Annotated in this window: 53 protein-coding genes and 6 pseudogenes (1 of these 59 running past the window's edge); 7 read left to right on the top strand and 52 right to left on the bottom strand. The window is 41.4% G+C overall.

Annotation, left to right across the window (positions count from 1 at the left end; all coding sequences use genetic code 11):
• The 35 genes from BUB87_RS06710 to BUB87_RS06540 form a co-directional block, all read right to left on the bottom strand.
• A protein-coding gene (locus BUB87_RS06710) for a spore germination protein (protein ID WP_073343165.1) crosses the window boundary here: on the bottom strand, positions 1–1,565 show its 5' portion. It extends 40 nt beyond the left edge of the window; the window shows 1,565 of its 1,605 coding nt (coding positions 1–1,565); it begins with the start codon at positions 1,563–1,565; its stop codon lies beyond the left edge, outside the window.
• Between the two features lie 6 nt (positions 1,566–1,571).
• Entirely contained in the window at positions 1,572–1,784 is a 213-nt protein-coding gene (locus BUB87_RS06705) for a CLC_0170 family protein (protein ID WP_073343162.1), read from the bottom strand.
• A 76-nt stretch (positions 1,785–1,860) separates the two neighbouring features.
• A complete protein-coding gene (locus tag BUB87_RS06700; protein WP_073343159.1) occupies positions 1,861–2,601 on the bottom strand; it encodes a nucleotidyltransferase family protein in 741 nt (246 codons plus the stop codon).
• A gap of 13 nt (positions 2,602–2,614) precedes the next feature.
• On the bottom strand, positions 2,615–3,286 hold the full coding sequence (locus BUB87_RS06695; RefSeq protein ID WP_073343157.1) for a GntR family transcriptional regulator: 672 nt from the start codon (positions 3,284–3,286) through the stop codon (positions 2,615–2,617).
• The gene (ispE, locus tag BUB87_RS06690; protein WP_073343154.1) at positions 3,279–4,136 is read right to left on the bottom strand and encodes a 4-(cytidine 5'-diphospho)-2-C-methyl-D-erythritol kinase; all 858 of its coding nucleotides are present in this window, start codon (positions 4,134–4,136) and stop codon (positions 3,279–3,281) included. Before ispE ends, BUB87_RS06695 begins: the two co-directional genes overlap by 8 nt.
• 106 nt (positions 4,137–4,242) lie before the next feature.
• Complete coding sequence (locus BUB87_RS06685) at positions 4,243–5,790, bottom strand: DUF3794 and LysM peptidoglycan-binding domain-containing protein (protein ID WP_073343152.1); 1,548 nt, start codon at positions 5,788–5,790, stop codon at positions 4,243–4,245.
• Positions 5,791–5,878: 88 nt separating this feature from the next.
• Positions 5,879–6,148 carry a Veg family protein gene (locus BUB87_RS06680; protein ID WP_073343149.1) on the bottom strand — a complete coding sequence of 90 codons (270 nt, stop codon included), beginning with the start codon at positions 6,146–6,148 and terminating at the stop codon, positions 5,879–5,881.
• 64 nt (positions 6,149–6,212) lie between these two features.
• Positions 6,213–7,112 carry a sporulation peptidase YabG gene (yabG, locus tag BUB87_RS06675; RefSeq protein ID WP_073343147.1) on the bottom strand — a complete coding sequence of 300 codons (900 nt, stop codon included), beginning with the start codon at positions 7,110–7,112 and terminating at the stop codon, positions 6,213–6,215.
• A 107-nt stretch (positions 7,113–7,219) separates the two neighbouring features.
• Positions 7,220–7,768 (bottom strand): stage V sporulation protein T, encoded by a 549-nt coding sequence (spoVT, locus tag BUB87_RS06670; RefSeq protein WP_073343145.1) that lies wholly within the window; start codon positions 7,766–7,768, stop codon positions 7,220–7,222.
• A gap of 95 nt (positions 7,769–7,863) precedes the next feature.
• Positions 7,864–8,859 (bottom strand): peptidylprolyl isomerase, encoded by a 996-nt coding sequence (locus BUB87_RS06665; protein ID WP_073343141.1) that lies wholly within the window; start codon positions 8,857–8,859, stop codon positions 7,864–7,866.
• Between the two features lie 96 nt (positions 8,860–8,955).
• Positions 8,956–12,459 carry a transcription-repair coupling factor gene (gene mfd, locus BUB87_RS06660; protein ID WP_073343138.1) on the bottom strand — a complete coding sequence of 1,168 codons (3,504 nt, stop codon included), beginning with the start codon at positions 12,457–12,459 and terminating at the stop codon, positions 8,956–8,958.
• Positions 12,449–12,838 (bottom strand): hypothetical protein, encoded by a 390-nt coding sequence (locus tag BUB87_RS06655; RefSeq protein WP_073343135.1) that lies wholly within the window; start codon positions 12,836–12,838, stop codon positions 12,449–12,451. The genes mfd and BUB87_RS06655 overlap by 11 nt, the downstream gene beginning before the upstream one ends.
• Positions 12,829–13,404: an aminoacyl-tRNA hydrolase gene (gene pth, locus BUB87_RS06650; protein WP_073343132.1), complete on the bottom strand. Its 576-nt coding sequence runs from the start codon at positions 13,402–13,404 to the stop codon at positions 12,829–12,831. Before pth ends, BUB87_RS06655 begins: the two co-directional genes overlap by 10 nt.
• Before the next feature lie 93 nt (positions 13,405–13,497).
• The gene (locus BUB87_RS06645) at positions 13,498–14,721 is read right to left on the bottom strand and encodes a S1C family serine protease (protein WP_073343129.1); all 1,224 of its coding nucleotides are present in this window, start codon (positions 14,719–14,721) and stop codon (positions 13,498–13,500) included.
• A 64-nt stretch (positions 14,722–14,785) separates the two neighbouring features.
• Entirely contained in the window at positions 14,786–15,712 is a 927-nt protein-coding gene (locus tag BUB87_RS06640) for an SDR family oxidoreductase (RefSeq protein ID WP_073343127.1), read from the bottom strand.
• Positions 15,709–16,251 carry an antiterminator LoaP gene (gene loaP, locus BUB87_RS06635; RefSeq protein ID WP_073343124.1) on the bottom strand — a complete coding sequence of 181 codons (543 nt, stop codon included), beginning with the start codon at positions 16,249–16,251 and terminating at the stop codon, positions 15,709–15,711. Before loaP ends, BUB87_RS06640 begins: the two co-directional genes overlap by 4 nt.
• Before the next feature lie 74 nt (positions 16,252–16,325).
• Positions 16,326–17,510 (bottom strand): beta-aspartyl-peptidase, encoded by a 1,185-nt coding sequence (iadA, locus tag BUB87_RS06630; RefSeq protein ID WP_073343121.1) that lies wholly within the window; start codon positions 17,508–17,510, stop codon positions 16,326–16,328.
• A 40-nt stretch (positions 17,511–17,550) separates the two neighbouring features.
• Entirely contained in the window at positions 17,551–18,321 is a 771-nt protein-coding gene (locus BUB87_RS06625; protein WP_073343118.1) for a type III pantothenate kinase, read from the bottom strand.
• Positions 18,322–18,361: 40 nt separating this feature from the next.
• Positions 18,362–19,303, bottom strand: coding sequence for a P1 family peptidase (locus BUB87_RS06620; RefSeq protein WP_073343115.1), 942 nt, complete (start codon positions 19,301–19,303; stop codon positions 18,362–18,364).
• Complete coding sequence (locus BUB87_RS06615; protein WP_073343111.1) at positions 19,296–20,318, bottom strand: biotin--[acetyl-CoA-carboxylase] ligase; 1,023 nt, start codon at positions 20,316–20,318, stop codon at positions 19,296–19,298. Before BUB87_RS06615 ends, BUB87_RS06620 begins: the two co-directional genes overlap by 8 nt.
• A 72-nt stretch (positions 20,319–20,390) precedes the next feature.
• Complete coding sequence (locus BUB87_RS06610; protein WP_073343108.1) at positions 20,391–20,909, bottom strand: ECF transporter S component; 519 nt, start codon at positions 20,907–20,909, stop codon at positions 20,391–20,393.
• A gap of 331 nt (positions 20,910–21,240) precedes the next feature.
• Positions 21,241–22,407, bottom strand: coding sequence for a sodium ion-translocating decarboxylase subunit beta (locus BUB87_RS06605; RefSeq protein ID WP_073343105.1), 1,167 nt, complete (start codon positions 22,405–22,407; stop codon positions 21,241–21,243).
• A 22-nt stretch (positions 22,408–22,429) separates the two neighbouring features.
• Positions 22,430–22,843: a biotin/lipoyl-containing protein gene (locus BUB87_RS06600; RefSeq protein WP_073343102.1), complete on the bottom strand. Its 414-nt coding sequence runs from the start codon at positions 22,841–22,843 to the stop codon at positions 22,430–22,432.
• A gap of 16 nt (positions 22,844–22,859) precedes the next feature.
• The gene (locus tag BUB87_RS06595; protein WP_073343099.1) at positions 22,860–23,237 is read right to left on the bottom strand and encodes an OadG family protein; all 378 of its coding nucleotides are present in this window, start codon (positions 23,235–23,237) and stop codon (positions 22,860–22,862) included.
• A gap of 12 nt (positions 23,238–23,249) precedes the next feature.
• Entirely contained in the window at positions 23,250–24,800 is a 1,551-nt protein-coding gene (locus BUB87_RS06590) for an acyl-CoA carboxylase subunit beta (protein WP_073343094.1), read from the bottom strand.
• 111 nt (positions 24,801–24,911) lie between these two features.
• Positions 24,912–25,400, bottom strand: a complete 489-nt coding sequence (folK, locus tag BUB87_RS06585) for a 2-amino-4-hydroxy-6-hydroxymethyldihydropteridine diphosphokinase (protein ID WP_073343091.1) — start codon at positions 25,398–25,400, stop codon at positions 24,912–24,914.
• Positions 25,401–25,408: 8 nt separating this feature from the next.
• Positions 25,409–26,584, bottom strand: a complete 1,176-nt coding sequence (gene folP / locus BUB87_RS14965) for a dihydropteroate synthase (RefSeq protein ID WP_234945982.1) — start codon at positions 26,582–26,584, stop codon at positions 25,409–25,411.
• Positions 26,585–26,652: 68 nt separating this feature from the next.
• Positions 26,653–28,323, bottom strand: coding sequence for a formate--tetrahydrofolate ligase (locus BUB87_RS06575; protein WP_073343088.1), 1,671 nt, complete (start codon positions 28,321–28,323; stop codon positions 26,653–26,655).
• Positions 28,324–28,340: 17 nt separating this feature from the next.
• A complete protein-coding gene (locus BUB87_RS06570) occupies positions 28,341–28,841 on the bottom strand; it encodes a thioesterase family protein (RefSeq protein ID WP_234945981.1) in 501 nt (166 codons plus the stop codon).
• Positions 28,834–30,651 carry an ATP-dependent zinc metalloprotease FtsH gene (gene ftsH, locus BUB87_RS06565; RefSeq protein WP_073343185.1) on the bottom strand — a complete coding sequence of 606 codons (1,818 nt, stop codon included), beginning with the start codon at positions 30,649–30,651 and terminating at the stop codon, positions 28,834–28,836. Before ftsH ends, BUB87_RS06570 begins: the two co-directional genes overlap by 8 nt.
• Positions 30,652–30,710: 59 nt before the next feature.
• The gene (gene hpt / locus BUB87_RS06560) at positions 30,711–31,253 is read right to left on the bottom strand and encodes a hypoxanthine phosphoribosyltransferase (RefSeq protein WP_234945980.1); all 543 of its coding nucleotides are present in this window, start codon (positions 31,251–31,253) and stop codon (positions 30,711–30,713) included.
• On the bottom strand, positions 31,246–32,631 hold the full coding sequence (gene tilS, locus BUB87_RS06555) for a tRNA lysidine(34) synthetase TilS (RefSeq protein ID WP_073343083.1): 1,386 nt from the start codon (positions 32,629–32,631) through the stop codon (positions 31,246–31,248). The genes hpt and tilS overlap by 8 nt, the downstream gene beginning before the upstream one ends.
• Positions 32,632–32,651: 20 nt before the next feature.
• Positions 32,652–33,518, bottom strand: a complete 867-nt coding sequence (locus BUB87_RS06550) for a protein kinase domain-containing protein (protein WP_073343080.1) — start codon at positions 33,516–33,518, stop codon at positions 32,652–32,654.
• Positions 33,515–34,195, bottom strand: a complete 681-nt coding sequence (locus tag BUB87_RS06545) for a VWA domain-containing protein (protein ID WP_073343078.1) — start codon at positions 34,193–34,195, stop codon at positions 33,515–33,517. Before BUB87_RS06545 ends, BUB87_RS06550 begins: the two co-directional genes overlap by 4 nt.
• Before the next feature lie 55 nt (positions 34,196–34,250).
• Positions 34,251–36,341, bottom strand: a complete 2,091-nt coding sequence (locus BUB87_RS06540) for a SpoIIE family protein phosphatase (protein ID WP_073343075.1) — start codon at positions 36,339–36,341, stop codon at positions 34,251–34,253.
• Between the two features lie 166 nt (positions 36,342–36,507).
• Here BUB87_RS06540 and BUB87_RS06535 point away from each other — a divergent pair, with 166 nt between their 5' ends.
• The gene (locus BUB87_RS06535; RefSeq protein WP_159432372.1) at positions 36,508–36,993 is read left to right on the top strand and encodes an HD domain-containing protein; all 486 of its coding nucleotides are present in this window, start codon (positions 36,508–36,510) and stop codon (positions 36,991–36,993) included.
• Here BUB87_RS06535 and BUB87_RS06530 read toward each other — a convergent pair.
• From BUB87_RS06530 to BUB87_RS06495, 8 genes are all read right to left on the bottom strand, one after another.
• Positions 36,990–38,945, bottom strand: a complete 1,956-nt coding sequence (locus BUB87_RS06530; protein WP_073343070.1) for a GTP-binding protein — start codon at positions 38,943–38,945, stop codon at positions 36,990–36,992. The two genes, BUB87_RS06535 and BUB87_RS06530, sit on opposite strands and share 4 nt — an antisense overlap.
• A gap of 106 nt (positions 38,946–39,051) precedes the next feature.
• Positions 39,052–39,663, bottom strand: coding sequence for a class I SAM-dependent methyltransferase (locus tag BUB87_RS06525; protein ID WP_234945979.1), 612 nt, complete (start codon positions 39,661–39,663; stop codon positions 39,052–39,054).
• Between the two features lie 6 nt (positions 39,664–39,669).
• Entirely contained in the window at positions 39,670–40,200 is a 531-nt protein-coding gene (locus BUB87_RS06520) for an ECF transporter S component (RefSeq protein ID WP_073343067.1), read from the bottom strand.
• Positions 40,201–40,290: 90 nt separating this feature from the next.
• The gene (locus tag BUB87_RS06515) at positions 40,291–42,207 is read right to left on the bottom strand and encodes an ABC transporter ATP-binding protein (protein ID WP_084110983.1); all 1,917 of its coding nucleotides are present in this window, start codon (positions 42,205–42,207) and stop codon (positions 40,291–40,293) included.
• The gene (locus tag BUB87_RS06510; RefSeq protein WP_073343065.1) at positions 42,200–43,936 is read right to left on the bottom strand and encodes an ABC transporter ATP-binding protein; all 1,737 of its coding nucleotides are present in this window, start codon (positions 43,934–43,936) and stop codon (positions 42,200–42,202) included. Before BUB87_RS06510 ends, BUB87_RS06515 begins: the two co-directional genes overlap by 8 nt.
• 191 nt (positions 43,937–44,127) lie before the next feature.
• Positions 44,128–45,156, bottom strand: a complete 1,029-nt coding sequence (locus tag BUB87_RS06505) for an aldo/keto reductase (protein ID WP_073343062.1) — start codon at positions 45,154–45,156, stop codon at positions 44,128–44,130.
• Between the two features lie 536 nt (positions 45,157–45,692).
• Positions 45,693–46,013 (bottom strand): carboxymuconolactone decarboxylase family protein, encoded by a 321-nt coding sequence (locus BUB87_RS06500; protein WP_073343059.1) that lies wholly within the window; start codon positions 46,011–46,013, stop codon positions 45,693–45,695.
• A 121-nt stretch (positions 46,014–46,134) separates the two neighbouring features.
• Positions 46,135–47,364: a Bcr/CflA family efflux MFS transporter gene (locus BUB87_RS06495; protein WP_073343056.1), complete on the bottom strand. Its 1,230-nt coding sequence runs from the start codon at positions 47,362–47,364 to the stop codon at positions 46,135–46,137.
• A 224-nt stretch (positions 47,365–47,588) separates the two neighbouring features.
• On the opposite strand from BUB87_RS06495, the gene BUB87_RS06490 reads away from it, so the two are divergent.
• On the top strand, positions 47,589–47,924 hold the full coding sequence (locus tag BUB87_RS06490; RefSeq protein ID WP_073343054.1) for a winged helix-turn-helix transcriptional regulator: 336 nt from the start codon (positions 47,589–47,591) through the stop codon (positions 47,922–47,924).
• A 180-nt stretch (positions 47,925–48,104) separates the two neighbouring features.
• Here the strand turns inward: BUB87_RS06490 and BUB87_RS14880 are convergent, their stop codons facing one another.
• The 5 genes and pseudogenes from BUB87_RS14880 to BUB87_RS06465 form a co-directional block, all read right to left on the bottom strand.
• Positions 48,105–48,233, bottom strand: a complete 129-nt coding sequence (locus BUB87_RS14880; protein ID WP_268761605.1) for a hypothetical protein — start codon at positions 48,231–48,233, stop codon at positions 48,105–48,107.
• Positions 48,220–48,586: pseudogene (locus BUB87_RS06485) on the bottom strand (UPF0236 family transposase-like protein); the annotation flags it as partial. The gene BUB87_RS14880 and the pseudogene BUB87_RS06485, both read right to left, overlap by 14 nt.
• A 44-nt stretch (positions 48,587–48,630) precedes the next feature.
• Positions 48,631–48,795 (bottom strand): annotated as a pseudogene (locus tag BUB87_RS14690) (DUF4314 domain-containing protein); the annotation flags it as partial.
• Between the two features lie 827 nt (positions 48,796–49,622).
• Positions 49,623–50,258: a P-loop nucleotide/nucleoside kinase family protein gene (locus BUB87_RS06470; RefSeq protein WP_073343046.1), complete on the bottom strand. Its 636-nt coding sequence runs from the start codon at positions 50,256–50,258 to the stop codon at positions 49,623–49,625.
• Between the two features lie 27 nt (positions 50,259–50,285).
• Positions 50,286–50,690: a helix-turn-helix domain-containing protein gene (locus BUB87_RS06465; RefSeq protein ID WP_073343043.1), complete on the bottom strand. Its 405-nt coding sequence runs from the start codon at positions 50,688–50,690 to the stop codon at positions 50,286–50,288.
• Between the two features lie 282 nt (positions 50,691–50,972).
• Between BUB87_RS06465 and BUB87_RS06460 the strand changes: the two are divergent.
• The 3 genes and pseudogenes from BUB87_RS06460 to BUB87_RS15050 all read left to right on the top strand — a co-directional run.
• A pseudogene (locus tag BUB87_RS06460) lies at positions 50,973–51,451 on the top strand (transposase); the annotation flags it as partial.
• A gap of 140 nt (positions 51,452–51,591) precedes the next feature.
• Positions 51,592–51,810 (top strand): Rieske 2Fe-2S domain-containing protein, encoded by a 219-nt coding sequence (locus BUB87_RS15055; protein WP_407641828.1) that lies wholly within the window; start codon positions 51,592–51,594, stop codon positions 51,808–51,810.
• Positions 51,777–51,890, top strand: a pseudogene (locus tag BUB87_RS15050) (hypothetical protein); the annotation flags it as partial. The gene BUB87_RS15055 and the pseudogene BUB87_RS15050, both read left to right, overlap by 34 nt.
• Before the next feature lie 50 nt (positions 51,891–51,940).
• Here the strand turns inward: BUB87_RS15050 and BUB87_RS06455 are convergent.
• The 4 genes from BUB87_RS06455 to BUB87_RS06440 form a co-directional block, all read right to left on the bottom strand.
• Positions 51,941–53,047, bottom strand: a complete 1,107-nt coding sequence (locus BUB87_RS06455; RefSeq protein ID WP_073343041.1) for a helix-turn-helix transcriptional regulator — start codon at positions 53,045–53,047, stop codon at positions 51,941–51,943.
• Positions 53,048–53,226: 179 nt separating this feature from the next.
• Positions 53,227–53,595, bottom strand: a complete 369-nt coding sequence (locus BUB87_RS14530) for a hypothetical protein (RefSeq protein WP_234945977.1) — start codon at positions 53,593–53,595, stop codon at positions 53,227–53,229.
• Between the two features lie 243 nt (positions 53,596–53,838).
• Positions 53,839–56,013, bottom strand: a complete 2,175-nt coding sequence (gene uvrA / locus BUB87_RS06445; protein ID WP_073343036.1) for an excinuclease ABC subunit UvrA — start codon at positions 56,011–56,013, stop codon at positions 53,839–53,841.
• Positions 56,014–56,153: 140 nt separating this feature from the next.
• Positions 56,154–57,083 (bottom strand): hypothetical protein, encoded by a 930-nt coding sequence (locus BUB87_RS06440; protein WP_073343033.1) that lies wholly within the window; start codon positions 57,081–57,083, stop codon positions 56,154–56,156.
• A 128-nt stretch (positions 57,084–57,211) separates the two neighbouring features.
• On the opposite strand from BUB87_RS06440, the pseudogene BUB87_RS06435 reads away from it, so the two are divergent.
• A pseudogene (locus BUB87_RS06435) lies at positions 57,212–57,415 on the top strand (transposase); the annotation flags it as partial.
• A gap of 63 nt (positions 57,416–57,478) precedes the next feature.
• Positions 57,479–57,671, top strand: a pseudogene (locus BUB87_RS06430) (IS256 family transposase); the annotation flags it as partial.

Raw genomic sequence — 57,671 nt, 5'->3', positions numbered from 1 at the left:
TTCTCTTCCCTTTTGTCATCGAATCTTACCTTGTCTTTCTGTTGCAGAAACATGGGCCTGTATCTCATAAAATGCAATGGAAATCTGACGACTATATCCGCGAGATCCCTTGAGGTATAGCTCATAAAGGACGCAATATATGGAACCCCAAAGCTTTTCAGTATCACCATGTGGGACAACATCAGAATGGTCCCGATATAGATGCCGTATAACCCAAAAACCGTCGCCATTATCATAAAACCAAAAGTAAGCAGCCTCATACTAAGGCTTAAACTATAATTAGGCACAACAAACGATGCCATCGCTGTAATAGCCACTACAATGACCATAAATGGACTTACAATACCAGCCTGTACTGCAGCCGATCCTATGACTATAGCTCCTACAATGCCCAGCGTCTGAGATACAGGGGTGGGAAGCCTTATGCCGCCTTCCCTCAGTATCTCCAATACACCCATCATCATAAAAGCCTCTATAAACGAAGGAAATGGTACTGTAGCTCTCGTTGCCGCTATATATAAAGATAAGGTCGTCGGTATCATACCGGGATTGTACGAGGTTATAGCTATATACAGTGCAGGTAAATACAACTCAATAAATATACTCAAAAACCTCAGAAGCCTTATGACACTGGCAATAGGCCATCTCATATAATAGTCTTCAGGTGATTGTATCATTACACTGACCGTCGCTGGCATCAAAAGCGCAAATGGACTGTTATCCACCAGAACCGACACCCTGCCTTCATACAGGGCTGCTGCTACTTTATCTGGCCTTTGAGTTATTTCTATCTGAGGAAAAGGCGAATACCAGCAATCTTCTATGAGCTGCTCTATATATCCGCTCTCCAATACCGCATCGATATTTATAGTCTTTAATCGATTTTTTACTTCTTCCAGTACATTCTCATCCGCGATGTCCTCAATATATGCGATTATCACATCGGTCTTAGACCTCGTTCCAATCTGCACAGATTTTAATTTGAGCCTGGTATCTCTTATCCTACGCCTCACAAGAGCTGTATTTATCCTCAACGTCTCCACAAAAGAATCTTGAGGGCCTCGTATAGTCATCTCTGCCTCGGGCGGCGCTATTGACCGTGTTTGCCATCCCCTGGTCTCAAATATAATCCCTCTGTCATAACCATCTATCAACAAAAGAGTAAGTCCCGAGAGCACGTACACGATGATTTTGTCCACATCGTCTATCTCTTTGAGGTCAGAGGTGGACAGCGACGAATTCTTGATGAGTTCAAATATATCCTGAATATCAGACGTCTTAGGATGTGTCTGCCTGGCATCCAGCATAATAGATCTCAGTATGTTTTCATTGATAAGGTTTTTATTGGCCATGCCATCAATATATATAAGCGTCATCTTAAAGCGCTGATCATCACCTACTGTAAAATCCCTGTATACTACATCGTCACAGTCTTTAAAGGTCTCTTTGAAAAGAGCGACGTTATCAGCTAACTTTTTTGAAAGATGCCTGTTCCCTTCTCCTCTGTCGTCCTGTTTGTTATCTTTTTCTTTCTCATGCCTAAATAACCTTTTTATAAAATCCATTCACAATCACCTTAACCATATGCTCTTAATTATGTACATTGCACACGCAAAGACGATGTAAAAAAAACCTATTTTTCGAGCAATGCCTTCGTCTTTTTTTAATTCCTTCTTTTTGAGATTTTCCGTATCTATAAGTGCCAGAAAAATCCCCATACTCAACATCAGCAGCAACATATAGATGTCGAATCTCATCCTGATGTAATTTAAAATATTGTTCAACAATACCACCCTACATTAGATTGAACATTGTGCAAAAACTTTATGCATAAAAAAAACACCTTTCGGTGTTTTAAGTTCAAGCAGATTTTATATAATTTTCAGCCATTTCTACATCCGATAATTTGTCCACATCATTTCCTATTTCAGGATAATCTGAAATAATTGCCCTTGCATCTATGCCGAGCATATTTGAAACCCGCTCTTCAACTTTAGGTATGGTAAGCCTTCCTAACAAAAATTTCATCGTAAAAGACCACCCAAGCATCTTCACCAGTTTTATCGGTCTTTTACGGTTTTCTATAACCTGTTGAGCCTTATCCATAAGGTTATCTATAATCCTGGGATTCATATAAATTATATTGCCTCCGGTGAAAGTACCCTCTCGCAACCGAGCATACGTGCGCTTAGCTCCCGGGAATTTCTGTTTGTTTACTTCCTTCTTCACTATAGGGTAACAAAAGTCACCACCTATAGCTCTGGCCTTTTCCACAAAGTCCACAATGGCCTCAGGTGTTATCATCGGGATATCCGATGTCAAAACCAATACCCTTTCACTGTCGCCAAGATATTTTACGCCTAAAACCAGGTTGTCCATCATATTTTTGCCGCCGTTTATCACATGACAGATGTCATCTCCATTAAATAGAGGAGCCAAATTTTTCGCATTTCCCACAATGACTATCTTATCTACAATTCCTGTGGCCTTTAGCGCATCTGTCACATATAATATCATGGGCTTATTCCTAATCTTGAGTAGAGGCTTATTAGGGAGCTTGTCATCATCTCCACTGCCTGCCAATACAACGGCATTTAACATATATAAGACCTCCTTATTTATCCTGGCTCAATTCTTTTATTACCTCTCTCTGGATGCTCTCTACATGTTTTATAGCTAATTTTCTTGCCTGTTGAGCATTTCCCGTTTTAATGGCGTTTAAAAGTTCCCCGTGTTCTTCTACCAGTTTATTGGCTCTTTCACTCATATTTATATAGATTATCCTAAAACGGTGTATGTGTTCCTGTAAATTGGCCATAATTTGAATGAGCTTTTCGTTTCTCGATGCATTGAACACCGCATCGTGAAACTTCACATCACACTCTATTATACCCCGACTATCTCCTTTTTCTACATTCTCTTTAGTCTTTTTAAGTATTTCAGCCAGGTTATCTATCTCTTCCTTAGTTATCCTCTCTGCGGCCAGATAAGATGCGAGACCCTCTAACGTCTCTCTTACCTCAAAAACGTCAATGATATCTTTTAATGACACATCAGATACAAACGCACCTTTGCGAGGTACCATCACCACAAGGCCTTCCAGCTCCAATTTTCGTATTGCCTCTCTTACAGGTGTGCGGCTGACGCCCAATTTCTCTGCTAATTGCACCTCCATAAGCCGTTCACCCGGTTTCAGCTCGCCTGTTATAATCGCGCGTTTTATATGTTCAAAAACCAATTCCCTTAATGGTTTATAATTTTCCAGTTGAAACATTCCGTTATCCATTTGCACTCTCCTCATCAATAGTTTTTACTAAAAAGGTTAAATAATTGCGCTTTAATAGCCTGTACGCTTCCTGTGCAGCAAACTTATCCCTGTATATCCCGTAAACAGCAGTTCCGCTCCCACTCATAAGGGCAACCTCACATCCTGAATCTATAAGGGCTTTTTTGGCTTGTACAACCTCAGGACATATCTTCATCGTCACAGCTTCTAGCCCATTTGCCGCCAGCTTGCACACCTTTTTTAAATCGCCTTTTATGATGGCCTCAGCTTGGCCGCGAACATCAGGATGCACATGTTCTTTCAATTCATCATATAACTGATAAATGACCTTCGTAGACGCCGAAGCTCCTGGCTTTATCAACACTATATCCAGTTTAGGCGTGGGTAAAGGTACAATCTCCTCTCCAATACCCATGGCCAAACCCGTTCCGCCCTTTATGCAAAATGGCACATCAGCTCCAATCTCAAGCCCGATATTGCTTAAATCCTTATCGTTTAAATTCAAGCCATAGAGCTTGTTGATACCCTTTATCACAGCGGCTGCATCCGTACTCCCTCCTGCAAGGCCCGCTGCAACAGGTATGTGCTTTTGAATGTGAATTTTGATACCGCCTTGCAGCCTAAATCTTTTTATCATAAGCTCCGCGGCCTTATAGGCGATATTTCTGCTATCACATGGCAGCTTGATGCCCTCACATGTGAGCTGGATGCCGTTACTACTCTTTTCCAGCTGTACTACATCGTATAAGTTGATACTTTGCATTATAGTTTCTATGTGATGATAACCATCACTTCTTCTGTCCAGAACATTAAGCGAAAGATTAACTTTTGCATACGCTTTTATTTTCAATACAAACACCCTGTTATATTATTTTTCTTGTATATATTATACAACACATTTTTGAAAAAGTGTATATAAAAAAGTATCCCCTGAGGGAATACTTTTTAACTTTACGTTATTGGACGAATTTTTTTGGTATTAACAATTTTAACCCTGGCTTTACATCCTCTTCCTGTATACCGTTGGCATTCAAAATATCTTCCCTTGAAGTCCGATATCTCTTGGCTATACCCCACAGGTCATCGCCTTTCTGCACCATATAGACCGTTATACTGGCTCTTTCGGGTTGTGGGACATCCAGTTCTTCAATTGACGTAACCAGCTCTATATCCCTATCGGCAAAAACCGCCACACTTACATTCACCACGGATTTCAATTCCAATTGCCTTGAGGTCTTAAGCTCGTAAGTAAATTTATTCCCCAATATCTCAATGTCCGCAAACATATCTGATGTGGCGTCAGGAGCTTCTACAGCCATATTAAACGGAATCTCTTGCATGTCACCCGTTACCACCGTATCTCCTCCTGACGTCATGTATATTGCAGAAACTTGCAAAACACCATTAGAGATCACCTTGCCGTCTGACACGGTATAATCAATTATAACAGGCCTTGTATTGACATCGTATATGTTAGTAGCAGGCTCTGACAGATTTATAACCTCTCTTATCTCCACCTGTGACTCTTCTTTAGCTATAAGCTCTCTATACCTGTAAGTGCTTTTAGATAGCTGGGTGGCTCTCATCATACTGTATGCATCTGCTATAACATCCCTTATGTCTTCCATGCGAGCTTTAGCCACGCATTTTAAAAGTACCTCGGCACTTATTATCCTGTTCTTACCATCTGCATCCTGGGTAACTTTAAAGCTGGTATCATCAATGTAAAACTTAACATCGGCAAGCATCCCTTCATCTGCACCCTGTATTTCTGTCACTTGAACAAAGGGCAATTCGTACGCAACTTTTTCCAGTGGATGAACAGATTCGCCGGTATAATACATCACATTTAATGAAACATATCCTTCCGCTGTGACTCTGCCTGATGTCACCGCCACATTTTCTACAGCCACATTTACATCTGCCTTAAGGATTTCGTCTATGTCCAATTTGTTTTGAGGAAGTTCCAGCTCTTCCCGGACTATTTCCTGAGATACTCCTTGACCTACTGTGTTATTAATCTTTATGTCTTTTCTCAAGACCTGTATATCAGGCAATCCGGATATATCAGCTATCAAATCGATACTTTTCCTTTCTATCACCTTGATATTTAGATCCACCAATACGTTTAGTGAAATCTTACGGCTGTTTGATATACTGGCATCTGCGCTCTCAATATAATCTGACACCTCACATGTCATCCTGGCTTCAGCCCCTTTGATATCCACATACTGGGTATAAGGTATCTGAGCATCTATGCGTTCAATTAGCTTGTCTGTATCGCCTGTGTACAATACACTGCAATTTAACATCCCTTCAATAACAGCTTTACCCTGTATTATCTCGTGCCTTATTATATTGTTATAAGCTGAAACCGACAGTATCTTCTCCACATCCAGTTTTAAATCCCCTACAACTATGTCGTGGGAAATCAGCGCTTGAAATCTATTCTCACCAACGACCTGTTCTACTACTACATTTTCTTTTATCAGCTCTAATCCCATTCCATTCCCCTCCCCATGTATACTGTTATATAGTATGGTTCAGGGATAGAAAATATGACAAAAATTAAAGACCACTTAAATGGTCTTTTTATACACAGGCTATTTTTTTATTATCATTTATCAATGTAATCTCAATCGTCTCTGTCAATATATCTGAATAGCTAAAAGTAACTCTTCTGGTCAGACCTGGAGAATCCAGCTTGATAACAAAAATACAAGGGTATGTCTTCTCTAAAATTCCTTCTCTTATCACTGTTTTTTTCCGACCGCCATTGGTCTTCAGCTTAACCCTTTCGCCAATATGGCTGTCTATGTCTTTTTTTATGGCGATGAGAGCACTTTTATCCGCCACTAACATCACCTCTCTCTTTTAACTCTTTATATTTTAGCACACATTTTTTAAAAAGTCAAACTTTTTTAAATTAACTCTTCAATTTGTAATTTACATTAGGGATCCCATTCCTGTACTTTCCCCTTGTCTGCAAACCGCCAATCCCGCTTATCCCTGTTATTGTATTGGAAATAATATCTTTCGGCGATACTACATCATTTATGCTGGTATAAGCAATCTTCTCACATATAAAAACAGGATCAAGGGCGTGTATTAAAACCCTTTTTGGTGAACTGGCATAATTGGCACCTGCCTGTATCAAAGCCTCGTAATGGGATTGACATGCTCCTGCAAATATAACCAGATCATCCAGCGATGGTTCAAATTCTCTGGCCTTTTTTACAGCCTCTACAAAGTACCTGGAATTGCGGTAGCTGTTTAAATCATTATAATCATTCCTGTGCTTTATGATACCATCATGGCCTGTCAAAACCAAAATATCCGGTGTATAGGTCTTGAGCAAATCAAATACTACAACTGGCTGCTCTTTTTCTTCCACATTAACTCCTGCAACATTTACATTGAGCTGCCTATAAGTGTCAAGGCATATATTCAGATACTCCCTGTCACCATCTATGTGTAATACTTTGCCCGGTTTTGAAAATATCTCTTCCCCTCTAAATTCATCACTGCATTTTTTTTTTCGACTTCTTCTTCGCCTGCGAGCACTTTGCTGTGATTCCCGCTCTCTTAATATCTTGTTTATCATCTCTTCGGCCTGTCTCGAAAGTTCCTCGTCGAGTTCGCCCATTCTCGTCATGGGCTGCGGTTCCAGGTCGTCTCCCGGGGCATCTGCCATTATCCTTACATTGACACCTCGCAATATATAATTTTTTAATCCGCTTACGTTTAAAATATCGCATATCCTGAACAATATATCGCCATTATAGGATTTTCTTGTAACCAGATCACCGATATGAAATTCCTTCATCCAGGCCATCCCCCTTATCACCGCTTTTAAATTGTACCTTCTTAATAACAGTATATGTTTTCAGCTGCGCTTTGATATAAAAAAAAGAAGCAGTTTGCTGCTTCTTTTTAGTCTTCCATCTGTTTACCAAGAAAAGATGCCGCTGTTTCTGCTAATTTCATCTCCACTTCCCCCAGAGGTTCTCCGGCCTCCCTGGATTCAATGATAACCGCTCCTATGCACTCACCTCTTGACATGATCGGAACGATCACCTGAGAAAAAGGCTCCGTCTCCTCATCGCATATTTTAATAGCGTCGCCCTCTCCTCCATTACCCAGTATCACACCTTTTTTAACCATCATAAGCTTTTCCAGCTCAGGGCTTATGGACTTATCCATATACTCCTTCTTTGGCGCCCCAGCAACAGCTATGATGGAATCATTATCAGCAATATACACAGGGTGTTTTGTAGACTGATACAATGACTCTGCATATTGCTGGGCAAAATCACTTAACTCTCCAATCGGCGAATACTTCTTGAGTATAATTTCGCCTTCCCTATCTGTAAATATTTCTAACGGATCACCCTCTCGTATTCTAAGTGTACGCCTTATTTCTTTTGGAATAACTACTCTACCGAGGTCATCTATGCGCCTTACTATACCTGTTGCTTTCAAAACTGCAACCTCCTTTGAGTTAATAATTATTCAATTTACCATTAGTATTTATCTTTTACTAAAATTTATTCCAAAAGAAAACGTAATAAGGCGTATCACTTGCTTTCGACTTTTACACTGTCAATCACGCTTTGATTTTTCACTATCTTGGCATTTTTCCTCCATTGATTCAGTATCTTTTGATATTCGCTTTGTTTCTTTTGAGTTAAAAGCTTATTTCTTATTTCCTCTTTTACCTGGTTAAAAGATTGCTGGGGCATAATCTTTTTATCTGTAACCTTTATTATATGGTATCCAAACTTCGTCTTTACAGGCTGACTTATCTCCCCAGGTTTTAGTGCAAATGCAGCCTTTTCAAAATCCGGGTCCATCTGCCCGTAAGTAAATGTACCAAGATCCCCTCCATTGTCCTTGGTGGCAGTGTCAATAGAATATTCCTTTGCCAGCTGTGCAAAATCTGCTCCTTTTTTCAACTTCTGCTCTACCTCTTCAGCGGTCTTCTCATCATTGACCAGTATGTGGCTTGCAGTTACTGTGTCAGGTTTAAACTCCAGCTTGTGAGTATCATAATAATTTTTTTCTTCGGCTTCTGTAACCGTGACATTTGCTGTGAGCTTCTGCTGAAGCTTTTGGATCAATAACAATTTTTTATAGGTATCTCTGAGCTGCGCAGCCAGTTTATTTCTGCTCATTTTCTGGTCTTTAAGCATCTTATCAAAAGTATCTTTTCCCCCAGCATATGTCTCATACAAAGCTATCTGTTCATCAACCTTTTCGTTGACCTCTTGATTTGTAACCGTTATCCCTTCTTTTTTAGCTTGCTGTAATTGCAACTTTTGAAGTATTAAAGACTCCAAGACCACGGTCTTTAAGGAATCCCCCAGCTTCTGACCCTGATATTGGGCGCTCCAGTCCTGTTTGCCCTGGCTACTCTCAATGCTGGAAATCTGAGCATTCAGCTCCTTCTGAAACTCTGATTTTGTAATCGGCTCCCCATTTACTGTGGCTACGACGTTATTAGAACCACATCCAGTCAATAGCGACAAGATAATAGCAGCCGTAGCAAGGATAAAAGCTGCTTTTTTTATCAAACAAACCCACTCCTTCTAACTATTTATTATCGTGCAATAAACATAATTAATTATATATCACTATAGGTGTAAATACAATTTCATATTTGTTACAAATTATTGAGCCACCGCCACAGGCTGATCCTGTAGTTGTTTTAGCTTTACTAAAAAATCCTGTAATTCCTTTAACATCATAGAGGGCTTTTGCGATACCTTCAGCGAAATATAGGGTTTTTCTTCTGCATTATAATAAAGCCTGCTCTTATATTCTTTTAAAATATAATCAGGTAGATATATAGGATCTTTTAAATACAATACGACCATATCCCCTCTCTGGGTAATAGATACGATACCGGTACTCCTGGCAAGGCACTTTATATACGCAATAGTTATAAGGTTTCTGGTAACCTGCGGAACATCGCCAAACCTATCCAATAGCTCATCCTCTACATCCATGACATCATCTTTACTGCTTATAGCCGCTATCTTTTTATACATCTCCAGCCTCTGCTCTTCACCAGGGATATAATTTTCGTCGATATATGCGTTTACGCTCAAGTCTACACTTACCTCCACATCTTTCTCCACAGGTTCGCCCTTGAGTTCTTTTATGGCCTCCTCCATCAGCCGCATATACATATCATACCCCACAGACATCATATGCCCATGCTGTTCAGCCCCCAGTATATTCCCCGCTCCGCGTATCTCCAGATCCCTGAGTGCCAGTTTAAATCCCGACCCAAACTCAGTAAATTCCTTTATGGCTTCAAGCCTCTTTTCCGCTTCCTGAGATAGAACCTTGTCCTTTCTATACGTAAAATAAGCATACGCTAGCCTGTTGGATCTGCCCACGCGACCTCTTAACTGATATAGCTGAGAAAGGCCGAAATTATCAGCATCATATACGATTATGGTGTTTACATTAGGAATATCCAGCCCTGTTTCTATAATCGTGGTACACAGGAGAATGTCGTACTTGCCTTCGTAGAATTGCATCATGACATTTTCCAGCTGTTTCTCGCTCATCTGGCCATGGGCAACAGCTATGCTGGCTTCTGGTACCAGCTGTGCCAGATAGGTTGCCATGTTATTTATGCTTGCAACTCTATTGTAGACAAAATACACCTGTCCACCCCTGTTCAATTCCTTTAATATGGCGTCTCGAATGAGCGCATCATTGTATTCTACCACATAGGTCTGAACAGGGAATCTCTCTCCAGGAGGATTTTCCAGCACGCTCATATCTCTTATATTTAGCAATGACATATACAGCGTTCTAGGTATGGGTGTTGCCGTCAATGTCAGAACATCTACATTCTTTTTCAACTGCTTTATGCGCTCTTTATGCCTCACTCCGAACCTTTGTTCTTCATCTATTATGAGAAGACCCAGATCGTGAAATACAACGTCTTTCTGCAGCAGCCTGTGAGTACCTATGACCACATCTACGGTACCGTCTTTTATGCCTTTTATCGTTTCCTTCTGACGCTCTTTAGAGCGAAAACGGCTTAGCATATCTACCTTTATGGGGAAATCCTTAAACCTATTTGAAAATGTATTGTAATGCTGCTCAGCCAGTATAGTTGTAGGACATAAAACCGCAACCTGTTTGCCACTGATTGCCGCCTTAAACGCAGCTCTAATGGCCACTTCGGTTTTACCATACCCAACATCGCCACACAAAAGCCTGTCCATCACCTTGTCAGATTCCATGTCAGCTTTGACTTCTTCTATGGCCCTGAGCTGATCAGGTGTCTCCTCGTACGGAAATTGATCTTCAAATTGTCTCTGCCAGGGCGTATCCTGAGGATAGGCGTACCCTTTCATAGCACTTCTTTCTGCATAGAGCTTTATCAATTCTGAGGCTATATTTTTTATAGACTGTTTGACCTTACTCTTGGTCCTGGCCCATTCGCTTCCGCCCAGCTTGCTGAGCTTAGGCGGTGCATCTTCTGAGCCGATGTATTTCTGTATCATGTCCAGCTGATCTACTGGCACATATAGCTTGTCAGCGCCAGCGTACTGTATATAAAGGTAATCCCTTGTGACACCATCGACCTGAATTTTATTTATTCCAACATATCTTCCGATACCATGATTTACGTGAACCACATAATCACCAGGTTTTAATTCAGCAAAGCTTTTTATACGTCCCTCTTTCTTTACAATAAAGCTTCTCTTTTTTCTCGCTGTCCCGAAAATCTCTTCATCGCTTACTACCACAAATCGAATATCGGGGTACTCGAAACCATTGCTGAGAGTCCCGGGCACCACTATCACTTGGCCCTTTTGAATATTCCCCTCTGCCTTTTCTCTGTACTGGCACCTTATGCCTTCACGTATAAGGTTATCGCAGAGAGATACTCCTCTGTTCTGGTCTCCTGACAGTAAAACTACTCTGTAATTCATATTCTGCCATACATTTAATTCATCCACCAGCATATCCATTTTATAATGAAACGGATGCATACTTCTGGCAGTAAAACTCACAAAGCTCTTAGGTGAAAAGCCGCTTAAAGACCTCATAAATGGATTATAAATCACTACGGGGCCGGATTGTATCCTCGAAGCCACCTCATCATATGGAGCCATAAGAGATGCCTGTCCAGGAAGCACCTCACCTTTTTGGAGAAATGTTTTAAAATCTTCCTGGAACTCAAACATATGAGCTTCTGCTGTCTGTTTTATCTTGTCAGGCTCGTCTACAAATATAATGGCATCCCCTATATAGTCCAGCAGCGTAGCAGTATCAGCAAAGAAATAATTTATAAAAAGATCTATATCAGCAAAATCAGCTCCATTTTCCAATCGCTCTATATACTCGCTGATTTTATCCGACAACCTTTGGGCCGCATCAGGTACATGTACTTTGAGTTTTTCTACCTGCTTGCTCAACTCTTTTGATATGACATCTGTGGCCCTTTTTATATCGTCCTGTGTTACCATCAACTCTCTGGAGGGGAAAAGCCTGACGCTATCCACTACATCTTCCGTGCGCTGTGATACAACATCAAAGATCCTTATAGAGTCGATTTCATCATCAAACAGCTCCACCCGGTAAGGTTTCTCCTCTGTTATCGGGAAGAAATCCACAATTCCACCTCTAATGCTAAACTGCCCTTTACCTTCGATCATATCCACTCTTTCATACCCCATAGACACAAGATCAGCCGCAAATTTGCTCAGGTCTAAGGTATCCCCTATTTTTAAGGTTTTAAGCGCTTGTTTAAATCTATCCGGTGGTGTAAGCCTGTTAAGCAATGACTTTATAGAAGCCACAATTATCATATCGTCGCCGTACAACAGTTTCTCAATAACTGATAACCTTTTCTCCGTTAACTCATTGCTCTTCGCATCAGTCTTATAGAACATGATCTCTTTTGATGGGAAGTATCCTACATTATCCGTAAAAAACGCAAAATCCCCTGCAATCTTTCTGGCGTGTAATTCATCCTGTGCAATATACAATATCCTTTTGCCCGTAATGCGGCTTATGGCATAAGCCACGTGCACCCTCTGAGTATCCGTAAGCCCGGTAGCAAGCACAGGGGTATTGCCGCTGGTCAGGTCATTTAGAAGTGCATTAAATTCCTTTAATTCTTTAAGTGGTTCAATCAGCAATATTTTTACCTCCCATCATAATAATGTTCCAAAGGGAATGAATAAATGCAACCATGATTACCGCATATATTATCCCTGCAGATGTGCTGAGCTTTAATGTAATATAACCAAAAATGCCATGGGTTACAACGCTCAGGGCTGCAGATCTGGCATTGACCTTTTTCCCGGCATTAAAATAATCATAAATGCCTTCAGCCACACCAAATACAGTGTGGCTCAAAACAACATCAGTGCCTATGGATATGGCAATATATGTCTTCAAAAATTCTTCTATAAAGGGCGCAGCCAACGTAACCGAATACCTGGGTGTGAACCTGGATATAACAATGTTGATGACATACGCTGCCCCTGCAGCCATAGTACCCGCTATCACCCACATATCTGCAACCCATTAAACCTATTCATAGCTTCATAAACAGAATCTTTTATGATGGTTTCAATGGCATCACAGGCGAGATCAATGGCACAATCTACCTTTCTGCGCTCATCGCTGGAGAAATGACCCAATACATGGGCAATCATATCACATCCATCCGCAGGCGTTCCTATTCCCACCCTCACCCTTGGAAACTCTTCGCTTTCAAGGTGATATATGATGGACTTCATGCCGTTATGGCCTCCAGCGCTGCCTTTTCGCCTCACCCTGATCCTCCCTATATCCAGATCCACATCGTCATAGACTATAATTACCCTTGATAATGGCAAAGCCAAATCTCTTACCGCATCAATAACAGACCTTCCGCTTTCATTCATATAAGTGGACGGTTTGAGGAGTATAACGTCTTCGCCTTTATAACTACCTTTGCCTGTAAGCCCTTTATACTTTATATCCTTTACAGGTATAGACCATCTTTCGGACAATCTATCTACTACATCAAAACCAACATTATGCCGGGTTCCCTGGTATTGAGAACCCGGATTGCCTAAGCCAACGATCAAATACATTCAAAGTCCTCCGTCAATCAAATAGTTTATGTCAATCAAGCAATTATATTATATAGTGTTGTGTGAAATAATGCAAATTATCATACTGGAATCTTACTGCGCCTGGATCAATTTGATCCTGAGATTCAAACTCTTGCCTCCCCTCCAAACCGTCACAGTTACTACATCTCCTACTTTATGTTTTTCTATTATGCTCTGGAGTTGCTGTATTGTTTTAGTTACATTGCCATCCACAGCTGTTATCACATCGCCAGGCCTTAGACCCACCATCTCTGCCGGAGACCCTGGCTGTACCTGCTGTACATATATACCTACAGGCATATTATAGGCCTTGGAAAGCTCAGGAGTTACAGTAGCTCCCATTATACCAATCATAGGCCTTTGTATTTTGCCATATTTAATGAGGTTCTCTATAATCGGCTTCGCAGCGTCAATAGATATAGCAAACCCCATGCCTTCTACATTTGTGCCCTGATTGCCAAATATGCCAAAAGGATCCGATTGTGAACCTGTACTTGTAAGCTTAATGCTGTTTATACCTATAACTTCACCCTTATAGTTCACCAGTGGACCGCCGCTGTTTCCCGGATTTATGGCTGCATCTGTCTGTATAAGGGGTAAACTCTCAGCATCAGTATCCAATTTGCGGTTTAATCCCGATATTACACCTACCGTAACGGTATCCGCAAAAGCATCTCCCAATGGATTACCAATAGCTACTGCCAATTCTCCTACCTGTAACTCCGAAGAATTGCCCAGCTTTGCTGCAGGCAACCCTGTAGCATTTATCTTTAAAACCGCCAGATCCGTCCTGGCATCCGCTCCTATCACCTGTGCCCTGTACTGTTTTCCCTGAGTGGTCTTTACCATAACGACAGTAGCACCGTCAATGACGTGATTATTGGTGACGATATATCCGTCAGGACTTATTATTATACCCGATCCGCTGCCCTGCTCTACCAGTTTGTTCTGGAAGCCATTAGAAACATATACGTTATTGGTAATGCCTACGACAGAAGGGGATACCTGTTTTGCTATCTGAACTACCAGGTCCCACGGATTAGTACCACCATTAAGGTTTAATGTCACTGGCTTGAAATTAGGCTGCAATATGGCTGTCTTCGTAGGCTGGTCAGGTGTAAGATAAGGCGCAGCATATGTTACTATTAATCCCCCTATAATTGCACCTATTAATGTCGTTACGAGGTACTTGCTAAACAGGTTCTTTATAAATCCTCTAAAGCCCTTTCTCTTTCTAACAGGCCTTATCTCGGCCATCATGTCCGTATAATTTTCATCATTAAAACCATTGAACATCCAAAATACCTCCTTTTCTTTTTGATTCCAGTTATAATTATAAGAGATATTTTTGACAAAACTATTAACGAACTGTAAATATATTATGATAATATTCTACGGTCTCTTTTAAGCCTTGCTCAAGGCGGTATTTTGGCTGCCAGTTCAATAGTTCTTTTGCCTTTTTATTATCAAGGTAACTATTTCTTATATCACCTTGTCGAGGGGGTTGATACTCGGGATTTTGATCTGACATGATTATCTCTTTTAAAATATTAAAGAGATAGTTGATCGTCACACACCTGTTCGTACTTATATTTAATATTTCACCATCTCCCGCATTTAAAGCCTTATAATTGGCTTCAGCCACATCTTTTACGTATATAAAATCTCTGGTTTGTTCACCATCGCCATATATAACAGGTCTTTTGCCGTGTAAAAGCCTGTCTATAAAAATAGCTACAACTCCGCCTTCGCCCGTATAATCCTGCCTTGGCCCATAGACATTGGCATATCTCAGCACGGTATAATTCAAACCATACAGCTCGCGGTAGACATACAGGTAATGTTCAACAGCGTGCTTTGTTATACCATAAAAAGACAATGGCTGCACCCTATGGGATTCATCTATGCCAAGGTATAAAGGATTGCCATAGACCGCAGCTGATGAGGCGTACACAATCTTCTTTACCCCATAATGCACACACTGCTGCAAAAGGTTCACTGTTCCAAGAATATTGACAGACGCATCATATACCGGATCTTTTATAGATCTTTGCACATCGATTTGAGCAGCGTGATGTATAACAAACTCAGGTCTTTCCTTTTCAAAGATATCTTTTATTCCCTCATCCCTTATATCTATTTTATAAAACCGGGCTGCCTTGTTGATGTTCTCCTTTTTCCCCGTTATAAGGGAATCCACTACGATTACATCGCAACCTTTATCTATCAACAAGTCCACCAAATTGGAACCAATAAAACCCGCTCCACCTGTCACCAATACCTTCATAAACTTTCAACTCCCTTATCTGTATCATCCATAGCCCCTTCCAGTTGCTGCACACCCAGTTGTACGACCCTGGGTTCCCCCATGATACTTATCCTCACGCGGGCTCTGTGTTTTCTCTTGTCAATATCAATAATATGCCCTTCAAGGCCTTTAAGCGGGCCATCGATCACCTTTACAAAACCACCTATATATACAACTGTAGAATAATCAATCACTTCTGATTTTTCCGTAAGAGATAAGACGACTTTCATCTCATCAGCAGGAACAGGAACGGGATAGTAATCATTCTTCAGGACACCGATGACCCCCGGTATCTCTACTATCCTGTAGTAATTCACATCATTCATATCAATATATATAAATACATATCCGGGAAAAACTGTCTTCAAGGTCACGACCTTCTGGCCTTTTCTTCTTTCTACCAGCTTTCTCCTCGGTACCAACACCCTAACATTTTCGTCAGCCAATTGAGTATCCAGTAGATATTTTACATTGAGCTCATTGCCGCTTTTAGTATATATGACATACCAATCTTCCATACCACACCCTGGAAAGTCCAGGCCTCCTCTCCCAATCTATTCCGCTTCTATTATAGCATAGCAGACGTGTCATATCATGTCGCCTGGTGGGTGAAAGTAAAACTTTTTAGAACCTGTCTTTCTTTAATCATCCATTGACCCCTAGCCATTACTGTATCAATCTCCAGATCTCCTTTATTTAATACCACTATGTCTGCATCACAGCCAGCCTTTATAACCCCTTTATTATTAAGCTTCAAAACCCTCGCTACATTTGACGTTATGGTCCTCAAAGCTAACTCTAGAGGCACCTTCTCCCTCAACACTGCATCCTGAAATGCCTTATGCAGCGTATTAAGGCTTCCAATCCCAATCCCTACCAGCTTTCCGCTGTCATCAAACATAGGTGTACTTCCATTGCCATCAGAACTCATGGTTATATTATCAATGTTTACACCGCTCTCCAGCATCAACCTTATGGCTTCGCTGGGATTTATAGCATCTCTGTCTTCTCCTTTTAAATTTATGCTTGCGGTTATATCGACAATGCCACCCATAAGTGCAAACTTTATACCATCGCTGAAAAGGGCTTTATTCCTATTTAAATGGGTCGGCACATACTGGGTTATAGGTATCTCTGAAACCTCTAGCATCTCAAAGAGCTGGCTCAATTTTCGCTTGCCATCACCTATGTGCATATGTAATACCCCTGCCTTGCCCGATAAAAGACCTCCTACCCTGGCCTCTGACGCTAGCTTTAATAAATCATCCACCGTAGGTTGTGCCGAGCGGTGATCAGATACAGCTATCTCTCCTATTCCCAGCACTTTGTCTATTAAGATAATATCATTTCTAGGATTTTCCGTCAATGACCTGGCAGGCACCTGATACGAACCGGTGTATATATATGCCGTTATGCCCTCTTCTTCCAGCGCTCTGGCTTTTGCTAGAAGGCTGGACATATGCCTTGTGGTCCCATCTGTCCCTAAAAGACCAACGACTGTAGTAATGCCCGCTGTAACAATATGGCCAGGATGGATTTCAGGCGTCCTGGTGCTAAAGCCTCCCTCACCGCCACCACCTATTATATGCACATGCTGATCTATGAAACCCGGAACTAATATTTTGCCCATAAAATCCACGGTTTCACACTCTAAAAAACCCTCGGGAATAGTTATATTATCGCCTATTTTAGCAATCTTTTCGCCAAATAAGAGGATATCTTTTTTTCCCAGGTACTCTGGCGCATATACCTCTGCATTTTTTAGTAATTTAAACATATTCTCACCTCTTATTTAGCTTGCCGGTTTTTAGCCCAAATCATGTATTGCGCTCATATATCAACCTGAGCCCTTCCAGCGTAAGAAGACTGTTCACTTCGTTGATAGTTTTCGACTCTTCTGCTACCATCCTGGCCAATCCTCCCGTAGCCACGACAAAGGGTTCTTTGCTACCATCCAATTCCCTTTTCATTCTTTCAACAATACTGTCTACAAGGCCTACATACCCGTACACAAGCCCTGCCTGCATAGCCTCAACAGTGGACTTCCCAATGACGTGATCAGGCTTTACCAGCTCTACCCTCGGAAGCTTGGCAGCTCTCTGGAAAAGAGCTTCAGCTGATATTAAAATACCCGGTGCAATGGCTCCACCCAGATACTCACACCGCTCTGTCACAGCACAGAAGGTCGTAGCCGTTCCAAAATCCACGATGATTACAGGCCCACCATAAAGTTCATATGCAGCTACCGCGTTTACAATCCTATCAGCTCCCACTTCTCTGGGATTGTAATACTTTATGTTAAGCCCCGTCTTAATACCTGGGCCCACGATCATAGGAGTCTTGTGTATGTATTTTATGATGGCAGCTTCAAAGGTGTGCATAATAGGAGGCACCACCGACGATATAATCACTGCATCCACGTCGTTTACAGAAAGCCCTTTATCGGCAAAAAGACTTTTTATGAGTATACCAAATTCGTCAGAGGTCTTTCCCCTATCTGTGGAAATCCTCCACGACTGTAATAACTTTTTCCCATCGTATACCCCAAATACGATGTTAGTATTTCCTATATCAAATGCCAGCAGCATAAAAACCCTCCTTTATATTTTTTGAGTACAGCAAGGCCAATCACGCATACTTTACAGCATTTATTACAGCGCGCCTGACAACCTCCACGGCTGCGCAGCATATAGACAAAAACAAAGCATCAGATACCTGACCCTTTATACCCGTAGACAGCGCAAACATGGTATCGCCATCATTCATGGTATGAACGGGCCTTATAGCCAGAGCCAGCCCATCGTGGGAGATGGCTGCAAGCTTATTGGCCTGCTCCTTTGTCAGAGCACCATCTACCGCCACAACTCCTATGGTAGTATTGCTTTCGACTTGTGACCTGTCCAGCCAGTCAGCTTTATTTATCCACCCGGCCTTATTTATAAGGTATTCTGTCGTGTTTATAAAGCCGTCCTCTCCTTTAGCACCGGCTATTATCCTTTCGCCATCGTACACATCTCCCAGGGCATTTACCACCACAAGAGCACCGACCATTATATCTCCTACTGATATAGAAGCGGTTCCTATGCCGCTTTTACAGGCGCGTTCCATACCCAGAATTTTGCCCACAGTAGCACCTGTACCAGCTCCTATAGAACCCTGCTTTATAACGCCATCTACAGCGTCAAGGCATGCGCTATAACCCATAGCTTCATCAGGCCTGACTTTTGGATCTCCTATGCCAAGATCATATATTACCGCAGCCGGAACAATAGGGACTTTCGCATAACCTGTGTCAAAGCCTATGTTTCTTTCCTCAAGATACCTCATGACACCCGCTGCAGCATTGAGGCCAAAAGCGCTACCCCCTGCAAGCAAAACAGCATGAACCCGCTGTACCAGGTTGGTAGGGCGCAAAAGATCTGTCTCTCGGGTACCCGGGGCCGATCCCCTCACGTCTACACCTCCCACAGCGCCGTTTTCGCACAACACCACAGTGCACCCCGTCATAGCATTGTAATCTGAAGCATGTCCCACTTTTATTCCTTTTACATCGGTTATGGCATTATACATAGCCCAACACCCCTCTAACAGAAACTTCACCAGCAATCACCGCTTGCCTGCTGCCGTCTTCTCTCTCCACAATAAGAGCCCCTCTGTCGTCGATGTCGACTGCTATGGCATCAAATCCTCCACCTTTAGTTATAATTCTGACAGATTTGCCTAAAGTAACAGACAATTTTTTGCATTCTCTTATTATATCGGCAACCTCTCCACTTAAAAATTTTTCATACAGCATCTCAAAATGGTTAAGCACTTCAGCCAATAAATGCTTCCTGTCGATAAGACCCTTGGTATCATTTCTTGCTTTATGTGTTCCAATCTTCCTGTATTCTATCAAAAGTGATGTAGCCACATCTTTTAATTCATCCGGAAATTTTTCCGTATTTACATTTATTCCTATACCCACCACTACATAATTTACACAATCCATTTCTGCGTTTAACTCCGTCAATATTCCACATACCTTTTTGCCGTCTATTATCACATCGTTGGGCCACTTAATTCCTGGAGTAATTCCAGTAACACTTTTTATAGCTCTTACTACCGCGAGGGCCGCCACATGGGTGATAAGTGGTGCATCCTGCGGCAATATATCAGGCTTCAAATAAAGGGACATCCAGATACCTTTATTCCTCGGCGACTCCCACGATTTTCCGGTTCTGCCCCTCCCCGCCGTCTGTTCCTCGGCTATGACCAATGAGCCTTCAGGTGTATCTTGGGGAAGGGATTTTGCCATCGTATTGGTAGAGTCCACCGATTTTCGATATATGTAATTCCTGCCTATGTACTTTGTTTTCAAGTAAGGTCCGACTTCATCATAAGTAAGTATATCAGGCTCTTTGACCAGCATATACCCCCTTTTTGTAGAGGATTGTATGACATAACCCATTTCTCTCAAGACATTGACGTGCTTCCATACAGCTGTCCTGGATACTCCCATCATCTCACAGATCTCCTGCCCTGAGACATAATTCCCTTTGTTCTCTTTTAACATCTTAAGCAATAAATTAATATCTTCTGCCATATCTATACGCCTTCCCCATATATCGTATATAAAAATTATAAGAGCAGGCTAAAAAGCCTGCTTAAATCTCTTTCAACCATTCGCTCTAGCTCTATTTACTGCTTTTACGATGGCTGTCGTCAGCAACACAGCAACGATTATCTCAAATATGCCATTTTTCAAAGCAATGCCCCACGCCACCTGAGGCGTTAAATACTTCAGCATTACTGCCGTCGTCAGGACACCTACGGTATTTGTGAGGGTTCCTGCTACAGCAGCCAGCGGAGTACTCTTGGTCCACCGGTACACGAAGTATGCAATGATCCCTATCAGTAGTCTTGGAATAATAGCAACCCTTGGATCGGCAAATAATGGAGTGGTTGATCTCAAAAAGCTAGTAAGTCCAAAAATTAAACCGATAGCAGCACCTACGTACGGTCCCTCCAACACCGCGCCTATAATAGCAGGTATGTGCATCGTCGTAGCAGACGCTATCCCCAGCGGTATATAACCCAGTGGCGTCATGCTCAACACGACAGATAATGCTGACAACAGACCCGCCGTCGTCAGTTGCCTGGTCTTAACCTGTGACCTGGCGTTACTTTTAATCATACATAGCACCTCCGTTCCAGTTCCTTTTTAGGATACCGGACGACCCTAAACTGATATAAATCCTCAATTTACGCATCGTCCTGTCCGGCTCATTGCGATGCCGGCAATTATATTATACATTTAATGCTGAGATTATTCAACTATATTTGAAAGTTTATGTCAAGTACAAGTTCCCAATTCTCTTTTGTTTTATTCTTCCTTCTTTTTAGCCACTTTTATAACTTCCTTGTACTTCTTTAAAACCATAAAACTTCAAAGGCCTCATCTTTTAAGGATGAGACCTTTGAAACCATTTTATAAGAATAATTACCATACTAGAACTTTATCAACATTAATGTCCAAATATCGACAAAAACACACCTGCTGCTACAGCTGTACCTATTACGCCCGCAACATTTGGACCCATAGCGTGCATCAGTACGAAATTGCCAGGTCTTGCCTTTTGTGCTTCAACCTGAGACACCCTTGCCGCCATAGGAACAGCTGAAACACCGGCAGAGCCTATAAGCGGATTGATTTTGCCTCCTGATATCCAGTTCATTATCTTGCCCAGTATAACACCGCCTGCGGTGGATACCGCAAAAGCCACAAGACCAAGAGCTATGATACCTAGTGTCTTTGGATTTAAGAATCTTTCAGCGCTGGCCGTAGCTCCTACTGATGTACCTAAGAATATGACGATTATATTGTTGAGCTCATTTTGAGCGGTCTTTGATAGCCTCTCTACAACCCCTGACTCTCTAAACAGATTGCCCATCATAAGCATACCTATAAGGGGCGCCGCCGGAGGCAATATCAAAGAAACCAGTATGGTCACGACAATAGGGAATATGATCTTTTCTGTCTTGGATACAGGCCTTAACTGTTCCATCACGATTTCCCGTTCTTCCTTGGTAGTAAGGAGTCTCATAATGGGTGGCTGTATAATTGGCACCAGGGCCATATAGGAATAAGCAGCAACAGCTATAGGTCCCAGCAAATGTGGCGCCAACCTTGTAGTTAGATAAATGGCTGTAGGACCATCAGCTCCGCCTATAATCCCTATAGCTGCTGCTTCTTTCATGGTATAACCAAGAAAGATTGATGCCACATTAAATGTTATGAATACACCTAGCTGGGCTGCTGCACCCATGAGTATACTTAACGGATTGGCTATAAGGGGGCCAAAATCCGTCATAGCACCAACGCCGAGGAATATGAGCGGTGGAAATATGCCTAAAAAGTCCCCTTGATAAAGGTAATAGAGTAGCCCGCCTACGCTTTTAAGTACCGGAAGCCCATCTTTACCTATCTCATATGTAGGAGGCTGCATCAGCCCGGCCAGGGGCAGGTTAGCCAATAACATGCCAAATGATATAGGCAAGAGCAAAAGTGGCTCATATTTTTTTGCTACAGCAAGGTAAATAAGTATTAGCGACACCAAGATCATTACTATATGTCCCCATGAAATCGAAGCAAAACCGCTCTGATTCCAGAGGTCGATAAGTGCTTGTAACATAGAACTATTCACCTCTCCTGCATTATTTCAGGACTAAAAGCACATCACCCGTATTGACAGATGCACCTTTAGATACCTGAACTGATACCACGGTACCATCCTGTGGCGCTATTATTTCGTTTTCCATCTTCATAGCCTCTAAAATCATCACCACATCGCCTCTTTTTACGGCCTGTCCCTCTTTAACGCGAACGTCCAGTATAGTACCTGGCATAGGCGCATTGATCTTAAAACCGCCTGCAGGTACAGCTTTCTTAGTTTCTGCTGCTGGTTTCTCTTCTTTAGTAGCTTTTGGAGCTGATACTTCAACCTTAGGCTGATTTACAGGAACATCTACCTTAGGCACAGTTATAGTTTCCTCACCGGCATCCAACTTGACCTCTTCCACTAAAACCTCATATGTGTTGCCATTTACAGTGACATTAAATTTTTTCATAAGTATACCTCCTATCTCATATTCTTGAATTTATAATATCATTTCTACCGGCCATAGCCCATGTTGACCCAACCTGTCCCACTTTTTTTATGGATCTTATCCTTAATTTGAAGTCCCCGGCGCCATATGCAGCTATAGCAGCCGATATCACTGCAATAAGCTCTTCGTCTTTTTCACCGTTTGTATCCTCTACCGGAACATCTTCATCAGCTAAATATTGGCCTTCTTGGTTGCTTTGGCCCATCTCCTCCGATGGCTTATTTGGCTGACTATCCCCTTTTATGTATTTAAACAATAGTATTACAATGCTTAATACTATCAATACAGCAAATACAATACCCATACCGAGGACCGTTATCATTATATTCTCTTCCAGAGATTGAATAAAGCTCATAAAATATCACCTCTACAAAGGCATATTGCCGTGCTTTTTGGGCGGCCTGCTTTCCCTCTTGCCCGTTAACATCTCAAAAGCAGCGATCAACCTGGGTCTGGACTCTGCCGGGACTATGACGTCATCTACATATCCTCTGGCAGCTGCCCTATAGGGGTTGGCAAATTCGGACCTGTATTCCTCTATCTTCTGCTGTCTGGTGGCAACAGGATCTTCTGATTCCTCTATCTCTTTTCTAAACACGATATTAGCTGCTCCTTCAGGTCCCATAACAGCTATTTCCGCCGTAGGCCACGCATAAACCACATCAGCGCCCAGTTCTTTGCTGCACATAGCTATATAAGCTCCACCATAAGCCTTCCTTATTATCATTGTAACCTTGGGTACCGACGCTTCAGAATAAGCGTACAGCATCTTGGCACCATGCCTTATGATTCCCCCGTATTCTTGATCCGTTCCTGGAAGGAATCCAGGGACATCCACCAGATTTAGAAGCGGAATATTAAATGCATCGCATACCCTTATAAACCTCGCAGCCTTATCAGAGGCATTGATGTCAAGGCTCCCTGCAAATACCTTGGGCTGATTAGCAACAATGCCTACTGTCCTGCCATTCAGCCGACCAAATCCCACTATGATATTCTGCGCAAAGAAAGGCTGAATTTCAAAAAAGTCACCATTGTCAACGATCTTTGTTATGATCTCCTTCATATCATAAGGTTTATTGCTATTATCCGGTAATATATCGTTTAAAGATTCCTCTATCCTGTTCAAATCATCATCAGTGCTGTAATAGGGAGCTTCCTCTAAATTATTCGGTGGTAAATAGCTTAAAAGCTTTTTAACCAGCGCGATAGCGCTTTTTTCATCAGAACCCACCAGATGCGCTACACCACTCTTTGTATTATGGGTAATAGCGCCTCCCAACTCTTCTGCTGTGACATCTTCGCCTGTAACGGCCTTTATCACCTGTGGTCCTGTTATAAACATCTGGCTGGTCTTATCAACCATAATTATAAAATCAGTCAACGCAGGCGAATATACAGCGCCACCAGCGCATGGACCCATGATAACTGTTATCTGAGGTATTACCCCCGACGCCATGGTATTTCTGTAAAATATGCTTCCGTACCCCGATAATGCATCTACGCCTTCCTGAATCCTGGCACCTCCCGAGTCATTTATACCCACAATAGGTGCGCCCGTCTTCATGGCGAGATCGAGCACCTTACAGATCTTCTTGGCATGCATCTCGCCTAAAGAACCACCTATTACCGTAAAATCCTGGGCATACGCGTATACCAGCTGGCCATTTACTGTCCCGTATCCGGTAACAACACCCTCTCCCGGAGCTTTTGTATTGGCCATGTTAAAATCTGTGCTCCTGTGCTCCACGAAGGCATCCAGCTCTACAAACGATCCTTCGTCAAAAAGCATTTGAAGACGTTCTCTGGCTGTAAACTTGCCAGCGGCGTGCTGTTTTTCAATTTTTTGATCGCCTCCGCCTTTTTCAATGGCCTCTCTTCTGGCCCGAAGCTCTTCTATCTTCTGCTCAATACCCACAACTCATACCTCCATTCTATACTCATGTGATCTTGTTTGTATTGTAGCGCCTCTCTTCTGTCAAAATTTTTAGCCAAATATTCACCCATTGTAATTATTATACCACCATATCTACAATAGTGGCAAGTTTTTGAGCTTTTTTATACCCTGTTCTTTTAATAAATCTATATAATATGCAACAGGTTTTTTATTCAATACTATATCAGGGCGGATTTCGCCAAGGGGCACCAGTACAAACGCTCTCTTCAACATCTCTGGATGGGGAATAACCAGATCCTCATCCGATACATATATTTCATCATACAGAAGTATATCTATATCAATAGTCCTAGGTCCCCAACGTATATTTCGCTGCCTTCCCAGATCCCTTTCCACGGCATGTATAATATCCAGTAACTGGTGTGGAGAATAATTTGTCTGCACCTCCAGAACAGCGTTTAAGAAATTTGGTTGCTCTATATACCCTACGGGAATGGTCTCATAAACAGAAGAACATCTTACTATTTCTATGCCGGCATCTTGAAGGGCTGCTATAGCTTTTTTTAAAAATCCGTATCTATCTCCCAGATTGGAACCTATACTTAAATAAGCAATCGGCATAAAAATCACTACCTTACCATAGCATCTGTCATCCTGGCGACCCTGGCCATTTCTTTAACGTCATGCACCCTTACTATATCCACACCCTGTGTTATACCATATGCAACTGTTGCCGCTGTGCCTTCAATCCTATCACCCACCGGCAATTCAAGCACATGCCCTATCATGGATTTGCGCGATGTACCAAGCAGTATCGGTAAACCAAGACTTTTAAATTCCGAAAGGTGTTTCATGACGTACAGGTTTTGTTCCGGACTCTTGCCAAAGCCTATCCCGGGATCTATTATGATTTTATCTCTGTTCAAACCTGCTTTTACAGCTATATCCACAGAACGATGCAAAAAGGCCAGATGTTCTCCTATAATATCTTCGTATTGTCGGTCATTTTTATTAAACATCACGACGACAGGAACATTGTGCTCCGCTGCCACTTTAGCCATGGCTGGATCTCCTTGTAAACCCCACTGATCGTTTATTATATCTGCTCCAAGTTCAATGGCGCGCCTGGCGACCTCTGCTTTGGTTGTATCAACGGATATAGGCACTTTAATCTCCTTTACGAGCCTCTCTATCACAGGTATAACTCTATGAAGTTCTTCTTCCAGAGGGACAGGTGTATAACCCGGTCTGGTAGATTCGCCACCAACATCAATGATATCGGCGCCCTCATCCACCATTGCTTTGGCGCGGTTTATCGCTTTTTGAATATCAGTATATTTCCCCCCATCAGAAAAAGAATCAGGTGTCACGTTTAATATCCCCATTATGTACGTTTTTTTGCCAAGTGGCAGCTTATACCTTGGAGTTTCTATAGTTGCAGGTCTTTTAACCCGATTGTTTAAAAGCTCACCAAAAATCGCCCCTATATGATCCAGCCCAAAATAAGGCTGAGCTTTAAGTTTCTCGATCAGCATCTTATATTGTTTAAAAGTACCCATAACGATGACATCCGTATGTTCTACAGAGCAGTTAACACATCCCCTGTGTACCGCTACATCACCGCCTAAGGACAGCATCTCCTGCTTTAATATATTAGCAGCGACAGCTTTCACCTTATTTACCTTTACAATTATATAGTCCATCTTATCGGCTAGTATCTCCAGCGCCCCTTCGCTTACACCAATCCTCTTTAATTCGGACATTGCATCTTCTCTGCTATAAAAAGGCATAAATCGGCCTTCCAACTGTCTTCCCCTCCTCTCTCTTACTTAACGCAAAAACACCACTGCTATATCATTGAACTTTTATTATCTTAAAAAAGACCGGTTATTTCTCCATTTTCATTTACGTCAATGTTTTCGGCAGCAGGATGCTCAGGTAATCCGGGCATAAGCATGATATCGCCCATTATAGCTACGATAAACCTTGCTCCTGCAGATAAGTACACTTCCCGCACAGTGACCTCAAATCCATCAGGAGCTCCTAAAAGCCTGGGATTATCAGAAAATGAGTATTGCGTCTTAGCAATACATACAGGCAATTTATCCATACCCATCTTGGTGATTCTTTTTATCTCTCTTCTAGCTTCTGGCGTATATAAAACACCAGAACCGCCGTACAACTCTTTTGTGATTTTTTCAATCTTTTCTTCAATGGAGAGATCTAAATCATACAAAGGTTCATATTTGCTCTCCTGATTTTCCAGTACGCTAAGTACCTCCTGAGCCAATTGTATGCCGCCTTCGCCGCCTCTTGCCCACACGTCAGTAAATACCGCTTTTACACCTATTCTCTTGCACATCTCTGTAAGTAATTCCACTTCGTCAGGTGTATCTTCCGCAAAAGCATTTATGGCTACTGTGACAGGCACCCTGTATTTTCTCATGTTTTCTACATGCCTTTTAAGGTTATCAAAACCCTTGTGCAGGGCATCGAGGTTTTCCTGTGACAGCTCGCCTTTTTTAACCCCTCCATGCATCTTCAGCGCTCTTATGGTGGCAACAACTACTATTTCATCGGGTTTCAGCCCGCCCATTCTGCACTTGATATCGAGAAACTTTTCCGCGCCAAGGTCCGCTCCAAAACCAGCCTCTGTGACCACATAATCTCCCAATTTTAAAGCCATTCTAGTTGCAATGAGACTGTTACAGCCATGGGCTATATTGGCAAACGGTCCGCCATGAATAATCGCCGGCACCCCTTCAATGGTCTGGACCAGATTAGGCTTTATAGCGTCTTTGAGAAGAGCAGTCATGGCCCCGTCTGCTTTAAGATCTCTTGCCGTAACGGGATTGCCCTCTGTGTCATATGCCACGATAATATCTCCTAAGCGCTTCTTTAAATCGGCAAGGTCTTCAGCAAGGCATAGTATCGCCATTATCTCCGAAGCCACTGTTATAATAAAGCTATCTTCTCTAGGGTAACCGTTTCGCTTACCTCCAAGACCTACAACAATCTCCCTTAGCGCCCTATCATTCAAATCCAGAGCCCGTTTCCAAAGTATCCGACATGGATCTATATGGAGTTTATTGCCATGGTGAATGTGGTTGTCTATCATAGCAGAAAGCAGGTTGTGAGCAGATGAGATGGCGTGGATATCACCGGTAAAATGGAGGTTTATATCTTCCATAGGGACCACCTGAGAATAACCTCCGCCGGTGGCCCCTCCTTTAAGGCCCATACATGGGCCAAGGGACGGTTCCCTCAAAGCAACGACAACCTTTTTATGTAATTTAGCAAGAGCCTGTCCTAAACCGATAGTTACAGTAGACTTGCCTTCCCCCGCTGGTGTAGGATTAATTGATGTAACCAAGATCAACTTACCATTAGGTTTGCTTTCCAGCTTTTTTAGCAGTTCCAGGGATATTTTTGCCTTGTACTTACCATAATACTCTATATAATCTTCAGATATGTCCAGCGATCTCGCTATATCTCCAATGGGTTTAAGTTTTGCGTTTCGCGCAATTTCGATATCGCTCAGCATGATACCAAATACCACCTCTACCTATTTAATTTGTTTTCACATTTTTCCATAAATTTATCTACGTCTATTATGTATCTTTCATGGGTACCTTCGCCTATTTTCTCCACCTCATCGTAGGCTTCAACCTTAAATGTTAGCCTTCTATTATCTATATTTATAAGTTCAGCATATATCCTTATTTTCATCCCCAGCGGAGTAGGCCGTAAATGCTTGACAGCTATATTGGTGCCCACTGTAGCCTTATCACCGGGCAAGTGCAGCTCCACCGAGAACATAGCAGCTTTTTCCATAAGCGATATCATGGCAGGTGTCGCCAATACTCTGACACTGCCACTGCCATAGGTGACCGCCAGGTCTTTTTCTTCCACAATAGTCTCTATAGTTGAGTTCAAGCCAACCTGTATCCCGTACTCCAATAATCTCACGACCTTTCTAAAATTTTTTCTAAAATTTTTAATCAAACCTATTATAACAAAAAAAATCAAAAAAAACAGGGTTTTAAAAACCCTTTTATGCACTAGCAAATACTTCCTCAAACTCTTCTTTGTTCAGTTTTTCTTTCTCTATAAGCGCTTTAGCCACACCGTGAAGTTTATTTATATTTTCACTTAACAACTCTTCCGCCCTTTTATAACACTCTTCAATTATACGCCTCATCTCGCTATCAATTTCAGCAGCTACCTCTTCACTATAATTTCGAGCCCTCCCTAGGTCTCTACCTATAAATATCTCATCCCTATCTGAACCGTATATCATGGGCCCGAGTTTTTCACTCATGCCGTACTCTGTCACCATCTCACGGGCGATTTTCGTAGCCCTCTCCAGGTCATTTTGAGCGCCTGTGCTTATATCGTTCAGCACCAATTTTTCAGCAACTCTTCCCCCTAATAGCTGCACGATTTGATCCAGCATCTCAGACTTGGATATATAATACCTGTCTTTTTCCGGAAGGCTCATAGTATAGCCGCCCGCCCTGCCTCTGGGTATAATAGACACTTCGTGAACAGGATCAGCATGAGGGAGTAATTTGGCTACGACGGCATGACCCGCTTCATGGTACGCCGTCAGTTTTTTATCTTCCTCAGTTATAACCCTGCTCTTCTTCTCAGGACCCGCAATAACCTTAGTAATGGATTCTTCCAGTTCTTCCATAGATATCTGCTTTTTGCCTCTTCGAGCAGACAAAAGAGCAGCTTCATTCATAAGATTCTCAAGATCAGCTCCTGTAAAACCTGGCGTCCTCTTTGCCAATACTTTTAAATCTACATCAGGAGCTAGGGGTTTATTTCGGGAATGCACTTTTAATATCTCTTCCCTCCCCTTCACATCGGGTATACCTACCACCACCTGTCTATCAAATCGCCCGGGTCTCAAAAGGGCGGGGTCCAATATGTCGGGTCTATTGGTAGCAGCAAGGATTATAATACCCTCATTTACACTGAAACCATCCATTTCCACCAGAAGCTGGTTTAGCGTCTGTTCTCTCTCATCATGGCCTCCTCCCAGACCAGCACCTCTATGGCGTCCCACAGCATCGATCTCATCAATAAACACTATACACGGTGAATTTTTCTTGGCTTGCTCAAATAGATCTCTCACTCTTGCTGCGCCAACGCCCACAAACATCTCCACAAAGTCAGATCCACTGATACTAAAAAAAGGCACACCTGCTTCACCGGCTACAGCGCGGGCTAATAGAGTCTTACCGGTTCCGGGAGGCCCAACCAGTAAAACTCCTTTAGGTATCCTCGCCCCTAACTCTATGAACTTCCTGGGAGATTTTAAAAACTCTACAATCTCTTTTAATTCCTCTTTTTCTTCATCGGCTCCTGCCACATCATTGAAAGTAACCCTTCTTTTATCTTCATTAAGCATCTTTGCCCTGCTCTTGCCAAAGCTCATCACTCTACTCCCGCCGCCTTGTGATTGCTGTATAAATATCAACCAAAATATCACAAACAGTACGATAAATGCGGCAGTGGGCAACAGCTGCAACCACCACGGCGGCTCAGATACGGGCTGCGGATTAACTACAAGGCCTCTATCTATATAAGGCTGTAAGAACTGGCTGAAACTGGTGGTATCCAGTATATAGCTTTGAAATCTCGTACCATCTTTTAATGTCCCCATCACATTTTTATCTATAATAGTTAGCTCGCTGACGTTGTTATTCCTTATCTGTTGCACCAATTGTGTATAATTATATTTTAGCGGTTGTTCTGGCGTAGCTGTTCCCCATAGTTGCACAATGGCGTATATAGCTATCAATACCAGAATGTAAAAACTGGCGCTTTTCAAGAACTTATTCAAGCCTTTGCCTCCCCTCATTACATTATATGACAAAGATATTTTACCATATAAATTTACAAAAAACAAATTAGGTTAGTTTAATCATTATATATCTCCGGTTTTAACACCCCTATATAAGGAAGGTTCCTGTACTTTTCAGCATAATCAAGGCCATACCCCACTACAAATTTATCAGGTATAGTAAAGCCGACATAATCTACTTTTACATCGGTCATTCTTCTCTCAGGCTTATCCAGGAGCGTACATATCTTTATACTCCTGGGACCTCTCTCCATGAGATTTTTTCGCAAATAGCTCAAAGTAAGGCCGCTGTCTATTATATCCTCTATAATGATGACATCCTTATCTTGTATGCTGTGATCCAGATCTTTTATAATCTTTACAACTCCTGATGAACGAGTGGAAGCGCCATAGCTGGATATAGCCATAAAATCTATAGTGATGGGAAGATCAATATACCTTATCAGGTCTGATATAAACATGATAGCACCCTTTAAAACTCCTATGAGTACAGGCTCTTTGCCAGCATAATCACGTGTTATAATCCGGCCGAGCTCTTTAACCTTGTCTTTTAACTCATCCTCACCTATCAATATCTCTGAAATATCCTGTTCAAACATCGCTACAACCTCCTTCATAACTCAAAACCAAAAATTTTCTTGTCTTCTCTGTTACCTTATATTTTTCATTAATTCTATGCCCTACAATCCATACTATTTCGTTCCCTGATGCAATTAACGGGATTTTATTCCTCATATCAAAGGGTATTTTTGCATCAATAAAGTAATCCTTTAGTTTTTTGCGCCCCTGCATACCAAAAGGTACTATATAGTCTCCATTTTTTCGCGTTCTAACCACCAGATCACCAGGGAGCTTCTCATAATCAAGATAAGCCTTATACCTATCTTTAAAATCAAGCTGAACGCTGGCTTCTATGGCCGCATAAATGCGGGCATTTAATTCGCCAATATAGGTCTCACCGGGTATAATGAGATTATACGAAAAATCGGTTGCGGCCAAAATACTTGACGAAAGGAAAAATTTGATTTTGCCGTACTGCAATCCCACACAGACATTACCAGGGATATCTATGCGCTCACCGGTCCTCCCTCGCTGAGCAAAATCCATAATGTAGTTTATATGCTTAAATTCTATATTCAGGTCATGGCCTTTTACGGCCTGAATCGCCTTTTTTATAAGACGTCTTTTAATAGCCGGCTCCAGTTCAATAAATTCCTTTAAGTCAATCTGTACAATATCCCGGCTTTCAGAACATATCTTTTCATAAGCTTCCTGAACCTTCTTCTGAATATAATTGTCTTCCTCCCGCAATATCTCTGCCGTTTGAGCAATTGCATCGGTTATTCTTTTATTAAAGTGCTCTTTTAGATATGGTATGAGCTCAAGCCTTATCCTGTTTCTGGTATAATTGGCTTCATAATTGGTATGATCTATTCTATACTTCAAGCCATTTTCTTTAATATACGCTTCTATATCCTGGCGCTTTGACTCGATAAGAGGTCTTATGATATCTCCCGAAACCGGACTCATACCGGTTAACCCATGCATACCACTGCCCCGTAAAAGGTGAAGCAATACCGTCTCGGCCTGGTCGTCCATATTGTGGGCCACCGCAATTTTATCTGCATTCAATTGCTTTTTAAGTTCCCTGAAAAAGCTGTACCTTACATACCTGCCCGCTTGTTCTAAAGTCATATGCAAATCTGATGCCACTTTGGCCACATCTTCTACTTTAACATAAAAAGGCAAGCCAAGGTCTTCTGCCATATCCCTGACAAAGCGCATATCTTCCTCAGCCTGCAATCCCCTTAATTGATGATTAACATGTGCGACAAAGAGAGTCAGATCATACCTTTCCTTAAGTTTAAATAAGATATGTAAAAGGCACACAGAATCAGGGCCGCCCGATACTGCCACAATTATCCGGTCTCCCCGATGAATCATCTCATATTTTTTTATCGTATCCTCTGCTAACACATTGTTTCCCCCAGGTGCATTTATAATATAGTATTATACCATATCAACACAAATAAAAAAAGAAAAACTAGGCCCACTGTCAAAAATATATTCAAAAATTTATCAATTTTTGCAGCGGCCATGTTCTCCTTCTTGTAATTACTGTAAGCATAATCAAATACTCTGTTAACATCTTCTCCTTTAAAGCACATCTCTACGATATTATACACAACCGGGGATGTAAACTTAATATTACGGAGCAAATCCTTTAGCTCACATCTATCAGGATTACATCTTCTGCCAGATAAGAGCTCCAATAGCAATATTCCCAGGCCAAATAAATCATAAGCCCTATCTGCCTTTCTAAGTCCATAACCCCATGATGCTCTGTCAAATCGAGGAGTATATTCTTTAACTCCCATTCCAAATTTCATCAGGCCACCGATATCTACGATGCGCAGGAGTTTTTTGTTTTTATCTATCATAATATTTTCAGGTTTAAGATCTGCATATGCATAGCCTTTTTTATGAAATTCGCCAAGCAATTTTAAAAGAACCACAGAAATCCCAATGACATTTTTAACTGAAAGCTTATAACACTTTAGAAAGCTCTGCAGATTGTCACCATGTATATATTCCATCACAATAAACCCGGCTTGTCCCGAGAGCATATCATCAAGCCCATAAACATAAGGTATATACTGAAGGTGAGAAAACTCTTTTAAAAGCCTGTACTCTCTAGCTGCATTCATGACATTATCAAAAACCTTTACCGCATATTTCTGGCCATCGTCCATGCACTTGGTCAAAAAAACAATCCCAAGGCCGCCTTCACCTAATTTTTTTATGACTTCATAGGATTTTTTGCTCCAGCGGCCCTTTATAATATCCCCTTCTCTTATCCTCATAGCGTGTATTCACGTAGTTCAGGTTGCTTCACCAGCATGGAAATGGCCTCTCTTATAGCGATAGCCGTAGGCGTACAGCCTCCTGTACCTACAGAAGTTACGATTTGCTCTAACTCCTGAGGATCGTCGGTAAAATCACAGAGTACCTTTACCATACTGTCAATCCCCGGGAATTGGAGTAAAGCTACTGAAAAACGTCCTTTTCGACCACTTAAAGTCTTTAAAAGATCTACGACGCTGACCCTGGCAGCATTGATCTTGTATAACATGCTGCCGCTGGTATCCATTAAAATCGCCATTTCTACATCGGTTTCATCTGCCAGTGACTCTATATAACTGCTCACCTGGCTCCTTACGATCGGGTTGATATCTTTTAAATCTTTACCTATTATACCCTTTATATGGCTGTTTACTATCTCCTCTATCGTCACCTGAACTGATTTTTGGGTCAACGCCTGCATGGTCTCCGATAATTCTTCTATACGCGTAAGCTCGTATAAGCCTCCACCCGCTCTGGCGATCTCCCTGACCTCTGTAGCTCCCACATCATCTCTGTCCATGATGCCAATAGAATTTACTATTATACCCATTTTTTTCGCGTCTGCCGCAGCATCTACCGGATTGCCCCCTACATTAGATTTGCCGTCCGTAACAAGAGTAATGAGTTTTAGTGGCATATTATTACCTCCTTTTTTAGTAATTATTGCCACCAAAACTCACCATTATACAACCTTACACCGCTACTATCTTAGATACCATAACCGTCATATCATCTTTAACATTTCCTCTTGTCAGTTTTAGCGTCTCTTCAGATATTTTTCGAGCCATCTCCTGCGGTGTCCCATCTATCTCTTTCAGCAGCTGTTTCAGCCACTGTTCTCTTTTTATGAAATCGTTAGCATCCAGAATGCCATCGGTGACCATTATCAGCATATCCCCATCCCCTAAAATACTATTTTTCCCTGATACATCTACATTATTTAATATACCAAGGGGCAACTGATGGGAGCGGATTACGTCCACCATCTCTTTTCTTTTTATAAAGGTGGAAGAAGAACCCATTTTTATAAACTCTGCTTTTCCAGTATATTTATCAAAAAGGCACATATCCAGTGTGCTGAAGCACTCCAGATTTCTTAGGGCCATAAGGGCGTTAACACATTTAACAGCTGCTTCCTTTGTAAAACCTGCTTTACTAAACCGTTCTACCAGCTTTAAAGCCAATTTGCTTTCGCTGGCAGCTTTTGCTCCTGTCCCCATGCCGTCGCTTAACGCCATCATATACTTGCCGTAAGGCAACTCAAGAAAGCTAAAATTATCACCATTTACCGGCTCTTTCGACGTGCTCACAACAGCCGTAATCACATCGTACTTATCAGCTTCTTCTAATCTTAAACTACACGTCCTCATCTTTTCATCTATGGTACAACTATCTCGCAGAGGAACCATTCTTTTACCTACACATTTGGATACAATAGGGATTATGCTCTTCAAACATTCTTTGCTGCCGTAACACACCTTTTTCGCTATCTGTACTTCCACTCTGTCGCCTTTTTTCAAAACATATACATCTTTGATATCAAAACCGTGGCGATCCAGTTCCACTTTTATACTATCCTCAACATCGTTTAAGAACTCTACTTCCGCGTTCATATCATCAGATAGATTTCGCAATATTGCTGATATACCCTTAAATTGCTGTGCCAAAATTTTTAACCTATTGTCCGCATAATCGTTATTTTGTATTTCCTCCCCGGCTTGTATAAGCTGTTCCATGTCTTCTGCTATTTCACCGAATATATCCGACAAATCTCTCACTTTTTCACAAGACATCTTTTTCACCCTGATACTGTAATCAGCCAGAGCCTTTTGTTTATTTACAGCCTTATCCACGTATTCGCTCAGGGTATAAATAAAGGATCTGGGCAGCAATATAAACATCATTATAGAAGCAAGCACCTCATAAAAGGTCATCTGTGCACCCAGTGAAGGAATGTAGGTATACATAAGCCCATAACTAAAGACAAAACCCAGTACGGAACCTGTCTTACCTAATTTATTAAACAAACCGGAAAACAAACCCGCCAAGCCATATGTAGTAATAATCACAGGGTTTATACGAGCCAGATTTGAAATAAAACCCGCAACAAGGCCTGCAGAACAACCTACACCTATACCGCCAGCAAAGGCAGATGTAACTACGGCCAGGACAGAGAGTACATTGGCTATAGAAAATCCTGCAACTTTCACCTTTGAAAATCCGGACAGGATAATACCTGCTGTAATGGCAAATGCTATTATTTCTTCTTTTGACAGCACTCTTCTATTGACCTTTGCTATGGCAGGCACACACTGATAAAAAACAAAAGTCATAGAAAAGCACACCGCTGCACTCAATACATAAATTATAAAGTCATAGAGGATAAAGTCATTTATCAAGTCAATACCCAATATACCAAATTGTAATATTGATGAAACTATTGCATATATTGTAATATCACGATCTTTAATAAAGAAATAGGAAATAGTAAAAGCTGTAAATGCAACCGCATAATATAACGCGCCAAACAAACCAACAGTTAAAGCAACACCCAAAATAACAGGCAGTGCAATTATCATATACCTTTTTTCTTTTTTTAATGCAGCAGCATAAAATGCGAGACCAAATGGCAATGTCTGGTCAAAAAACAGCGACCTCGAAACAAGAAAGCCAAACAAAATAATTAATGCCATCCCTGCATCCAATCGTAAATTTATTTTCTCTCTTCCTTTCATCTTATGTGTATAAATCCTCTGGTATGGAAGCAATTCAATGCGTTCCATCACAATTCCCCTCCCCAATTATTGTTTTTACTGGATTATATCACCATATCGCAAAGTTGTATGTATATTTTTGGCAACGGACAAAATTTTTTATCGACAATATTAAACGAAGACTAGCGATATGATAAAATAAACTTTAAAATACATGTTTAGAGGTGATAATAACTTGAATTATCTTTATAGGGGTAAACAATTTTATACATACTATACAGCGAAAATTTATGATGAAGACTGGAAATTTCTGTCGAAATACCTCAATGACGAACAGCTAAAAATTTTTTTACAGCTACCACTGTATGAGCAGAGGCATTCTATAGATGTAGCTTATAGCGTTTTACACATGCGCCCTGATGCTTCTCGCGAGCTGGTTATAGCAGCTCTGATGCATGATATAGGGAAGGGAAATGCACTCACACCTTTAAAGAAGGCTTTAGCAGTATTGCTGGATAAGTTTATGCATAAGCTCGCAGTAAAACTTTCAAAGAGATGGTATTTCCTGTATATATACTATAACCATCCCGAGATAGGCGGTAAATTGGCAAAAAAAATCGGCCTTCCAGGCCGTTCAATATACCTCATTGAACATCATAACGATAGGGATCCCGCTGACGAAGATGTAATATTGCTTCAAAATGCCGACGGAAAAAATTAAAGAGCTCCCCTTACGCTCAAAATGTACTTGGACCTATCCAGAGGATTAACACCTATGCGCTTTCGCTCTATCACAAAACCTTCAGGGCACTCTTTATACTGCAAAAAACGGGTTGTCATATTGGAGCGGCCTTTTGTAGCTGATGACAGATGCGCCGGATAATTCATAGATGTAGCAAGAGGTATTTCTCCCTCTATTGTAGCCATACCCCTGGATATCCATGGACTGTTAAAAACAGCTCTCATTTGCGCCAGATCGTTTAAAACTTTACCCGCAAATTCCTCCGGAGTAATGATTTTAAAATACAATATGGGTTCTAGAAGCTTTACGCCGGTGTTAACAAGCCCGTCCATTATAGCCATAGGGGTAGCCACTACAAAATCCTGAGGATGGGTATGCATTACGTGATCCTCTCCGTCAATGAGAGTAACCTTAAGATCTGTGACCTCCCAACCATAGAGGCCTTGTTTAAGCGCCTCAGGTAATGTCCTCTCCACATCGTTTTGATACCTTTTGCGTATCTTATCCGTGCTCACAATGGATTTATAGACCAACCCGCTTCCACGTTCACCTGGTTCAATAGCAAAGCGCAATACTGCCCAGCAAGGTTTTGGCATGGTATAAGCTACAAAGCCTTCTCCCTTTTTAGCAGGTGTTTCTTTGTATATAACCATAGGCTCATCAAAGATCACTTCAATACCAAAGCGATCCTTCAATATGCTGTAGAGAATTTCGATCTGAATCGTGCCCATAACCTTTATGTGAAGTTCCTTTTCGGCCTGATGCCACTGAAATTCCAGTGTTGGATCTTCCTCATCCAATTCTTGCAGAGCTTCAACCAATTTGTAATAATCATTGTTATTTTTGGGACGCACCTGTACCGTAAGCAGTGGAACTGCCAATTTATGTTCAGGAGGAATGGCATCAGCACAACCTATTATATCACCTACACGCGCATCGATCCCACATACAGCTGCTATGTCACCCGCTCTAACCTCTCCTACGTCCTCATAATCATTGACGTGCATTTTGCGTATCTGAGCCACTTTTCCCTCCTTGCCCTGGGTGACATTATAAACCACATCCCTATTTTTCATAACGCCATCGTACAGCCTTACATATGAAAGACGACCCATAGTCTTATCTCTCTGGATTTTGAACACGATAGCCGACAACGGCCTGTTTTCATCACCACGTGGTGCCGGAAGAAAATCTATTATAGCGTCCATCAGTTGGGTTATACCTATGCCTTTTTGAGCTGAACCTAATAGTATCGGAAAAACCTCAGCCCTTCTTGCAAGCTCAATAGTTCTTTCTTTAAGGTATTGATTATCCAGAACCTGGCCATCAATATACCTCTTTAAGACCTCATCATCTACCCTTGACAACGTATCTATTGCATCATCAGATATTTCATTCTCCTGAAATATATCTATAACACCTCTAAATTGATTTTCTCGCCCTATGGGGTGCTGAACAGCAAATGCCCTATCAGTAAACATACCTTTTATCTCACTAATTAGCCCATCGGCATCTGCCCCTATCCTATCCATCTTATTTATGAAAAATATAGTAGGTATCTTCATCTTTTTTAAGGCATTCCATAACACCTCTGTATATGATTGTATGCCCTCAACAGCTGATATCATCAGTATCGCGCCATCTAAAACCCTCAGTGATCGCTCCACTTCTGATACAAAGTCTATGTGGCCCGGTGTATCTATGAGGTTTACGGTATAGCCTTTCCAGTTAAATACCGTCGTCGCTGCCAATACAGAAATACCCCTCTCCCTTTCTACCTCCAGGTAGTCGGTTTGAGCCGTCCCATCGTCAACACTACCTATAGCTCGTATTTTACCGCTTAAATACAGCATGTATTCAGTTGTGGTGGTCTTGCCTGCATCTACATGAGCTACTATCCCTATATTGCGCAATCTATCATTTATAGGCATATATTCTCCCCCGTCGCTTATTTTTCATTAACCATTATACTACCGATAAAAACGATGGGCAAATTTCTCAATGACGCAAAAAAGGAATGCTTAGAGCATTCCTTTTTTACCTATAACCTATAACCACATATTTTTCATCATCATCTATTATCATCTCTGGAGTCAGCTGACACTCTACCATGTATTCGGCAACTTTATCACCTGATGGCAATAAATCATCTGCCACATTTTCCCCTATTGAACGATGCAAGTTGTTGATTTTTTCTCTGCTCTCCGAATGACATATAACCAGCTTGCCTTGCGGTTTCAATAATGTAGAAAGCTTTTTAATACTGAGCTTCTTGTTCTCAAAGTGCGGAAACGAAGAATAACATATGATATCATCAAATAAAATTTCTGACTGATAATCCATTATATCGTTCTCAACAAAATGCACATTGCGGTATATATCTGCAGGGAATTTTTCTCTAGCTTTTTCCAGCATTTTTTCAGCAATATCCACACCTATATAACAGCCATTTTCTCCTATTTTATTTAATATATACGGTATTAAAACCCCTGTACCACATCCTACATCAAGAACTACAGCACCATCTTTTAAATTAATTAATTCAATTATTTCTTTAAGTTTCAAAGGATCGTGATAAACTCTCCTATCCCAGTCATGTGCGACCCTGTTAAAAAACTCTTTATTACTTATAGCGCTAATAACGCCCACCTCACTTTAAAAAAATCTTACTGTCGTTTTTTCTTTGTTTGAAATCACTATTCTAACGATTATAGGTATAAAAATGAGTTGAATTATTATACCCGGCAAAGCAAGTATAAAAAGGCTGGAAATAAATTTCACCAGACTAAAGACCTTATGAGTTATCAAAATTGCAATTACCCAGTTGCCAAGTATTGATACAATTCTGCCCAAAACCATCGAAATGAGCAATGATGGATATATAGCCCATTTAAACTTTCTAAAAGTCAACGAAATAATCACTGCATATGTAAAAAGCTCAAAAACCATTGCAAAAACCGATGGTATCGGCGGCATAGATGTTAAAAGAAAACTCAATAGTGGAGTTATAGCTCCTACAGCGCCGGCATATTGCCATGGGAGCAAAAAACCTGCAATCAATACTGGTATATGCATCGGCAAAAATATATTGCCACCCAGATTAAACATATGAAAAGCGATAGGCAACAGCACCCCTATACTCAACAATAGGGCAGACAACACAATATTATAACTTTTCGATTCCATAAAAAACCCCCTTTTTAGTAACACTAAATATAAAAGCGTGCTACTATCAATATAGCACGCTTTTACATAACCGTCAACATAAATTTGAGATTATCCGCCAAGCTCTGCTTCATAATCCTCATCTTCATCCATACCCTCAGGTATAGCAAACTGACTCATATACAGGTTATAATAAAATCCCTTTTGCTTTAGCAGCTCCTTATGTGTACCTCTTTCTATTATCCGTCCGTCATTTATTACCAGTATCACATCGGCATTTTTGATGGTACTGAGCCTGTGCGCTATAACAAAGCTGGTCCTTCCCTGCATCAGCTTTAGCATTGCATCCTGAACAAGCCTTTCAGTACGGGTATCAATATTGCTTGTCGCCTCATCCAGTATAAGTATTGCAGGATTTGATAAAATGGCGCGCGCTATGGCAAGGAGCTGCCTTTGTCCCTGGCTCAAATCGCTGCCGCCATCTGATAAAACCGTATCGTACCCGTGGGTCAAATGCCTTATAAACCTGTCTGCATTTGCAAATCTTGCAGCATTTTTCACTTCCTCATCTGTGGCTGATAGCCTTCCATATCGGATATTTTCGATCACAGGCTCTGAAAACAGATAGGTATCTTGCAAAACTATGCCTAAATTCGAACGCAGACTTGAGCGCTTAATATTCCTTATATCCACGCCATCTACAAGGATTTGACCTCTATCAATATCATAAAATCTGGTAAGAAGGTTCACAATGGTGGTCTTTCCAGCACCTGTGGGCCCAACCAGCGCAATTGTCTGGCCAGGTTTAGCATGAAAACTTACATCCTTTAAAACAGGCTCTCCCTCTTTGTATGAAAACCACACATTCTTGAACTCAACTTCACCTCTTATATCTTTTAACTCAATCGCATCCTGTACATCCTCTTTCTCTGGTAATTCGTCCATAATCTCAAAAACCCTTTCTGCCGATGCCACAGCAGATTGAATCTGGTTAAACTGGTTTGCCAATTCATTTATAGGCCGTGTAAACTGCCTCGAGTACTGGATAAAACTTGCAATCGCACCAATAGTAATAACTCTTTTTAAAGCTAAATATCCTCCGGCTACAGCTATCATTGCAAATGTGAGGTTGTTCAGAACATTCATCAGAGGTCCCATAACGCCTGCAAAAATCTGAGCCATTATACTTGACTTTCTCAGTTCTTCATTTGTTGATATGAATTTTTCTATCTCCTTTTGTTCTCTGGTAAAAACCTTTATGACTTTCTGTCCTGTAATGTCTTCCTCGATTAAGCCATTTAATCTGCCCAAAGCAGTCTGCTGTTGTAAGAAGTAGGCCGCTGTCCTTTTTGCAATAGCACTGGTCAAAAGCATCATAATAGGAATAATAAGCAACGTAAGCAAGGTCAAAATAGGGCTTAAAAAGATCATGACGATAGCCGTTCCAACTAACGTAATTACACTTGAGAATATCTGAACAAGGCTGGCATTTACCGTATTGCTTATAACATCTATATCGTTTGTCAACCTGCTCATCAAATCTCCGTGGGCCCGCGTATCAAAAACTTTTAGGGGTAAAGTCTGAAGCTTTGAAAATAAATCATTTCTCATATCAAAAATCATACGCTGAGAAATCTTCATCATGGCATAACCTTGTAAATATGAAAAAAGTGAATTCAAAATATAAACAACAACCATTGCAATGATAACTGATATCAAACCTTTAAAATTTTTAGGCACAATATAATCGTCTATGGCTTTTTTAATAAAAAGCGGACTAATAACTGACAAAATCGAGTTCACTATGACCATTGCAAAAACAATGATAATGCTTAATTTATATTTGCTCAAATACGCCCAAAGCCTTTTAATCGTGCCTTTCAAGTCCTTTGGTTTTGCTGCAGCTCCAAACCTGAAAGGACCTCTACCAAAACCTGGACCGGGCCCAAAAGGAGCCGCTGGACGGTTTTGATTTTCAAGACCTCTGCCCTGTGTCGATGATGTATTTGCAGCATTTTTATCAGGCATCTTGCGCTTCCCCCTCTCCAAACTGTGAATTATAAATTTCTTGATATATCGAACATGTCCTTAAAAGCTCATCGTGCGTACCGGACGCTACAATCTTACCTGAGTCCATAACTAAAATCTTATCTGCATCTTTGACCGTACTTATCCTCTGAGCAATCACAAACGTTGTAGTTCCTTTCATGTATTTTCTGAGGGCCATTTGTATCTTCTTCTCGGTTGCCATATCAACTGCGCTGGTACAGTCATCAAGGATTAAAATCTTTGGCCTTTTCAATATAGCTCTTGCAATTGAAAGCCTTTGTTTTTGTCCGCCTGAAAGGTTTACCCCCCTTTCACTTATCACTGTATCATATCCATCTGGAAATCCCATTATAAAATCGTGAGCTTGAGCCGCTTTCGCTGCCTCGACAATCTCCTCAATGCTCGCATCCTCTTTCCCCCAGCTTATATTCTCTTTAACTGTTCCTGTAAACAGGAGCGATTCTTGCAGAACTATGCCTATGCTTTCTCTTAAAACTTTCAAATCTAAATCCTTTACATTCTTACCATCAATCAAGACATCACCTTTTGTTGCATCATAAAGCCTTGGAATAAGACTCACAAGGGTGGATTTCCCCGCACCTGTGGTACCAATTATGGCGACGGTCTCGCCAGGATTTGCCACAAAGCTGACATCCTCTATGGCAGGTTCTGAATCGTTTTCGTCATAGTAAAACGTCACGTTTCTAAATTCCACTTTTCCGTAGACTATCGGACTTCTATCTGCATCCGCTTTATCTTTGATATCTATATCAGTTTCTAAAACCTCGTTTATCCTTTTGGCCGATGCGCTGGCTCTTGTTATAAATAAAAAGATGTTTCCTACCATTATAAGTGAGAACAAAATCTGTGTCATATAATTTATAAATGCCATAATCTCACCAACCTGCATCGTTCCAGCCTTTACCTGAAGCCCTCCAAACCATATAACGGCAACAATGCTAAAGTTCATAATCAGCATGAAAAGTGGCATTGTGAAGACAATAAGTCCAAAGGCTTTTAACGAGATATCCATGAGTTCCTCATTTGCATTGAAAAATCGAGTTTTTTCATGTTCATGCCGGACAAATGCCTTTACAACCCTCACACCCAAAAGGTTTTCCCTCATCACAGCATTGACCCTATCGATCTTACTTTGAACAGCTGAAAACAGCGGAAGGCTCTTTTTCACCATGATATAAAAAATGGCTATCAAAAAAGGAATAGCAAAGAGCAAAATAGCAGCAAGCCGGGCATTTATCATTACCGCCATGATGATTCCACCTATGCAAAGAAGAGGTGCCCTTACTACAATCCTCAATAGCATCATAACCAGCTCTTGTATCTGCACGACATCATTTGTAAGTCTTGTGATCAATGTTGCAGGTTTAAATTTGTCAATGTTCTTAAAAGAAAATGCTTGAACTTTTCTAAATAGGTCATTCCTTAAATCAAATCCAAAATTTCGGCTTGCAATACTGGAAAATACAGTGCTTCCAACGCCGCCTACCATTCCAATCAAAGCTATCAAAACCATGATGAGCCCTGTTCTGGTGATATATGAAATGTCCCCTCTTTGAATTCCCTCATCGATAATCTTCTCAAGGAACTTGGGTTGCATCAGGTCCATGATAACTTCAATCAGCATAAACAATGGTGCTAAAAGTGCAAATATCCAGTATGGTTTCAAGTACCTGAAAAGTTTTAGCATAAAAAACCCCCTTTACAAAATACTTTGATATCTAAATATATAAGCAAAAAATATAGCTTATTTAAAATCCAAGTATAAGCCAAATAACACGTTAAACCTATATTCAAATTATACTTGAATATCAAAGTAATGTCAACTAGGAATTAAAATAGCTTCAGTTCGTAATTTATAATATTTTTAATATCAAACTATCAATTTACTTTAACTTTACCCTCAAGAATTTTTTTGTAATCCTCATAATTCTTCTTTAACAATTCCGGCGTATCTAAGCCATATGGGCATTTGGTTTTGCACTGCCCGCATTCAAGGCATCCTTCGATTTTCTTCATCATTTCCTGTGCCCTCGGCGTCAGCCAGCTGTCAGACCGGGAACGTCTGATCAAAAGGGACATCCTTGCACAGGTATTTATCTCAATTCCGGCCGGACACGGCATGCAGTAACCGCAGCCCCTACAGAATTCCCCGCTCAGTTCCTGTCTGTCTTTTTCAATCAATGCCCTTCTTTCATCTGTTAACTGTGGCGGATTATCTATGTAACTTAAAAATTCATCCAGTTCTGTTTCCCGCTGTATACCCCATATAGGAAGAACATTGTCATACTGTGCTATAAATGCATAAGCAGTAGCAGAATCCGTAATCAATCCCCCGGCTAATGCCTTCATTGCAATGAATCCCATGTTCGCTTTTTTACATTTTTCTACCAGTTCAATTTCCTTTGCTGTAGACAGATAACTAAATGGGTACTGCAGGGTTTCATACAGTCCGGAATCGATGCATTCATGTGCTATATCCAATTTGTGACTCGTCAAGCCGATATGTCTGATCTTGCCCTGTTTCTTTGCCTCCAACATGCATTCATACATTCCCGATCCGTCCCCTGGTTTATAGCATTTGCTTGGATTGTGGAACTGGTAAATATCAATATAATCTGTCTTTAAGTTGGACAAAGAAGTCTCCAGATCTCGCCAGAATCCCTCCGGCGTATTAGAAGTCGTTTTCGTCGCTATGAAAACCTTCTCACGCATTCCCTCGAATGCCCGCCCTATCTTTTCCTCACTGTCTGAGTACACACGTGCAGTATCAAAGAAGGTTATACCTCCTTCGTATGCCTTCCTTAAAATTTTGACCGCAGTTTCCATATTTACTCTTTGAATCGGAATTGCGCCAAATCCATTGCGATTAGTTGTAATCCCCGTACTTCCTAATGTGATTTTCTCCATTGCTATATCCTCCCCTTTCTACCCAAAAAACCTTTGCCTTATATTCTAAAACATCTAAAGAAAAGTATACTACTTGGATTCAACTCCAAGTCAAGTACTTTTTTAGGAGTATGAGTGTCCGTAATTTGCGGTTGGTTACCTTTAGGCTAAGTTATCAAGCTTTGTCCGTCGCCAATCGCGCGTTTCTGTTAAAAAAAGCAAGCGCTGCAGCACCAATAAGCGCCAAAGTCGCCCACGCTAAAATTAATTAATCTATATTTCTAATAATTACCGCAATCCAAACAAATTTTTTAACCACATAGTGCACAGCGGTACCCACATGCTTACACTTTTATCTATTTTCTGCCCGGTAGGATCCGATAAATCATTGCATACTGACATTCCATGCTCACCGCTCTGGAAAATATGCATTTCAAATGGACGTTTATGCTTATACATCGCTTCCGCTAATAAAATTGGATTTATAGCAGGAACAAGTTTATCATAACATATTGGTCCCTCCTCGAAAAGATTGGTTTTCCTTTGTTTTAAAGAAACTATTCAAGATAAATTTCTTTCGCCACTGCGAATGCTGCCCATGCATTGGGCCATCCTACGTAGAACGCAAGATGTGTAATGATTTCTGCCATTTCCTCAGCACTAACACCATTATTTTTTGCATTGGTAATATGATATTTTAAGGAACTGTCAAATATACCTTTTGCTATGAGAGCCGTTACAGTAATAATACTGCGATCTCTTAATGACAATTTGTCTTCTCTAGACCAAATCTCTCCAAAAAGAACATCATCGTTTAATTCAGCAAATTTTGGTGCAAATGATCCAAGGGCATCTCTGCCTGCCGTTTGTTTTTTCATCGCAAATCTCCCTCCTAAATGTTCTCTATTTATTTTCATTTCAGTGTTCACACATATACTTATATTTGGTAACATTATAATAAACCTTAGAGTTAACTCCAAGTCAAGAAGTTTTTATTACTTAATCTTCCAAATGTTTAATAAAGGGCTTTTTTAATAGGATTTTCCAACCCATAAAGCTAATCATACCTGCTATCAAATATGCTCCGCCAAGAAACTGAATTCTGAATCCTGATACAAACGGCATAATAAACATACCAATGCTTCCAAAAAGCATCTGTACTGAGCTAATCAGCGAAACGGCAGAGCCTGTATCGCCTTCAATTTGTTCCAACATAAGGTTCATTCTTGGCGGTCCAATGACATTTGCGAACAAGGATGCCGGTATCAGCAACAAGCAAAAGATTATTGGAGATTGTGTTCCTATTATCATGACAGAGAGACCGCTTAACGAAATGACCAGATATCCCATCGATATAATGGTTCGATAGCTAAAAACACGATTTAATCTAAGGTAAACTAAAGGTCCAAGCAACAAAAATATAGCGTTAGCCGCATAGAAATAACTATAGACTTTCTCACTGACACCAAATCCTTCAATATAAATAAAAGAGGAAGATGTAATAAAACCTAAAAATGGAATTTGCAAGATGGAAAATAACAATAACAAGGAGGTAAAACTTTTATTTTTCGCCACAGTTCCTAGACGCGCAACTGTTTTGAAGACATAGATCTCCGATTTATGGTTCAAGGTTTCCTGTAACATTAAACCAAAAATAAGGCTAATGACACCCACTACAGTAAAAACGACAAAAACGCCACGCCAAGACATAAAACTCAATACAAACGCACCAATAATCGGTGAAATAACCGGGGAGATTGTAGACATCGTTTGAACAATGGCTAAAGTTCTTACTCTTTCTTTACCATCATCAAAGGCATCTTTAATCATTGCAGTCGATACAGCGGTTGCTGCACCACAGCCAATGGATTGCAAGATACGGTATGCAATCAGCAGCTGAACATTTGGTGCAAATATGGCCAAAATGCTGACACCGGTATAAAAAATCATACCAATTATCAGTATTGGTTTTCTACCATATTTGTCGCTGAGCGGTCCCCAAAACAAGATTCCGACCGCATAAAAGATGAAAAACATACCCAATGTTAAATTGACCCTACTGGCTGTTGTATTAAAGTATTGGACAATCTGTGGCAGAGCTGGTAAATAGGTATCTGTTGAAAGCGGTACAAAGGCGCCTAAAAATGCTATAAAAGCAATAAATCCTCTTTTACCAAGATATTTCTGTTTTAAATAACTTCTGTCACATTGCTGAATTGTTTGTTCCATCGTGTATACCTCCTTTAAATTCGTTCTATAACTGCAGAATTAGCTCATTGCAATTCATGGATTATTCAATTTACAACACAATCATACAATACCATAAGTGTTATGAAAAGTACGCACAAATCTATTACTTAGTTACCTTTTTATAACCTAGTTGTCTTAATCGTCATCTTATATTATAATTTGGATGTAACATTCAAATCTGAACTTATGAAGGAGATGATACGGTGCTGACAAAAGAAGAATTGCCTGAATGTCCCGTAGCAACCACGGTTCAGTTGATAGGCAGCAAGTGGAAATTGTTGATCTTGCGAAATTTGCTTCAGCGCCCTTGGCGCTTTAACGAACTGCGGAAAAACATCCCAGGTATCAGTCAAAAGGTACTGACGGATAGCTTGAGGTCTATGGAAGCAGATGGAATTATTATCCGGACTGTGTATCCGGAAGTACCGCCCCGTGTAGAATACTCCTTAAGTGAATTAGGTGAAAGCATGCGTCCAATTATCAAAGCAATGGAAATATGGGGAGCGGAGTATCAGAAAATTGTAAAAAGTCAAAGTTAAAGCTAGGCTTTAATATAAAAAGTGTAATAAAAGTATGCAAGTTCCCGTAGACATGTGTTTGTGTCAGGAGTTCTGATACCCTGGACCGGTATCTTTCTTAACCTATTACATCCTTCTCTTACCCCCAAATCTCAGTACAAACTGTCTTTAAATAATCGCTGCAACACCTACATGGCTTAATTATTTTAATACATACTTTACCCATGCGACCGTCCGGCAACAGGGCCCTTTTAATACAGGCAGAGATACTCTAAGCCATTCCTCTATGTCTTTAACTCCTTTTTTCTCTTCCGACTTTATCTGCGCCATCTCTTTGAGTTTTCTCTGTTTCATTGGCCAACGTAAAATATATTTCTCTAATTCTCCATATTGTGCTGATACTGGGGAATAAATAGTTGGCTTAAAGTTTCGGCAACGCGCCTGAAGGACATCTCCGTACTCAATTTCACTGCTATCTCTCTTAACCTTGGAGTTATTTTTGCCCTTATTGGCCAACCCAATAGATTATCCAACAAAAACCTGGTCTCACCTGTCTTTTTGTTTCTGTAAAGACGTCTTCTATATGTAAATTCGCCAAAGGTGCTTATGGCATCTTTTTTCCTAAATCCTATTACTTCCCAGGTTTCACGGTCGCGTTCATTCATCAAACGTGTATCCATTTGATTTTTAACAATCTTAGCGGCGGAATTTGTGTACATTTAGGCTGTTACAGCCTCCTGCTCACATCCTTATCATAGGCTGCATCGAGTGAAGAACCGCAGTCCCACTTTATATGTATGGTACCAATATTGTCCACAAACGTAACGGTATATTGGTCGCCGGGCTTTAGCTTGCTGAAATGTTCGTTCATCCAAACCAGTTTGACGCGTGTCCCCGCCGGATATTATACTTTCAGCCGGAGAGCAGTTTCTTTCTAAGGAAAGCAGCATGCACTCATTTTCCGTTCTTCTCTCCCAATAACGTCACCATTACAGATGTAGCCGTGGGGCATTCCGTCCCATTCGTTTATCAGCCTTTCGTCACAGCGGCAGGCGGCTACGGTAACGGCTTGCCATTGCCCCGGCTAATAATATTGATATTGCAATGATAAATTGCTATGGTCATCACATCCAGTACAGCGATCTAAGACTTGCTAAAAGTGAATATCTTACTGCAGTAAGATGTTCGCTTTTGGCAAGTGCGTAAAAGGGTATACAGCGTATGCTGTCGCAGGGGAATGCAGTTTCCCCTGCGCGTTGTAAGAGGCCAGGCCCACTGCAAGCGCCTTCGGATAGCGCACGACGCTCGTAATGGTGTATAAGTGCGCCCTTGTTACCAAGGGAGTTATCCCGCGTCATGTGTTCCTTGGCGTTTCTGCTCCAAAAAGGCCTTGACCTCCTCGCCGGGTAGTTCCATGATTTTGGGAAACACGCTTTCCAAAATCCTCCCGAACTCGACAAGTCGGCGCGTACTCGTTTACGTTCCTCAACGCTCATTTTGCGCTGTAAAATAAAATCTTGTTGCAGTTTTTGAATTGCCGGATTTGCTCCTGCACACAGTCTTGCTCGACTACAAGTTCTTCCATTGTTTTCGGTTTGGGTTTCGTCATGGAGTAGTCCTTCTTTTTTGATTTTGGGATAAAAGAAAATAGCAGTTGAATTAGCTTCAACTGCTCTCGGTTAGGTATGTATTCAATATACATCGGTAAACTGGAGTATTTCATTTGCTTGAAAGCTTAATTTTACTTTGCATCCAGTTCATGACCAGTTTTGTTGTTTCTTCAAGTGAAATACCCGTAGTATCAAGCTTATCAATATGGATTGTTTCGCTTTTCAGATTTTTGAAATAGTTATTGAACCTTTTCATGCCCTCGATGAAGCCGCCTCCATTACCGTCACTCCACTGGGGACGCTTCTTCAAACGCTTTTCAAGTTCCTCGTCGGAACAGTATAATACCAGATAGTAAACATCTGAAAAATATCTACGGCTGTAGCAGTTTTCGAGGTTCTCTGGTATACCAAAGCCGGCATTGAAAACGGCAACAAAAACACCTGATTGCGTGATATTTAGGCAAAGACGTAACCACATTTCATAAAACCCACTTGCGTTTTCCGGTGTGAAACGCGAGCTCTCCCACAGAATATCCCCGTCAAGCACAACGACTCCATTAAGCCTTCCAGCGATCTGTCTGCAAACGGCGGTTTTTCCACTTCCGCTGGCCCCACCAATTGCAAACAACGGCATACGTTTAAAGGTTTTTTGATGTCCGCATTCAGGGCAGATGAGCAGATTGTTTTTTTCGTCTATGTTCTGATCCACTCGATATTGTCCGCAGTTTTCACAAGTAAAAAGCATAATATTATCCCTCCAACTTCAAATTCCTTATTTGTCGAACTTCACATTATTCAAATCGACATTGAACTCTTTTGTCAATTCAAGAATATACTTGCCGTTGGATTCAGTGATGGAATAGTCCTTCAGAACGGGAAAACGTTCTGCTTTGAATTTTGCCAGTAATTCTTCCGCTTCTTTTTTTGACTGCACTTCAATCGTTTCGACTGTTTTAAGCAGCTTTGCCGTGTTCTTTTCTCCCTCCACATCCAGCAAATAATCTGTCGTAACATTGAACAGCTTGGCTATCAGTGGAAGCATGGTGATATCAGGGTAATTTACGCCACTTTCCCAGCGTGAAACGGATTGTACTGAAACACCGAGGGCATACGCAAGCTGTTCTTGGGTCAACATTTTTTGTAACCTTAATTTTTTTATTTTTTCTCCGATATTCATTATTCAATATCTCCCTTTCTGTCTTTTACGTATTACCCTTGTTTTTATGTACAATTATTATACTTCAAAACTGTGAAAAAGCCCACTACGCAGAATGAGAGCGAATTTAACACTTGTGTTAAATTGCTTGATTTTACTCTCGCCGCACGGTGTAGTAAGACTGTATTGAATTAGGTTCATTGTAAAATTAAATGCAACACCCAAAAAATTATAGAACCGTAGGAAGAAATCCTGTATGATATAGATATCCAAAAACCTCTAAATATACAGGGAGGTCTCACTATGGCTCAACATAATTGTACGACTAAATATCGCTCTTTTAAACACCTAAATGTTTATGAGAGAGGACAAATTGCTGCTCTGCACAAAGAAGGCAAAAGCATACGCTACATCGCAAGGCAACTAGGTAGAACTCCAAGTACTATCGGCAGGGAAATTAAGCGTGGTACTGTTACTCAGCTTAAATCTGATTGTTCTACTTACGAAGCATACTTCCCCGAAGCAGGGCAGGCAGTATATGAAAAGAGACGAAAAATTGTGGTACTAAACTCAAACTACCCGTTAAGAACTTCTTTAGATTTGCGGAGGAAAAGATGCTTGAGAGAAAACCATGGTCTCCAGACAGTATAGTGGGTTATTGTAAGAGGGATCCTGATTGGAAAGATAAGTCTATAGTTTGTACCAAAACTCTGTATAACTATATAGACAGGGAACTGCTTAAAGTACGCAATATTGACTTGGTGCTTAAACCAAGGTTAAAACCCTTGGATAAATGGTCTACTGAAGATTGCATGACATTGGATGTTATTTTAATTGTAACCAGTTACGGCAAATTTGGTTCTGCCAAGAACTTTGTGGTGCAAAATTTTAATATTGCAGAAAAACTGATAGAGGAAAAAATATCTCGCTGTTACTCCACAACATAGATATTGAACTCGGCGAAGGAAAAATTGTTAAAGCCAACGGACAAAGGGCCGGAGCATATAGGGATGAACGGGGCACATTGCATGTAGTAGAGACCATATGTACACACATGGGCCGTAAATTAAGCTGGAACTCTCTGAAAAGTCCTAGGATTGTCCCTGCCATGGCTCCAGATTTTCCTATGAAGGTGATGTGATTGAGGGGCCTACAATTAGGCCTTTAAACGCGCAGAAGGATGTAAGCGCCATTGAAAGGTTTATCAAAGACCGTTTTTAAGGGATTGACTCACATGAAGAAATTATAGCTGTCTTTAAGCACTCCCAGATTTATTTTTTACCGATTTTCTGAAATTTTTCTTTTAACTCTGCGTATCTTTCCGCGTAATCTTCCGAATCAGCGAAAAATGCATCATAGTGCGAGAGTAGTGCGATATTGTCCGGTACCTCCGAAAAATGTTCATGAACTATTCCGAGATCGCCAATGTCCTCAAAATAACGATTGATCTTCGAGATTTCGTTGGTCTTGTTGGTTGATGCATCGGCCATAAGAAGCGATATGCGATACACTTCTTCAAGTTCGTTGAGGCATTTTTCTCTGTTACCTATTGCCTTGTAAATCTGTGCGGCGATTTCATGTGCACGCATTTTGTGGCAGAGGGCAAAGGTTTCGCCTTCTTCGTCGAACATATGCACGATTTTCTGATTAAGTTTAATAAATCTCAGCGCACCCTCGTAATCCTTTTCGTTGAACAAATACCGCGCAAAATTTTCGGTCATGATATTCATTCCGATGTAAAAGCGCCAGAGTAGCTCTTCGACCTTGTGCTTTGCTGCGGGCGTGTCTTTCTCCTCAAGCACGATAGAAATCAAGCTCATCACATACCCATCAAAGTTCCCGACAGGCATCCGCTCAAGAGTTTGTTTTGCAAGCTCGGTTTTTCCGGTCTCCCTATAGAGTACGACAAGCATGTTCAACGCCTCGCCATGCCGCTTTGAATTCTTCATTGCAAGCACTTCCTCGCACAGTCGTTCTATTTTTGCGGCTAATTCCTTTTTTTCGTCCGTATCTTTTGAAAATTTCCTCAGCACTGACAGTGAAAACGCAAGTTCAACTTTTAGAACGTCGCTGTTAGGATACTTTTTGAGGCCTTCGGTCAGCACTTCGATTTTACCCCGTATATCACGGCTGTCATTCGCTGCCTTGACAATTTTTTTAACTTCTTCTTCGTAAGACTCCTCGTGAAATCCGAAAATGCGGTCAATTGATACTCCGAACAGCTTTGCAAGCACAGGAAACATTGAAACATCGGGACAACAGACATCATTCTCCCACTTTGACACCGTCTGCTCACTCACGCCTATTTTTTGCGCAAGTTCCAACTGCGTAAGATTGTTTTCTTTACGCAACTGATAAATGTTTTTTCCAATACTCATATAAATAAAAACCCCCTAAATTGATTCTCAGCCGGCTACAGATATGGATTTATGTCAATATAGTAGACACAAAAACTTAAAATTTTTATGCTAACTAATCATGTCCTCTTTCTTTAAGCATTTTATGGATTTTTGGAGCTCCGTAACACTTTTCACTTTTTTTCCTCATTGCCATTTCCTTAAACGTAGTCTGATACTCTGCTGCTGTCGATCACATAATCAGCACACTTAATCACATCTAGGTTGTGTTCAATGATCAGTACCGTGTGCCCCTTGTCTACCAGTTTATTGATACATAGAAGCAGCCGCTCGATATCAGACAGATGTAAGCCCGTGGTAGGCTCGTCCATGATGTATAGGTTGTGACTTCCGCGCTGAATCTTGGCGAGCTCATAAGCCAATTTGACGCGCTGGGCTTCGCCCCCAGACAACGTTGTGGTGCTCTGGCCTAAGGTCAGGTAGCCCAAGCCCAGTTCATTCATGATGCCTAACTTATGGCTGAGAATCTTATCCTCCCCGAAGAAGTCCAACGCTTCCTCTACCGTCATATTTAGTACATCGCTGATATTCTTTCCGTGGTAGCGGATATCTAATCCTTCTTGAGAAAACCGTGCGCCTTTACAAACGGGACATACGGTCTCGATATCAGGCATATACTGAAGGCTGGTAATAATCACACCGTTGCCTGAGCAATATTCGCAGCGGGTACCTCCGGCGTGGGACAGACTGAAATCAATAGCAGAATATCCTTTTTCAATAGCCTCGTCGGTAGACGCAAAATAGTTGCGAATTCAGTCGTAAATTCCAACGTAAGTGGTGACATTTGATCTGATGTTGCGTCCAATGGGAGTCTGGTCGATGTTAATGACATTGCTGACATATTCCGCTCCAATAATAGAATCGTGCTCCCCTGGCACCAATCGTGCACCTTTTTTAAGCACTTTAAGTCCCTTATAAAGAGTTTCCTTGATCAGAGTAGACTTGCCGGAGCCCGATACACCCGTCACGCAGACAAACACGCCCAAAGGGATGCTTACCGTAATGTTCTTAAGGTTGTTTTCACGCGCACCCTGTATAGTTAGCCACTTTTCCCCCAAAGGACGGCGATGCTTCGGTACGGGAATAAATTTTCTGCCGGACAGGTAAGCACCAGTCAGGGATTGTTCATTGGACATAAGGTCTTCCACAGTACCGGTTGCAATAACATTGCCGCCGTGGATACCTGATCCCGGTCCGAGCTCCACCAGATAATCGGCATTGCGCATTGTTTCAAGGTCATGTTCCACCACAATGACTGTATTGCCGAGGTCCCGCAGCTTCTTCATAATGTTGATGACCTTCATCAAATCCCGCGGGTGGAGACCGATGCTGGGCTCGTCCAACACATACAGCATACCTATAAGCTCGTTGCTGATCTGTGTGGACATCTTAATGCGCTGCATTTCCCCGCCGGAGATAGAATCGTTGCAGCGGTCAAGGTTCAAATAATAGAGCCCCACATCAATGAGGAGCTGGATGCGTTTAACGATCTCATTGACTATACTTTTCGCGACTTCGGTGTTATTCCCAGTGAAGGAAATATGCTGTAAAAACGAAAGCAGTTCTTCTAACGGCATCTGACATAGCTCATGTATATTCTTACCTCCCACGCGGATGGACAGGCGGTCTTTCTTTAGTCTGGCACCGTGGCACTCGGGACAGGTTGTCTCAATCATGGTTGCTTTGATAAAGTCCGGTTCAATGATCTCGGTATCGGTGGTCTCATTGACGAAATAGCGGTATCTGTTCTCCAGTTCTTTGATAAAACCGTCGAATGGTAACGCCTTGCCTACACCCCAGTTCCGTTTTTTGGCGAAGGGTGGCTGGAGAATTTCCACCGGCTCTCCCTTAGTGCCATAGAAGAGCAGATCTACTACTCGCTGTGGCAATTCATTAAAGGGAGTATCAAGACTGAAATCGTATTTTTGAGACAGGCTGTACATGAGGGCAGCACGGAAGCTGTCTTTTGCATCAGGGTTAAAAAGATTCTTGTTCAGAGCCCCCTTCATGATGCTGCGTTCCGGGTTGGTGACCAAGAAGCGTGGTTCCACCACATAGGACTTACCAATTCCGCCGCAGGTTCTGCAAGCGCTGACCGGTGAATTGAAGGAAAAGTGGAAGGGGTGCATCTCGCATAAAGTGTAATGGTGTTTCGGGCAGGCGTACCGAGCAAAGAAATCCGCCGGAATTGGTCCCACTGCTTCAATAATCTCGGTACGGATGTAAATACCTTCGTCCAAGGAAATCAAGGCCGCCTCTATGGTCTTGGCGATCTGGCTATACATACCCCGCTTCACGGTAAACCGATCCAATATGATCTCCATCTCATAATCCTTGTCCTCATTAAGCTCCCATTTCTCCGAGAGATCGAATGGCTTTCCATCTACCAGCATGCGCCTATAGCCCTTCTTGCGGATGTTTTCAAAGAGGAAGTTATAGTCCTCACCGTAAATCTTTACGGCTGGAGCTCGCAATTCAACCACGGTACCTGCGGGCAAGGATACGATGTGCTCTGCTAGACGAGACACGTTGACCGGCTCTAGCTTGTGGCGGCAGACATGGCACTCACCCACCCCGACCGTGGCAAAGAGAAGTCTCATATAATCCAGGATACCCGTCACCGTCCCCACAGTGGATCTGGGATTAAAATTACCCTTTTTTTGCTCAATGGCGATAACGGGGGAAAGGCCCCGGACAAACTCCACATTAGGCTTCTTGACCTGGTCGATGCGGCTCTTGGCAAAGTTTGAGACGGATTCTAAAAACCGCCGCTGTGCTTCTCCGTATATCACGTCGAAGGCCAGGGATGATTTTCCGGAACCGGACACTCCCGTTATAACCGTGAGTTGGTTACGGGGAATTTCCAAGCTGATGTTGCGCAAATTGTTTTGCTTGGCACCGATTATTTCAATAGTCTTGTTTAGCATAAAAACCCCCTTTCGTTGTCAGTCCACCGGTTATAGTTTGTTTTTTTATATAGTTACCTGCATTGTAAATAATATTTCCCACAGAAAAAGCCGTGGGATATCCTTTAAGTAATAACACTCCATGGGATGGAAATCTGTATTTATACCATTAAATTACCTGTATATATGAAAGCTACCTCCTCCACTAACTTCTTACCTTTGGGGGTAATGCGAATACTTTCCGTCACCTTCTCCATTATTCCCATCTCCGTGAGGAATTCGAAGACATGGTAGATGGTATGGAAATCGATGCCGAAGTGATTGGACAGCATGGTAACAGTTTTAATCTCGCCGTCCTCCATAAACCGTATAGCAGGGCGGCTTATCAGTTCCACGTTGTTCCTTAAAAACTGTCGCATGGCTTCCAAAGTTTTGTAGATTTCCTCTTTCGTCATTTTCCCTGTCATTGGCCTTTCGTAGAAAGGTGCTATGAAATCCCTATCCAACTCCATCACCCGCAGCACCGATTCACGATTCGGTGGCTCTTTCTCCAGCAGTAGCCTCATGTCCGCCAGTATCGTCGAACACCGCAGGACATAAAACTGAGCATACATAGGATTGTTTTTAACCACTAGCCATTTCTCAATTTTCTCCATGTTACCGATCAGTTCACCGGCCTTTTCGAAAAAGGCCAATTCAATGTCGTCCGCACCCAAGTGCTGGATGTCGGCCAGATATTCCGCAACACTATCGTCGATTGTGTAGACCACCTTAGATCTTGCGTGCAGGGAATGAAAAAATTGGCCGCCTCTGACCTTCCCCATCAATTCCCAAAAGTCGGTGCGAGGAATCACAATTACATTGAGAACGATGTTGTCCTCGTCGATGCAGTAGTTTTTTGTCCCCTGTTTCTGGTCTCGCACCATCACCACAAGGTCTATATCGCTTTTATCCCACACCTTGTCGTAAGCAAGGCCTCCCAGAAGAATCACTGCGATTACGTTGGGATCTTGCTTAACCTTGTTCACAAAGGCGGCAAGAGCCGCCTGATACCGTTCCGTCACCTGTTCCTGATCAAAAATCTCTTTCATGACCTTCCTCCATTTCTGTAATCGAGCTATAATAATGATATACAACCGCACTCCCAATTCACATATATCAAATTTATAGTTTTTTGCTAAAAAACTCAACCACAGGTTGTATATGCAGATGCAGATGAATTGGAAAAATAATGTATACGACAAATATAATTGAAGGATTCTACAGGCAGTTAAGGAAAGTTATAAAATCGAAAACAATATTTCTATCAGATGAAGCTTTAGAAAAAATATTGTATTTGGTAAGTATGAATGTATTAAAGAAGTGGACAGTAAGGTATAAAAATTGGGATATAGGAGACTGTAAAAAATTTTGTGTAAAATGATTAAAAACCTCTTTCTTGGTAAGAATTCAAAAATAAAACAAACCGAGAAGGAGGTTTTTAAAAATGTCAATTTTGACAAAGGAACAATTAAAAAATTTCATCAGTGAAAACAATATTCAATCTATTCCAGACCTTTATGCGTCATTAAAAAACCTTTTTAAAGATACTATCCAAGAAATGCTTGAAGCAGAGCTTTCTACAGAGCTTGGATATGAAAAGTATGAGAAGAAAGATAAAGATACTCCAAACTCAAGAA

This window comes from Caldanaerobius fijiensis DSM 17918 (assembly GCF_900129075.1).
GTDB lineage: Bacteria > Bacillota > Thermoanaerobacteria > Thermoanaerobacterales > Caldanaerobiaceae > Caldanaerobius > Caldanaerobius fijiensis.
This window is presented reverse-complemented; position numbering and strand designations above follow the sequence as displayed.

What these genes read in the sequence shown, in the direction of transcription:
- BUB87_RS06700 (WP_073343159.1), bottom strand. Translation starts at nt 2,601, where the DNA reads ATGTTAAATGCCGTTGTATTGGCAGGCAGTGGAGATGATGACAAGCTC.
- BUB87_RS06695 (WP_073343157.1), bottom strand. Translation starts at nt 3,286, where the DNA reads ATGGATAACGGAATGTTTCAACTGGAAAATTATAAACCATTAAGGGAA.
- BUB87_RS06685 (WP_073343152.1), bottom strand. Translation starts at nt 5,790, where the DNA reads ATGGGATTAGAGCTGATAAAAGAAAATGTAGTAGTAGAACAGGTCGTT.
- BUB87_RS06680 (WP_073343149.1), bottom strand. Translation starts at nt 6,148, where the DNA reads ATGTTAGTGGCGGATAAAAGTGCTCTCATCGCCATAAAAAAAGACATA.
- yabG (WP_073343147.1), bottom strand. Translation starts at nt 7,112, where the DNA reads ATGAAGGAATTTCATATCGGTGATCTGGTTACAAGAAAATCCTATAAT.
- BUB87_RS06655 (WP_073343135.1), bottom strand. Translation starts at nt 12,838, where the DNA reads ATGTGGGTGATAGCGGGTACTATGGCTGCAGGGGCAGCGTATGTCATC.
- pth (WP_073343132.1), bottom strand. Translation starts at nt 13,404, where the DNA reads ATGTATTTGATCGTTGGCTTAGGCAATCCGGGTTCTCAATACCAGGGA.
- BUB87_RS06645 (WP_073343129.1), bottom strand. Translation starts at nt 14,721, where the DNA reads ATGTTCAATGGTTTTAATGATGAAAATTATACGGACATGATGGCCGAG.
- BUB87_RS06640 (WP_073343127.1), bottom strand. Translation starts at nt 15,712, where the DNA reads ATGAAGGTATTGGTGACAGGTGGAGCGGGTTTTATTGGTTCCAATTTG.
- loaP (WP_073343124.1), bottom strand. Translation starts at nt 16,251, where the DNA reads ATGGAAGATTGGTATGTCATATATACTAAAAGCGGCAATGAGCTCAAT.
- iadA (WP_073343121.1), bottom strand. Translation starts at nt 17,510, where the DNA reads ATGTTTAAATTACTAAAAAATGCAGAGGTATATGCGCCAGAGTACCTG.
- BUB87_RS06625 (WP_073343118.1), bottom strand. Translation starts at nt 18,321, where the DNA reads ATGCTGCTGGCATTTGATATAGGAAATACTAACATCGTATTTGGGGTA.
- BUB87_RS06620 (WP_073343115.1), bottom strand. Translation starts at nt 19,303, where the DNA reads ATGTATAATGCCATAACCGATGTAAAAGGAATAAAAGTGGGACATGCT.
- BUB87_RS06615 (WP_073343111.1), bottom strand. Translation starts at nt 20,318, where the DNA reads ATGGCAGAAGATATTAATTTATTGCTTAAGATGTTAAAAGAGAACAAA.
- BUB87_RS06610 (WP_073343108.1), bottom strand. Translation starts at nt 20,909, where the DNA reads ATGATTAAAAGTAACGCCAGGTCACAGGTTAAGACCAGGCAACTGACG.
- BUB87_RS06605 (WP_073343105.1), bottom strand. Translation starts at nt 22,407, where the DNA reads ATGTTACAAGCACTTATCGACCTCTGGAATCAGAGCGGTTTTGCTTCG.
- BUB87_RS06600 (WP_073343102.1), bottom strand. Translation starts at nt 22,843, where the DNA reads ATGAAAAAATTTAATGTCACTGTAAATGGCAACACATATGAGGTTTTA.
- BUB87_RS06595 (WP_073343099.1), bottom strand. Translation starts at nt 23,237, where the DNA reads ATGAGCTTTATTCAATCTCTGGAAGAGAATATAATGATAACGGTCCTC.
- folK (WP_073343091.1), bottom strand. Translation starts at nt 25,400, where the DNA reads ATGCCGATTGCTTATTTAAGTATAGGTTCCAATCTGGGAGATAGATAC.
- BUB87_RS06575 (WP_073343088.1), bottom strand. Translation starts at nt 28,323, where the DNA reads ATGCTGAGCGATATCGAAATTGCGCGAAACGCAAAACTTAAACCCATT.
- ftsH (WP_073343185.1), bottom strand. Translation starts at nt 30,651, where the DNA reads ATGAGGGGAGGCAAAGGCTTGAATAAGTTCTTGAAAAGCGCCAGTTTT.
- hpt (WP_234945980.1), bottom strand. Translation starts at nt 31,253, where the DNA reads ATGTTTGAACAGGATATTTCAGAGATATTGATAGGTGAGGATGAGTTA.
- BUB87_RS06550 (WP_073343080.1), bottom strand. Translation starts at nt 33,518, where the DNA reads ATGAGGATAAGAGAAGGGGATATTATAAAGGGCCGCTGGAGCAAAAAA.
- BUB87_RS06545 (WP_073343078.1), bottom strand. Translation starts at nt 34,195, where the DNA reads ATGCCACTAAAACTCATTACTCTTGTTACGGACGGCAAATCTAATGTA.
- BUB87_RS06540 (WP_073343075.1), bottom strand. Translation starts at nt 36,341, where the DNA reads ATGGAACGCATTGAATTGCTTCCATACCAGAGGATTTATACACATAAG.
- BUB87_RS06530 (WP_073343070.1), bottom strand. Translation starts at nt 38,945, where the DNA reads ATGCCTATAAATGATAGATTGCGCAATATAGGGATAGTAGCTCATGTA.
- BUB87_RS06520 (WP_073343067.1), bottom strand. Translation starts at nt 40,200, where the DNA reads ATGGAATCGAAAAGTTATAATATTGTGTTGTCTGCCCTATTGTTGAGT.
- BUB87_RS06515 (WP_084110983.1), bottom strand. Translation starts at nt 42,207, where the DNA reads ATGCCTGATAAAAATGCTGCAAATACATCATCGACACAGGGCAGAGGT.
- BUB87_RS06510 (WP_073343065.1), bottom strand. Translation starts at nt 43,936, where the DNA reads ATGCTAAAACTTTTCAGGTACTTGAAACCATACTGGATATTTGCACTT.
- BUB87_RS06505 (WP_073343062.1), bottom strand. Translation starts at nt 45,156, where the DNA reads ATGGAGAAAATCACATTAGGAAGTACGGGGATTACAACTAATCGCAAT.
- BUB87_RS06500 (WP_073343059.1), bottom strand. Translation starts at nt 46,013, where the DNA reads ATGAAAAAACAAACGGCAGGCAGAGATGCCCTTGGATCATTTGCACCA.
- BUB87_RS06495 (WP_073343056.1), bottom strand. Translation starts at nt 47,364, where the DNA reads ATGGAACAAACAATTCAGCAATGTGACAGAAGTTATTTAAAACAGAAA.
- BUB87_RS14880 (WP_268761605.1), bottom strand. Translation starts at nt 48,233, where the DNA reads ATGGCGCAGATAAAGTCGGAAGAGAAAAAAGGAGTTAAAGACATAGAG.
- BUB87_RS06470 (WP_073343046.1), bottom strand. Translation starts at nt 50,258, where the DNA reads ATGCTTTTTACTTGTGAAAACTGCGGACAATATCGAGTGGATCAGAAC.
- BUB87_RS06465 (WP_073343043.1), bottom strand. Translation starts at nt 50,690, where the DNA reads ATGAATATCGGAGAAAAAATAAAAAAATTAAGGTTACAAAAAATGTTG.
- BUB87_RS06455 (WP_073343041.1), bottom strand. Translation starts at nt 53,047, where the DNA reads ATGAGTATTGGAAAAAACATTTATCAGTTGCGTAAAGAAAACAATCTT.
- BUB87_RS14530 (WP_234945977.1), bottom strand. Translation starts at nt 53,595, where the DNA reads ATGACGGTAGAGGAAGCGTTGGACTTCTTCGGGGAGGATAAGATTCTC.
- uvrA (WP_073343036.1), bottom strand. Translation starts at nt 56,013, where the DNA reads ATGCTAAACAAGACTATTGAAATAATCGGTGCCAAGCAAAACAATTTG.
- BUB87_RS06440 (WP_073343033.1), bottom strand. Translation starts at nt 57,083, where the DNA reads ATGAAAGAGATTTTTGATCAGGAACAGGTGACGGAACGGTATCAGGCG.